Source organism: Kitasatospora phosalacinea (assembly GCF_000716545.1).
GTDB lineage: Bacteria > Actinomycetota > Actinomycetes > Streptomycetales > Streptomycetaceae > Kitasatospora > Kitasatospora phosalacinea.
In genome coordinates, this window is the sequence record NZ_JNWZ01000015.1 from 172,665 (window position 1) to 229,449 (window position 56,785).

Annotated in this window: 48 protein-coding genes and 4 tRNA genes (2 of these 52 only partly in view); 23 read left to right on the top strand and 29 right to left on the bottom strand. The window is 74.9% G+C overall.

The window, feature by feature from the left end; all coding sequences use genetic code 11:
• Window positions 1-2,085, bottom strand: the 5' portion of a protein-coding gene (locus tag OO48_RS39665; RefSeq protein WP_051731947.1) for an AfsR/SARP family transcriptional regulator. The gene continues 1,125 nt to the left of window position 1, outside the view; the window shows 2,085 of its 3,210 coding nt (coding positions 1-2,085); its start codon is at window positions 2,083-2,085; the stop codon falls past the left edge of the window.
• Between the two features lie 211 nt (window positions 2,086-2,296).
• Between OO48_RS39665 and OO48_RS10115 the strand changes: the two genes are divergently transcribed.
• On the top strand, window positions 2,297-3,586 hold the full coding sequence (locus tag OO48_RS10115) for a flavin-containing monooxygenase (RefSeq protein WP_033214477.1): 1,290 nt from the start codon (window positions 2,297-2,299) through the stop codon (window positions 3,584-3,586).
• A gap of 137 nt (window positions 3,587-3,723) precedes the next feature.
• Here the strand turns inward: OO48_RS10115 and OO48_RS10120 are convergent, their stop codons facing one another.
• From OO48_RS10120 to OO48_RS38170, 10 genes are all read right to left on the bottom strand, one after another.
• The gene (locus OO48_RS10120) at window positions 3,724-4,833 is read right to left on the bottom strand and encodes a tryptophan dimethylallyltransferase family protein (protein WP_245194578.1); all 1,110 of its coding nucleotides are present in this window, start codon (window positions 4,831-4,833) and stop codon (window positions 3,724-3,726) included.
• A gap of 240 nt (window positions 4,834-5,073) precedes the next feature.
• Window positions 5,074-6,396, bottom strand: coding sequence for a cytochrome P450 (locus tag OO48_RS10125; protein WP_033214318.1), 1,323 nt, complete (start codon window positions 6,394-6,396; stop codon window positions 5,074-5,076).
• Window positions 6,397-6,411: 15 nt separating this feature from the next.
• Window positions 6,412-7,023, bottom strand: a complete 612-nt coding sequence (locus tag OO48_RS10130; RefSeq protein ID WP_033214319.1) for a GTP-binding protein — start codon at window positions 7,021-7,023, stop codon at window positions 6,412-6,414.
• Window positions 6,998-7,378, bottom strand: coding sequence for a DUF742 domain-containing protein (locus OO48_RS10135; RefSeq protein WP_033214321.1), 381 nt, complete (start codon window positions 7,376-7,378; stop codon window positions 6,998-7,000). The genes OO48_RS10130 and OO48_RS10135 overlap by 26 nt, the downstream gene beginning before the upstream one ends.
• A complete protein-coding gene (locus tag OO48_RS10140) occupies window positions 7,375-7,776 on the bottom strand; it encodes a roadblock/LC7 domain-containing protein (protein WP_033214323.1) in 402 nt (133 codons plus the stop codon). The genes OO48_RS10135 and OO48_RS10140 overlap by 4 nt, the downstream gene beginning before the upstream one ends.
• A complete protein-coding gene (locus tag OO48_RS10145) occupies window positions 7,773-9,020 on the bottom strand; it encodes an ATP-binding protein (protein WP_033214325.1) in 1,248 nt (415 codons plus the stop codon). The genes OO48_RS10140 and OO48_RS10145 overlap by 4 nt, the downstream gene beginning before the upstream one ends.
• Window positions 9,021-9,383: 363 nt before the next feature.
• Window positions 9,384-9,674, bottom strand: a complete 291-nt coding sequence (locus OO48_RS10150) for a hypothetical protein (protein ID WP_033214326.1) — start codon at window positions 9,672-9,674, stop codon at window positions 9,384-9,386.
• Window positions 9,675-9,769: 95 nt separating this feature from the next.
• A complete protein-coding gene (locus OO48_RS10155; RefSeq protein WP_051731948.1) occupies window positions 9,770-10,390 on the bottom strand; it encodes a hypothetical protein in 621 nt (206 codons plus the stop codon).
• Window positions 10,391-10,463: 73 nt separating this feature from the next.
• The gene (locus tag OO48_RS10160) at window positions 10,464-11,993 is read right to left on the bottom strand and encodes an LCP family protein (protein WP_033214327.1); all 1,530 of its coding nucleotides are present in this window, start codon (window positions 11,991-11,993) and stop codon (window positions 10,464-10,466) included.
• 264 nt (window positions 11,994-12,257) lie between these two features.
• Window positions 12,258-12,485: a hypothetical protein gene (locus OO48_RS38170; RefSeq protein ID WP_033214328.1), complete on the bottom strand. Its 228-nt coding sequence runs from the start codon at window positions 12,483-12,485 to the stop codon at window positions 12,258-12,260.
• A gap of 163 nt (window positions 12,486-12,648) precedes the next feature.
• Between OO48_RS38170 and OO48_RS36085 the strand changes: the two genes are divergently transcribed.
• Window positions 12,649-13,848 (top strand): ROK family transcriptional regulator, encoded by a 1,200-nt coding sequence (locus tag OO48_RS36085; protein WP_051731949.1) that lies wholly within the window; start codon window positions 12,649-12,651, stop codon window positions 13,846-13,848.
• 217 nt (window positions 13,849-14,065) lie between these two features.
• Here the strand turns inward: OO48_RS36085 and OO48_RS10175 are convergent, their stop codons facing one another.
• The 3 genes from OO48_RS10175 to OO48_RS10185 all read right to left on the bottom strand — a co-directional run bounded on the left by OO48_RS10175 (window position 14,066) and on the right by OO48_RS10185 (window position 16,609).
• On the bottom strand, window positions 14,066-15,307 hold the full coding sequence (locus tag OO48_RS10175) for an RNA polymerase sigma factor (RefSeq protein WP_033214329.1): 1,242 nt from the start codon (window positions 15,305-15,307) through the stop codon (window positions 14,066-14,068).
• The gene (locus OO48_RS10180) at window positions 15,304-15,657 is read right to left on the bottom strand and encodes a YciI family protein (RefSeq protein WP_033214331.1); all 354 of its coding nucleotides are present in this window, start codon (window positions 15,655-15,657) and stop codon (window positions 15,304-15,306) included. Before OO48_RS10180 ends, OO48_RS10175 begins: the two co-directional genes overlap by 4 nt.
• A 151-nt stretch (window positions 15,658-15,808) precedes the next feature.
• Window positions 15,809-16,609, bottom strand: a complete 801-nt coding sequence (locus tag OO48_RS10185; RefSeq protein WP_033214332.1) for a GNAT family N-acetyltransferase — start codon at window positions 16,607-16,609, stop codon at window positions 15,809-15,811.
• 83 nt (window positions 16,610-16,692) lie between these two features.
• On the opposite strand from OO48_RS10185, the gene OO48_RS10190 reads away from it, so the two are divergent.
• The 6 genes from OO48_RS10190 to OO48_RS10215 all read left to right on the top strand — a co-directional run bounded on the left by OO48_RS10190 (window position 16,693) and on the right by OO48_RS10215 (window position 20,448).
• A complete protein-coding gene (locus OO48_RS10190; RefSeq protein WP_051731950.1) occupies window positions 16,693-17,145 on the top strand; it encodes a MerR family transcriptional regulator in 453 nt (150 codons plus the stop codon).
• A gap of 22 nt (window positions 17,146-17,167) precedes the next feature.
• On the top strand, window positions 17,168-17,491 hold the full coding sequence (trxA, locus tag OO48_RS10195; RefSeq protein ID WP_033214333.1) for a thioredoxin: 324 nt from the start codon (window positions 17,168-17,170) through the stop codon (window positions 17,489-17,491).
• 105 nt (window positions 17,492-17,596) lie between these two features.
• Window positions 17,597-18,634, top strand: coding sequence for a membrane protein (locus tag OO48_RS10200; protein WP_033214334.1), 1,038 nt, complete (start codon window positions 17,597-17,599; stop codon window positions 18,632-18,634).
• A 54-nt stretch (window positions 18,635-18,688) separates the two neighbouring features.
• A complete protein-coding gene (locus tag OO48_RS10205; RefSeq protein WP_033214335.1) occupies window positions 18,689-19,111 on the top strand; it encodes a MarR family winged helix-turn-helix transcriptional regulator in 423 nt (140 codons plus the stop codon).
• A gap of 42 nt (window positions 19,112-19,153) precedes the next feature.
• The gene (locus tag OO48_RS10210; RefSeq protein WP_209439459.1) at window positions 19,154-19,570 is read left to right on the top strand and encodes a PPOX class F420-dependent oxidoreductase; all 417 of its coding nucleotides are present in this window, start codon (window positions 19,154-19,156) and stop codon (window positions 19,568-19,570) included.
• 89 nt (window positions 19,571-19,659) lie between these two features.
• On the top strand, window positions 19,660-20,448 hold the full coding sequence (locus OO48_RS10215) for a MerR family transcriptional regulator (RefSeq protein ID WP_033214336.1): 789 nt from the start codon (window positions 19,660-19,662) through the stop codon (window positions 20,446-20,448).
• Between the two features lie 7 nt (window positions 20,449-20,455).
• Here OO48_RS10215 and OO48_RS10220 read toward each other — a convergent pair whose 3' ends face one another.
• The 3 genes from OO48_RS10220 to OO48_RS10230 form a co-directional block, all read right to left on the bottom strand.
• On the bottom strand, window positions 20,456-21,472 hold the full coding sequence (locus OO48_RS10220) for a helix-turn-helix domain-containing protein (protein ID WP_033214338.1): 1,017 nt from the start codon (window positions 21,470-21,472) through the stop codon (window positions 20,456-20,458).
• A 388-nt stretch (window positions 21,473-21,860) separates the two neighbouring features.
• Complete coding sequence (locus OO48_RS10225) at window positions 21,861-23,354, bottom strand: aminopeptidase P family protein (RefSeq protein ID WP_033214340.1); 1,494 nt, start codon at window positions 23,352-23,354, stop codon at window positions 21,861-21,863.
• Between the two features lie 136 nt (window positions 23,355-23,490).
• Window positions 23,491-24,912 carry a PP2C family protein-serine/threonine phosphatase gene (locus OO48_RS10230; RefSeq protein WP_033214342.1) on the bottom strand — a complete coding sequence of 474 codons (1,422 nt, stop codon included), beginning with the start codon at window positions 24,910-24,912 and terminating at the stop codon, window positions 23,491-23,493.
• Window positions 24,913-25,307: 395 nt separating this feature from the next.
• Between OO48_RS10230 and OO48_RS10235 the strand changes: the two genes are divergently transcribed.
• Window positions 25,308-25,970 (top strand): bifunctional DNA primase/polymerase, encoded by a 663-nt coding sequence (locus OO48_RS10235; protein WP_051731951.1) that lies wholly within the window; start codon window positions 25,308-25,310, stop codon window positions 25,968-25,970.
• 243 nt (window positions 25,971-26,213) lie between these two features.
• Here the strand turns inward: OO48_RS10235 and OO48_RS10240 are convergent, their stop codons facing one another.
• The 4 genes from OO48_RS10240 to OO48_RS10255 form a co-directional block, all read right to left on the bottom strand.
• Window positions 26,214-27,191 (bottom strand): DUF5926 family protein, encoded by a 978-nt coding sequence (locus OO48_RS10240; RefSeq protein WP_033214343.1) that lies wholly within the window; start codon window positions 27,189-27,191, stop codon window positions 26,214-26,216.
• Between the two features lie 74 nt (window positions 27,192-27,265).
• Window positions 27,266-27,760 carry an ATP-binding protein gene (locus tag OO48_RS10245; RefSeq protein ID WP_167346436.1) on the bottom strand — a complete coding sequence of 165 codons (495 nt, stop codon included), beginning with the start codon at window positions 27,758-27,760 and terminating at the stop codon, window positions 27,266-27,268.
• 246 nt (window positions 27,761-28,006) lie between these two features.
• Entirely contained in the window at window positions 28,007-28,753 is a 747-nt protein-coding gene (locus OO48_RS10250) for a glycerophosphodiester phosphodiesterase (protein ID WP_033214490.1), read from the bottom strand.
• A gap of 152 nt (window positions 28,754-28,905) precedes the next feature.
• Window positions 28,906-30,276, bottom strand: coding sequence for a purine-cytosine permease family protein (locus OO48_RS10255; protein ID WP_033214344.1), 1,371 nt, complete (start codon window positions 30,274-30,276; stop codon window positions 28,906-28,908).
• A gap of 441 nt (window positions 30,277-30,717) precedes the next feature.
• Between OO48_RS10255 and OO48_RS10260 the strand changes: the two genes are divergently transcribed.
• Together OO48_RS10260 and OO48_RS10265 are read left to right on the top strand one after the other, a co-directional pair.
• Window positions 30,718-32,382 carry a S1C family serine protease gene (locus tag OO48_RS10260; protein ID WP_033214345.1) on the top strand — a complete coding sequence of 555 codons (1,665 nt, stop codon included), beginning with the start codon at window positions 30,718-30,720 and terminating at the stop codon, window positions 32,380-32,382.
• 60 nt (window positions 32,383-32,442) lie between these two features.
• A tRNA-Ser gene (locus OO48_RS10265) sits at window positions 32,443-32,528 on the top strand.
• Between the two features lie 71 nt (window positions 32,529-32,599).
• On the opposite strand, the gene OO48_RS10270 is transcribed toward OO48_RS10265, so the two are convergent.
• The 3 genes from OO48_RS10270 to OO48_RS10280 all read right to left on the bottom strand — a co-directional run bounded on the left by OO48_RS10270 (window position 32,600) and on the right by OO48_RS10280 (window position 34,987).
• Window positions 32,600-33,187, bottom strand: a complete 588-nt coding sequence (locus OO48_RS10270; RefSeq protein ID WP_033214346.1) for an NUDIX hydrolase — start codon at window positions 33,185-33,187, stop codon at window positions 32,600-32,602.
• Between the two features lie 5 nt (window positions 33,188-33,192).
• Window positions 33,193-34,686 carry a hypothetical protein gene (locus OO48_RS10275; RefSeq protein ID WP_033214352.1) on the bottom strand — a complete coding sequence of 498 codons (1,494 nt, stop codon included), beginning with the start codon at window positions 34,684-34,686 and terminating at the stop codon, window positions 33,193-33,195.
• Window positions 34,687-34,765: 79 nt separating this feature from the next.
• Entirely contained in the window at window positions 34,766-34,987 is a 222-nt protein-coding gene (locus OO48_RS10280) for a hypothetical protein (RefSeq protein WP_033214354.1), read from the bottom strand.
• 105 nt (window positions 34,988-35,092) lie between these two features.
• Between OO48_RS10280 and OO48_RS10285 the strand changes: the two genes are divergently transcribed.
• Complete coding sequence (locus tag OO48_RS10285; RefSeq protein WP_033214356.1) at window positions 35,093-36,457, top strand: FAD-binding oxidoreductase; 1,365 nt, start codon at window positions 35,093-35,095, stop codon at window positions 36,455-36,457.
• A gap of 513 nt (window positions 36,458-36,970) precedes the next feature.
• Window positions 36,971-37,303 carry a hypothetical protein gene (locus OO48_RS10290; RefSeq protein ID WP_033214358.1) on the top strand — a complete coding sequence of 111 codons (333 nt, stop codon included), beginning with the start codon at window positions 36,971-36,973 and terminating at the stop codon, window positions 37,301-37,303.
• Between the two features lie 253 nt (window positions 37,304-37,556).
• Here OO48_RS10290 and OO48_RS10295 read toward each other — a convergent pair whose 3' ends face one another.
• Window positions 37,557-38,573 carry an EamA family transporter gene (locus OO48_RS10295; RefSeq protein WP_157845415.1) on the bottom strand — a complete coding sequence of 339 codons (1,017 nt, stop codon included), beginning with the start codon at window positions 38,571-38,573 and terminating at the stop codon, window positions 37,557-37,559.
• A 140-nt stretch (window positions 38,574-38,713) separates the two neighbouring features.
• Here OO48_RS10295 and OO48_RS10300 point away from each other — a divergent pair, with 140 nt between their 5' ends.
• The 3 genes from OO48_RS10300 (at window position 38,714) to OO48_RS10310 (ending at window position 42,347) form a co-directional block, all read left to right on the top strand.
• Window positions 38,714-39,760 (top strand): DUF1906 domain-containing protein, encoded by a 1,047-nt coding sequence (locus OO48_RS10300; RefSeq protein WP_051731953.1) that lies wholly within the window; start codon window positions 38,714-38,716, stop codon window positions 39,758-39,760.
• A 227-nt stretch (window positions 39,761-39,987) separates the two neighbouring features.
• Complete coding sequence (locus OO48_RS10305) at window positions 39,988-41,658, top strand: long-chain fatty acid--CoA ligase (RefSeq protein WP_033214360.1); 1,671 nt, start codon at window positions 39,988-39,990, stop codon at window positions 41,656-41,658.
• Between the two features lie 119 nt (window positions 41,659-41,777).
• On the top strand, window positions 41,778-42,347 hold the full coding sequence (locus tag OO48_RS10310; protein ID WP_033214362.1) for a DUF4396 domain-containing protein: 570 nt from the start codon (window positions 41,778-41,780) through the stop codon (window positions 42,345-42,347).
• 28 nt (window positions 42,348-42,375) lie between these two features.
• Here OO48_RS10310 and OO48_RS10315 read toward each other — a convergent pair whose 3' ends face one another.
• Window positions 42,376-43,101: a hypothetical protein gene (locus tag OO48_RS10315; protein ID WP_033214363.1), complete on the bottom strand. Its 726-nt coding sequence runs from the start codon at window positions 43,099-43,101 to the stop codon at window positions 42,376-42,378.
• Between the two features lie 134 nt (window positions 43,102-43,235).
• On the opposite strand from OO48_RS10315, the gene OO48_RS10320 reads away from it, so the two are divergent.
• Window positions 43,236-43,913 (top strand): response regulator transcription factor, encoded by a 678-nt coding sequence (locus OO48_RS10320; RefSeq protein ID WP_033214365.1) that lies wholly within the window; start codon window positions 43,236-43,238, stop codon window positions 43,911-43,913.
• Window positions 43,906-45,357, top strand: coding sequence for a sensor histidine kinase (locus OO48_RS10325; RefSeq protein WP_051731954.1), 1,452 nt, complete (start codon window positions 43,906-43,908; stop codon window positions 45,355-45,357). The genes OO48_RS10320 and OO48_RS10325 overlap by 8 nt, the downstream gene beginning before the upstream one ends.
• Window positions 45,358-45,364: 7 nt before the next feature.
• Here the strand turns inward: OO48_RS10325 and OO48_RS10330 are convergent, their stop codons facing one another.
• Window positions 45,365-48,742 carry a hybrid sensor histidine kinase/response regulator gene (locus OO48_RS10330; protein WP_033214367.1) on the bottom strand — a complete coding sequence of 1,126 codons (3,378 nt, stop codon included), beginning with the start codon at window positions 48,740-48,742 and terminating at the stop codon, window positions 45,365-45,367.
• A gap of 201 nt (window positions 48,743-48,943) precedes the next feature.
• On the opposite strand from OO48_RS10330, the gene OO48_RS10335 reads away from it, so the two are divergent.
• The 3 genes from OO48_RS10335 (at window position 48,944) to OO48_RS10345 (ending at window position 49,436) form a co-directional block, all read left to right on the top strand.
• Window positions 48,944-49,034 (top strand) — tRNA-Ser (locus OO48_RS10335).
• A 216-nt stretch (window positions 49,035-49,250) separates the two neighbouring features.
• Window positions 49,251-49,326: transfer RNA gene (locus OO48_RS10340), tRNA-Arg, on the top strand.
• Window positions 49,327-49,360: 34 nt separating this feature from the next.
• Window positions 49,361-49,436 (top strand) — tRNA-Arg (locus OO48_RS10345).
• Between the two features lie 114 nt (window positions 49,437-49,550).
• Here OO48_RS10345 and OO48_RS10350 read toward each other — a convergent pair.
• Both OO48_RS10350 and OO48_RS38175 read right to left on the bottom strand, forming a co-directional pair.
• Window positions 49,551-50,750, bottom strand: a complete 1,200-nt coding sequence (locus OO48_RS10350) for a globin domain-containing protein (protein ID WP_051731955.1) — start codon at window positions 50,748-50,750, stop codon at window positions 49,551-49,553.
• A 10-nt stretch (window positions 50,751-50,760) separates the two neighbouring features.
• A complete protein-coding gene (locus OO48_RS38175) occupies window positions 50,761-51,240 on the bottom strand; it encodes a globin family protein (RefSeq protein ID WP_167346433.1) in 480 nt (159 codons plus the stop codon).
• 235 nt (window positions 51,241-51,475) lie between these two features.
• Here OO48_RS38175 and OO48_RS40620 point away from each other — a divergent pair, with 235 nt between their 5' ends.
• Window positions 51,476-55,348, top strand: coding sequence for an Ig-like domain-containing protein (locus OO48_RS40620; protein ID WP_033214370.1), 3,873 nt, complete (start codon window positions 51,476-51,478; stop codon window positions 55,346-55,348).
• 210 nt (window positions 55,349-55,558) lie between these two features.
• Window positions 55,559-56,785 carry the 5' portion of an SPFH domain-containing protein gene (locus OO48_RS39680; protein ID WP_051731956.1) on the top strand. The gene runs 150 nt beyond the window's last position, so 1,227 of the gene's 1,377 nt are visible here — the first part of the coding sequence; it begins with the start codon at window positions 55,559-55,561; its stop codon lies off the right edge, out of view.

Genomic DNA, 56,785 nt, shown 5'->3' on the forward strand with positions numbered 1-56,785 from the left:
CCGGTGGTGGCCGGGGGGATCCTCCCGGACGAGGTGGGCGTCGGCCAGGCGGGCCAGCAGGGCGGCGGCCCCGGCGGGGTCGGTGGCGAGTGTGCCGACGGCGAGCGCGGTGGCGGCGTCGGTGGTGAGGCCGGTGGCGGGGGCCCGGCCGAGGAGGCGGAACATCCGGCGGGCGGGGGCGGACAGGGCGCGGTAGGAGCGGTCGAAGGCGGCGCGCAGGCCGGTGCTCGGGTCGTCGGCGAGGTCGAGTCGGGCGAGCAGCCCGGCGTCGGGGCGGGCGGGTGCGTAGTCGGCGAGCGCGGTGGTGCGGGTGGTCAGGTGGGCGGCGGCGAGGCGCAGGGCCAGGGGGAGGCCGCCGCAGGCCCGGACGAGGCGGCGGGCGGCGGCCGGTTCGGCGGCGACCCGGTCGGGGCCGAGGACGGTGCCGAGCAGCAGGACGCCCTCGGCCGGGTCGAGCGCGTCGAGGGTGAGGCGGCGGGCGCCGTCGCCGGCGAGCAGGCCGGTGAGCCGGGTGCGGCCGGTGACCAGGACGGCGCAGCCGGGGGCGCCGGGGAGCAGCGGGCGGACCTGTTCGGCGTCGCGGGCGTCGTCGAGGAGGACCAGCAGGCGGCGGTCGGCGAGCAGGGTGCGGTAGAGCGCGGCGGCCTCGTCCGGGTCGGCGGGCAGCCGGTCGGGCGGCGTGCCGAGGGCGCGCAGGAAGCGGGCCAGGACCTCGTCCGGGTGCGGGGCGGGCCGGTCGGAGTGGCCGCGCAGGTCGGCGAAGAGCTGTCCGTCCGGGAAGCGGTCGCGGTGCCGGTGCGCCCAGTGCGCGGCGAGGGCGCTCTTGCCGGTGCCGGGCGGGCCGACCACCACGAGGAGCGGCGGGCGGGCGGCCGGGTCGCCGGGGTGGCCCGGGCCGGCCGGCAGCAGCGCGTCGAGCTCGCCCAGCTGCCGCTGCCGTCCGACGAACCTCCCGGTGGTCGGCGGGAGTTGGGCCGGCCTCGGAGGGGTGGCGGGGGCGCCGGGGGACGTGGAGGCGGTGCCGAGGGCGCGCGGGGCGGCCGGCCCGGCACCGGAGGAGGGGCCCGGCCGGCCGCGCAGGACGCGCAGGTGGGCGTCGTGGAGTTCGGGGCCGGGGGCGACGCCGAGTTCCTCGTCGAGCCGGGCGCGCAGCAGGGCGTAGGTGTCGAGGGCGGCGGCCTGGCGGCCGCTCGCGGCGAGGGTGAGGATCAGCCGGGCGTGCAGCCCCTCGTGCAGGGGTTCGGTGTGGGCCAGTTCCCGCAGCAGCGGGACGGAGTGGTCGGGGCGGCGCAGCAGCAGGGCGGTGTCGGCGTGCAGCAGGGCGGCGCGGATCCGGCGCTCGTTGGCGGCGACCGCGGCGGGGTGCCGGCGCAGGGCCGGGTCGGCGTCGGCGAGGACGGGGCCGCGCCAGTGGCGCAGGGCGCGGGTGAGGTCCTGGTGGGCGGCGTCCGGGTCGGGGGCGTGCCACAGGCAGGTGGTGCGGGTCAGCAGGTCGTCGAACCGGCCGAGGTCGGTGCGGTGCCGGGGCAGGCCGAGCCGGTAGCCGGTGGGGGTGCGGACCACGCCGGCCGCGGGGTCGTCCGGGTCGTCGGGGCTGAGCAGGCGGCGCAGCCGGCTGACGTGGGTGTGGACCAGGCTCTGCTGCGAGTCGGGCGGGCCGGCCGGCCACAGGGTGTCGGTGATCTCCTGCCGGGTGGCGGCGGCGGGGTGGGTGAGCGCGAGCAGTCCGAGCAGGCGGCGCAGGGTGGGGCTGCCGATCGGGACGGTGGCGCGGTCGCGGCGCAGCAGCAGCGGGCCGAGCAGCAGCAGCGCGGTGCGCCCGGCCCCGGGGTCGCGGTCGTCGCCGGTGGCGGCGGCGCGCAGCGCGGCGGCCTGGCCGGTGGTCAGGCCGAGCGCGTCGGCGAGCCGCCGGACGGTGCGCTCGCGCGGCCGCCGGACCCGGTCGTGTTCGAGGTCGCGCAGGGCCCGGGCGCTGAGTCCGGCCCGGGCGGCGGCGGCCTGCTGGCTGATCCCGGCGCGGGTGCGCAGTTCGCGCAGCAGCGGGCCGAAGGCGGACGGGTCGCCGTCCGTCCCGTGCTCCGTCATGCCGCCCCCTCGCTCCCGGACGATCAGTGTGGGCTCGGCCCGCCGCCCCCGGCAAGGCGGTCGGGACGGGCCGGGGCCGGTCGAAGTGGCGCGCGGAGCCCGGAAGGTGTCCAGAAGACACCTGGGAAGGCATGTGAAGGCTGCATATGCTGAGGCGTCAAGATCGCTGGGGGAGCGGTCGGTTCGCTATCGACACTGCATGGAGGCCGTGGTGACTGTCTGTGTGATCGGTGCGGGTCTGTCCGGTCTGGCGGCGGCGTACGCGCTGCACGAGGCCGGGTTGGACTTCGTGTGCCTGGAGAAGTCCCCTGGCGTGGGCGGCATCTGGCGGCGGTCGGCGGCCGGCGAGCCCGGTCCGGCGTACCGGGCGCTGCACCTGAACAGCGCCCGCCAGCTGACCTGCTTCGAGGACTTCCCGATGGGGGAGGACATGCCGCTGTACCCGAGCCACCGTGACATGGCGGCGTACCTCGCGGAGTTCGCCGAGTGGGCGGGCCTGCTGCCGCACGTGGAGTTCCGCACCGAGGTGGTGTCGGTTCGGCAGGACGGCGCCGGGGCCTGGACGGTGGTCAGCCGGGACGGGCGCGGCGCGGAGTCCGTCCGGACCTTCGAGCAGGTGGTGGTGGCGGCGGGGCACCACGACGTGCCGCTGCTGCCCGATCCGCTGCCGCCGGGCTCGGAGACGTTCACCGGGCGGATGCTGCACTCGATGGACTACGTGGACGGCGCCGAGTTCGCCGGCCGGCGGGTGGTCGTGGTGGGGCTGGGCGCCTCGGCGGTGGACATCGCCTCGGACGTGTCGCGGCACGCCGAGCGCACGGTGCTCTCGGCGCGCAACGGCCAGCACATAGTGCCCAAGCAGCTGTTCGGCATGTCGGTGGACCTGATCGCGGCGGCGCCGTGGTTCAGCTCCAAGTCGCTGACGGAGCAGCAGGACTTCATCGACGAGGCGCTGCGGGTGGCGCGCGGCCCGCTGTCCGGGTACGGCCTGCCGGAGCCGCCGAACCGGATCTTCCAGTCGCCGGTGACGGTCTCGGACGAGATCCTGCCGCGGATCCGGCAGGGCGCGGTGCGGCCGCGTCCGGGGATCGAGTCGCTGTCCGGGGCGTCGGTCCGCTTCACGGACGGGAGCACGGAGGAGGCGGACGCGATCGTGTTCTGCACCGGGTTCGGCTGGCGGATGCCCTTCCTGGAGGCGGACCACCCGGCGGGCGGGCAGGGCCCGGTGCGGCTGTACCGGCGGGTGGTGGACCCGGACCGGCCGGGGCTGTACTTCCTGGGTCTGATCCGCCCGGTGGGGTCGATCACCAGGCTGGTGGAGGCGCAGGCGCGCTGGGTGGTGCGGCTGGTCAGGGGCGAGTCGGTGCTGCCGGCCGCGGACGTGATGCACAAGGAGGTCGACGGCTTCCTGGAGGGCATCGACCGCCGGTACGGGCTGTCGGCGGGTGCCTCGGTGCACGTCGACGTGAACGGCTACCTGGGCCAGTTGGCACAGGCCTAGGCCCTGGGCCGCAGCGGGAGGATCGTCGGGATGCCCGTGGTACAGGGGGACACGGGTCTCCTTCGGCAGCTGCGGCCGTCACCGGGAACGCGGCGGGCGTGCGGTCGGTGCTCGGTCAGCGGTCGGTCACCGGCCGGTCAGCGGGCGGGCCGCGGTCCGGCCGGCCGCCCGTTGGGCCGGCGGACCCGGTACGCCTCGGAGGACAGGTACGCGGTCAGCCGGGGGGCGTGGCCCTGCTGGTGGACCATGGCCAGGTAGGCGATCAGGCCGACGCCGTCCTCCAGCCGACGCGGGGTGAGGGCCCCCAGGGCGTCGCGGAGCAGGTCGGGGAGGATCCCGTACCGGGGCAGCAGGCGTTCGGCGCGGCCGAGCACCTCGTGGTCGTCGCGGGCGTAGTCGCGGACCGGGACGTGCAGGGTGAAGCCGCTGGGACGGTCCGCCGCCGGGTCGGTGAAGGAGTGGCAGGCGAGCACGGGGCGGCGGTCGAAGACGCCGTCCCGTCCGGCGGGCAGTCCGGCGGCGGTGTGCAGGAAGGCCTCGGCCTCGGCGGGCGCGGGGCCGTCGGCCATCCGGTTGAGCGCGCCGACGGCGGAGGCCCGCAGCCGGTGGTGGGCGGTGTACACCTTCAGCCGGGGGGCGGCCCAGTCGCCGAGGTCGAGTGCGAACAGCAGCAGTCGGTCGGCGGGCGGCAGGCTGTCGTACGCCCGGTGGTGGCCGAGCCGGCGCAGCGCCTCGCGCACGGTGGCTCCGGCCCGGTCGGGGCCGGCCGCGGCGGGGTTGAGGTAGGCCTTCATCCGGGGGGTGCCGCCGGGGGTCAGTTCCAGGGTGATCCAGAGCGCGAAGTCCCCCTGTGGGTCGTCGGGCAGGAAGAGGTCCTGGACCAGGTCGAGCTGTTCGGTGGAGATGCCCCAGCGCCGGGCGAGTCCGTGCAGGGCGCGCAGGCCGAGCCGGCTGCTCTCGGCCAGGGTGCCGAAGCCGCTGGAGGGCTCGAACAGGACCCGCAGCGAGGGGGCGGCCCCGGGGGAGAAGGAGAGCGAGAACTCGACGGGGGTGTGGTCGTCGGAGAGGAAGGTCGGGGCGGCGGGCGGCAGGTCGAGCGAGCGGCGCACCACGGGGCCGAGCGCGTCGGTCAGGGCACGGGCGTAACCGGCGGAGACGCCCGAGTCCAGGCCCACCAGTTCGCACAGCGACAGCAGTTGACGACCGGTGTGACTTCCGACGGTCCGTCCGGAATGTGCGGGAGCCAACAGAGATGTCCCCCGGCCCTGGGGCCGGGGGACATCGGTGCGGCGGAGGCGGCCGTCGGGCACGGCGGGCCCGGGGAGGAGCGGGCTGCGGGTCTCGGCGGCGTCTCTGGATATGTGGTCCACGACACCCTCCTGTTCTCCGGTCATCGGCGCCATGGCATATGGCGCAGGCATTCGCGGTGATTACCCGGGTTTATCAGGGTTCATGCCGGAATCACGGCCGCATAAATGTTGTGAAGGTCACCTGCCCAACCAGTTGAGGAACTGGCTCCAACGCCCTCCCTTGGCGCCCGGCTGCTGGGCCTGGGTCGGCTGGGCGGCCTCGGCGGACTGCGGGCGCTGGGCGGCGGCCTGCGGGGTGAACCGGACGGGCAGCGAGACCAGGGCGCGGTTGAACGGGCCGGGACGCCAGTTCAGGGTCTCCTCGGGGACGGCCAGTTCGATGTCCGGCAGCTGGTTGAGCAGGTTCTCCAGCGAGGTCATGGCGATCTGCCGGGCCGGGTCCTTGGACGGGCAGGCGTGCGGACCGGCGCTCCAGGCCAGGTGCGCGCGGCTGCTGGCGCGCCGCTCGGCGGCCAGGATCGGGCTGCTGTTGGCGGCGGCGTAACTGACCATCAGCAGGTCGCCCGCGTGGACCTTCTGGCCGGCGAACTCCCCGTCGGCGACGGGGTAGTGCGGGCCGAGGTTGGTGATCGGCGGGTTCTCCCACAGGGTGTCGTCGATCGCCTCGTCGATCAGGCCGCCCTGGTGCGCGTAGGCGTCGTGGGTGAGCAGCCGGTGCAGGGTGTTGCCGAGCAGGTTGCCGAGCGGTTCGACGCCGGCGCCCAGCAGCAGCGTGAGCTGGTGGACCATCTCCTCGTCGGTGAGCTGGGAGTGGTGCTGCAGCAGCCAGGAGGTGACGTCCTCGCCGGGACGGCTGCGCTTGAGCGCGATCAGCTCGCCGATCGCGCCGAACGCCACCTGGGCGGCCTTCTCGGCGTTGATGCCGTCGAACATGCCGGAGATGCCGAACATCACCCGGTCGCCGATGTCGGCGGGGCAGCCGAACAGCTCGTTGAAGACGAACAGCGGCAGCTGCTTGGCGTAGGAGCTCAGCAGGTCGGCGGAGCCGCGGTAGCCGAACTGGGCGATCAGGAAGTCGGAGACCTGCCGGGTGCTGCGGGCCAGTCGGCGCTGGTCGATCCGGGCCATGCAGTCGGTGATGGCCTGGCGCAGCCGCAGGTGCTCGACGCCGTCCGAGAACAGGGCGTTCGGGCGGTGCAGCAGCAGCTGCAGCACGGGGCTGTTGGCCGGGATCCGGCCCTCGTTGAGGTCCCGCCAGCGCCGGGCGTCCCGGCGGTAGGCGGTCGGGTCCTGCAGCAGCTGCAGGGCGGCCGAGTACTCGGTGACCAGGGTGGCGTTCACCCCGGGGGCGAGTTCGACCGGAGCGGTCGGTCCGTAGTGCCGCAGGTAGTCGTAGTACGACTGCGGGTCCGCGGCGAACTCGGCCCCGTACAGCGGCACTCGGCCGCCGTGGGCCGGGCACCCGGGCGGGGGCACCGGGGCGGGGGAGTGAGTGTCCATGGCTGCGTGTTGCTCCTAGCTGGCGCGGTCCAGCAAATAGCGGACGAGAGTGGTGAGTGCGGCGGCCGACGACTGCTCGTTGCGTGCGTCGCAGGTGACGACCGGGGTTTCGTCGAGCAGGTCGAGTGCCTCCCGCAGCGCCCTCTCGGCGCGCTCCGGGTTGCCGTCGAAGTGGTTGACCGCGATGGCGTAGTCCAGCCCGTACTGCTCGATCAGGTCGATGACGGGGAAGGAGTCGGCGAGTCGCTCGGGGTCGACCAGGATCAGTGCGCCGAGGGCGCCGCGGGCCATGTCCTCCCACATCTGGACGAAGCGGGTCTGGCCGGGGGTGCCGAACAGGTACAGCACCACGCGATCGCTGAGGGTGAGGCGGCCGAAGTCCAGGGCCACTGTGGTGGTGGTCTTGCCCCGGACGCCCTTGAGGTCGTCGACGGCCTCGGCCGCCTGGGTCATGGTCTCTTCGGTCGACAGCGGCTCGATCTCGGAGATCGAGCCGATGAAGGTGGTCTTGCCGACCGCGAAGTGGCCGACGACGAGGATCTTCACGGCGGTCTGGGTGGCGCCGTCCGCGACGTAGGCGTCGGTCGTCAGGCCGCGCCGGTCACCCGAACTTGCGGTGGAGCCCATTGAGCACCTCCTCCAGAAGTTCCTTGTCGGCGTTCCGGGCCCTCGGGACCGGCGGACGGGTCATCAGGTGACCGCTCTCGGTGAGCGAGGCCAGCACGATGCGGACCACGCCCAGCGGGAGCCGGGTGTGGCCCGCCACCTCGGCGACCGACAGGTAGCCGGCCGAGCAGATGTCGAGCAGCCGCTGCTCCTCCGGCGTGAGCCGGTTGAGCCGTCGGCCCTCCTCCGGGGTGGCGGTGACCAGGGTGATCAGGGACAGCTGCTGCTCGTCGGGCAGCTCGCGCCCCTTGGTGATGATGTAGGCGCGGACTAAATCCGCCGGCTCGAACTCGAAGTCCTCGCCGCCCGCCCTCACCGGCGGGCCCCGAGGTCCTCGCGGGGCGGCGCGGCGAGGAACTTGCCGAGCTGGCCCACGAGCTGCTGCATCCGGAAGGTGATGTCCTGCATGTCGACGTCCGGCAGCGCGGAGACGCCCAGGTAGGCCCCGTCACCGGCGGAGATCAGGAACACCCAGCCGCCGTCGAATTCGACCAGGGTCTGCTGCCAGCGCTGGGTCGGGTTGTCACAGAAGAAGCCGAGCGAGCGGCTGAGCGACTGCACGCCGCTCATCGCGGCGGCCACCCGGTCCGCGTTGTCCTTGTCGATGTCCCTGGTGCGGGCCATCAGCAGGCCGTCGGCGGAGATCAGGACCGCGTGCAGGGCCCCCGGGATCTCCAGAGCGCTGTCGAGCATCCAAGACAGATCGTCGTTCACGAGAACTCATGCCCTTCACTGCTTGCACCGCGGGTGCTGGTCGTCTGGTCCTCGTCGTCCCGCTGGGTGGCGCGACCGGACCGGGTGCCGCGCTGGAAAGCCCCCAGGATCGCCGCGGTCTGCTCCCCGGAACGGGAGGCGGGTGCGCCGTGAGGGGCGGTTTCGGTCGTCGGGACGATCGCCATCGGCCGCTTGCGGCGGCGGATCGGCAGCCCGTCCTCGGTGGAGCCGTACGACTCGGGTGCCGGGGGAGGGACCGCTGCGGGCAGCGCGGCCGGCTGCGCTGCCGGACGCGACACGGGTGCGGGCGCCGGGGCCTGGACGGCCGGCTGTGCGCCGGGGCGGGGGGCCGCGGCGGCGGGCACCGGGACGCGCCGCTCCGGCACGGCGGTCAGCAGTTCGTGCGGCAGCAGCAGCACGGAGCGGACACCGCCGTACGGGGAGGAGGAGTCCACCGAGACCTCGAAGCCGAAGCGCTCGGCGAGCACGCCGATCACGGCGTGGCCGAACTGCGGCGGGTTGCCGAGACCGCCGACGCCGGTGACCCGGTCGGTGGACAGCAGCCGTTCGGCGCGGGCCCGTTCCTCGTCGTTCATGCCGACGCCGGCGTCGTCCACCACGATCACCACACCCTTGGGCACGGTGCGGATGTTGATCTCCACCACGGTGTCGGGGCTGGAGTAGGACGTCGCGTTGTCGAGCAGCTCGGCCAGCGCCAGGGCGACCGGCTCCACCGCGCGGCTGGAGACGCCGAAGTCCACCTGGGAGAGGATCTCCACCCGGCGGTAGTGGCGGATACGGCCCTGGGCGGAGCGCACCACGTCGTACACCGAGGCGATGTCGCGGTGGCGGCCGAGCCAGCCGCCGCACAGGACGGCGATGGACTGGGCGCGGCGGCCGAACTGCGAGTTGGTGTGGTCGACCTCCAGCAGGTCCTGGAGGATCGCCGACTCGCCGTACTTCACCTGGAGCCGGGAGAGGATCAACTGCTGTTCCGCGGCGAGGCCCTGGAGTGTCCGCATGGCGGACTTCAATACCGTTTTGGTTGCCTCGTCGGCTTGCTCCTGAGCGGAGGCGACCGACTGCGTATAGTGGTGTTCCAGGTCGGTGTAGTGCTCCCGGAGCCCGCTGATCTCCTGCCGGAGTGCCGCGGATGCCTTGCGCTGGCGGACCACGACGAGGACCGCGGCGGCCAGGACGAGGAAGAGAACCCAGAGCAACGGGTCCGCTGTGTATTTCGTCATAAGACTCTCTTCAGGCGACTGGCGGCCGACTGCTGAATCCCCGTCATCGCAGGGTGAACCCGCCGCTCCCCCAAGCGGGATGATCGTATCATCGGGCGAACGGGTGAACGATCGTCCACTTTGATGTGAAGATCCGTCTCCTACCGGGTGGACGCGGGTAGTTGGAACCCCAGGTCAGTGCCCTGATCCTGCGTCAGCCGGGTTCGCGGCGGGCCGCTCCGGCCCGCGCACCGCCTCCCACCGGGCCGTTTACCACAGGGCGGGGCGGGATGCGGGAACGACGCGCCAGGTCCGCGGTTTTCCGGCGAAACGTCGGTCGGCGACCCCCCGGGCCTGCTAGGCGGGGGTGCGGCGGGAAGAACGTCACACCGCGCAATGCCCCGTCCATCCGCGGACACCCGGCGGTACCCGCGGGTGGGCGTCGGACACCAGGTCTCCACGGAATCCGACGCCTGCGCGCACCGCGCCCAGCGCGTCCAGCACCTCGCACGCGGCCCTGCCGTCGCTGCGCGCCACGATGGTGAGGACCGGCTTGGTGGCGGTGGCGCCGGACTTGTGCGGGCACTGGCCGGGCCGGGCGATGCTCGCGTCGTCGTGCGGGCCGAACAGCCGGTGGGCGCCCATGCCGATCGCGCCGAGGCCCACCGCGACCACGGTCAGGACCTGCCGTGGCCGCCGGCGCGGCACGGCGCGCCCCGTAGCCGCCTGGGGGCGCGTACACGATCGGCCGGTCGGTCGCTGACGCGGAGTCAGCCCGCAGGCCGGTCCACGGTGTCCGGCCCGGCCAGCAGGAACGGCCGCAGGCCCCGCTCCAGCAGGGCGGTGCGCCAGGCGGTGCGGGCGTCGGCGACCAGCCGCCGGCGGTCCGGGGCGCCCGGCGGGTCGGCGCGCCGCCAGGCGGCGGTCAGCAGCAGGCCGATCAGCCCGGTCAGCGCGCCGGCCACCGCGACGGCGACGGTGGTCCAGGCGGCGGTGCGCAGCGGCGCGGTGAGTCCGACGTGCGGCCGGGACAGGCCGAGGACGGCGCCGAGCAGGAAGAACACGGCGGCGGCGCTGCCGCTGACGACCGGCACCACCAGGGCCAGCGCCCCCAGCCAGCCGGTCAGCCGCTCGCCCGGGGCGGCGCGCCGGGCCGGCGGTTCCGGCTCGGCCTCCCGCAGTCGGCGGTAGGCCAGGTACTCCGGCCCGGCGGCGGCCAGGATCCGGGCCGAGTGCTGCCGGGCCAGCGTCCGCAGCCGGGCGGCCCGCCCCGGGTCGTCGGCCAGGGCCAGTGCGGCCCGCACCACCGGATCGGCCAGGGCCCGGCCGAGGACGTACTCGAAGTCGGCCCGGTCCTGCCGGGTGGGGCCGTCACCGGTGTGCTGGTCCATCGCCGTTGTCCCCCGTGAGTGGCGGCGTGCTCGTACGGGTGCGCGGTTCGGTCGCGGGCTCCGGTCGCGGGCCTCAGCCGTAGGTGAGGTCGGAACAGGCGTCGTCGTCGGCGGAGCGGGCCTGGCTGACGCTGGTGGGCAGCGGGCCGGCGGGCACCGGCGGGGCGGCGGTGGTGCCGCCGCCGGCGGCGTAGTCGGCGCCCAGGGTGAGCGCGACCCCGGCCCGGCGGCCGGGCTGCAGGACGGCGCCGGGGAACAGCGCGGCGACCTTCTCGGCCTGGGCCTTCTCGCCGGGCCCGTACTCGACCAGGGTGCCGCGGTGGGTGCGGGAGGCGGCGTTGGCCCGGCCGGTGGCGGTGAAGCCGGAGCCCTCCAGCGCCTCGGCGGCCCGGGTGGTCAGCCCGGGGGTGTCGGTGCCGTTGTAGACGGCGACCTCGATGCCGGCACCGTCGGTCCGCGGCGTCGCGGCGGACGCCGAGCCGGAGGCGGTGGGGCCCGGCTCGGCGGAGGGGCCGTCGGCGGGCGGGGCGGAGGCGTCCTGCCCGTCCAGGGTGCGGTCGCTGCGGAGCGCGGCCCACAGCTGGTCGACGTCGGGGTGCACCAGGGCGACGCGTTCGCCCTGGTAGCGCCAGGGCACGGTGAGGAACTTGATGTCGTGCAGGTCGACGTTCTTGAGCGACACGGCGAAGTCGATCAGCTTCGCGGCCGAGCCCAGGCCCTGGTCCACGGTGAGCGCCTTGGTGGCGGCGTCGGCCAGCGGCAGCAGCGCGGTGGGGTCCATGCCCTGCGACTTGACCTGCTTGATCAGCGAGGAGAGGAAGGCCTGCTGCCGCTTGGTGCGGCCGATGTCGGAGCCGTCGCCGAGACCGTGCCGGATCCGGACGTAGTCGAGCGCGGCCTGGCCGGAGATGGTCTGGTGCCCGGCCCTGAACAGCTCCTTGCCGCGGTGCCCGAGGTTGGGGTCGAGGTCGCCCTCGTAGACGTCCTCGGGCAGGCAGACGTCGACGCCGCCGACGGCCTTGGTCATGTCGGCGAAGCCCTGGAAGTTGACCACCACGGTGTGGTCGATCCGCAGTCCGGTGAGCTTCTCCACGGTGTTCTGGGTGCAGGCCGGGTTGCCCTGCTCGGTGTCGCCGACCGAGAAGGCACTGTTGAACATGGCGCTGGGCCGGCCCTTGGTCCAGGTCTTGTCCGGCAGCATGCAGGGCGGGATCTCGACCAGCGAGTCGCGCGGGATGGACACCCCGACGGCGTGCCTGTGGTCGGCGTAGACGTGCAGCAGGATCGCGGTGTCCGAGCGGGCTCCCCCGTCCTCGCCGCCGCCGAGGTCCTTGTTGGCGCCGTCGCGCGAGTCGGAGCCGATCAGCAGCAGGTTGACGGGGGTGCGTCCCTGGGCGTCGGCGCTCGCGGCGGCGGGGCGGTCCCTGCTGACGCCGTCCTGGCCGAAGGTGCTCAGGTTGCCGTTCAGCCGGTAGTAGACCAGGCCGCCGGCCAGGACGGCCAGCGAGACCGTGCCCGCGGTCGTCCACAGGGCGATCCGCCGCGTCCGGTGGCCCCGGCCCCGCGTGCCGCCGTCACCGCCCTTCGCCCTGCCTGCGGACATGGCGCCCCCTCACCCGTTGCCGTCGGCCGAACTTCTACATGGCTGTAGAAGTCGAGCGAAGCATACAAACCCGGCCGGACGAAGTCACACCCGCGCGCGACCGACCGACCGGGCGGAGGGAGCCGGCTGCCCGCGGGCGGCGGGCGGGGTTCCGGGCGGGCGCGGTGGTCGACGCGTCGGCGGGCGGGCCGGAAGTCGACGGGGCGGGCGGGTGCGGGCACCCCGGAACGGCGGATCCCCCGTCGGCCGGGGCCGGGCGGGGGATCAGTGGGTGCGGAGCAGTCCCAGGTGGACCACGGTGACCTGGGCCAGGTCCAGGTCGGCGTCGCGGCGGTGCCTGCGGGCCTCGGCCGATTCGGCGCGCTCGATCGCCTCGCGGCGGGCGTCCTCCTCCTCGGCGGCGTCCACGATGAACAGGTGGCGGCCGGAACGGACCTCGTTGGCGTGTGGAATCTCGACGCACCAGCGATGGCGGCTCTGGGTGGCGTTCATCGGCCTTCCTCTCCCGGCGCGTCCCACGTACCGGCGTATGAGGTGCTACTGCTCTGCCCTAGACCATAGGTATAGGCCAATTCGTCCGTCAAGAGGACGAGCAGACTGTCAAATAATCCGTTCAACGGTGAAAATGGGCCGGGAGTCCGCTACCGTTCCGTGCATGACAGCCCCCGCCACCTCGGCCCCCTCGGCCCGACGCCTGCGCACCCGGGCCGCGCTGCTCGCCGTCCTCGGCGAACACGGCACGCTCAGCCGCGCCGAGATCAGCCGGCTCACCGGGCTCTCCCGCTCCGCCGTCAGCAGCGCCGTCACCGACCTGCTCGACGAAGGGCTCGTCAGCGAGACCACCGCTCCCACCGCCGCCGACCTCGCCCGTCCCGCCGGACGGGGCCGCCGCGCCGCCGCCGTCACCCTGCGCCGCGCCCACGCCCTGGTGCTCGCCTTCGACTTCGGCCACACCCACGTCACCGCCGCCGTCGCCGACACCGCCGGCACCGTCCTCGGCGAGGCCACCGCCCACCTCGACGTCGACAACCACCCGCGCGAAGTCCTCGACGCCGCCCGGATCCTCGCCGACCGGGCCCTCGGCGCCGCCGGACACCGGCTCGAGGAGATCACCGCCATCGCCGCCGGCATCCCCGGCGCCCTCGACACCCGCACCAACGTGGTCCGCGCCCCCTCCACCCTCTCCCAGTGGATCGGCATGGACCCCGCCGCCGAACTCGGCCGGGTCTTCGACCGCCCCGTCACCGTCGGCAACGACGCCGAGATGGGCGCCCGCGGCGAACGCGCCTACGGCACCGGCCGCACCGTCAACGACCTCGTCTACGTCAAGGCCTCCACCGGCATCGGCGCCGGACTCCTGCTCGACGGGCGGATCTACCGCGGCGCCAGCGGCATCTCCGGCGAGATCGGCCACATCCAGCTCCCCGACACCGGCACCTGGTGCCGCTGCGGCAACCGCGGCTGCCTGGAGTCGGTCGCCTCCATCGTCGAGGTCCGCCGCCGCCTGGTCCACGTCCTCGCCCCCGGCGCCCGCCCCGACGAAGCCGTCGACCTCCCGCCGCTCGACCACCTCGCCGACGTCCCCGCCGCCGCCCGCGTCATCGGCGAGGCCGGGCGCACCATCGGCCGCGTCCTCGCCGACCTGGTCAACTGCCTCAACCCCGCCGCCATCATCATCGGCGGCGAACTCGGCCAGGCCGGTGCGCCCCTCGTCCACGGCATCCGCGAATCCGTCGACCGCTACGCCCAACCCGCCGTCGCCGAAGCGGTGGACATCCGGGCCAGCCGCCTCGGCCTGCGCTCCGAGCTCTACGGCGCGATCGACGCGGCCGTCGCCATCGCCACCACCCGCTGAGCCCCGGCCGACAGCCGTCGGGGCGACGGGACGGGAGGCCCGCCGAGCCACCCGCCGCACGGCGGAACCCCGGACGGTGCGACCGCTGCGCGGGCCCGGGCAGGAGAACGCCGGGCGCCGCCGCGTGGCGGCCTTCCGGCCCGCGGTCCGTGCCGGGTGAATGCCGTCAGCCGTCAGCCGTCAGCCGTCAGCCGCCGGCCGGCCGCATCCCGGTGGCTCACCGCGGGTGCCTGGCCCGGTCCGTGAGGTAGCGGCGTTCCGGGAGGCTGGGGGCGAGGGCCGCCGCGCGGCGGAAGGCCTCGGTCGCGGCCGGGGAGTCGCCGCTGCGCAGCAGCAGCTCGGCGCGGACCGCGTGGTAGCGGTGGTGGCGCGACAACTCGCTTTCCAGTGCGGCGAGTTCCCTCAGGGCGAGCTCGGGGCCGCGGACTTCGGCCACGGCCACCACCCGGCTCAGCGCGGCCATCGGGCCGGGGGCCACCCGCAGCAGCAGGTCGTACAGCGCCAGGATCTGCGGCCAGTCGGTCGCCGCGACGTCCGGCGCCTCGTCGTGCAGGGCCGCGATCGCCGCCTGCAACTGGTACGGCCCGACCCGGCCGGCCGGGAGGGCGCGTTCGACCAGGGCGGTGCCCTCCGCGATCGCCGCCGCGTCCCAGCGGCCGCGGTCCTGTTCCGGCAGCGGCACCAGCTCGCCGTCCGGGCCGGTGCGGGCCGGGCGCCGGGCGTCGGTGAGCAGCATCAGCGCCAGCAGGCCCATCGCCTCGGCGTCGTCGGGCAGCAGCCGGTGCAGCAGCCTGGTCAGCCGGATCGCCTCGTCGGAGAGCCGGGTGACGGTCAGGTCGTCGCCCCCGGTGGACGTGTATCCCTCGTTGAAGACGAGGTACAGCACCTGCAGCACCTCGCGCAGCCGCCCGTCCCGCTCGTCCGGGCCGGGCAGCGCGAACGGCAGGTCCGAGGAGCGGATGGCCTGCTTGGCCCGGCTGATCCGCTGCGCCATGGTCGCCTCCGGGACGAGGAACGCCGCCGCGATCTGCGCGGTGCTCAGGCCGCCCACCGCGCGCAGCGTCAGCGCGACCCGGCTCGGCGCGGTCAGCGCCGGGTGGCAGCACAGGAACAGCAGTGCCAGCGAGTCGTCCCGGTCGGCGTCGGGCCCGGCATCGGCCGGGCGGCCCAGCAGCTCGGACTGCGGCGTCGCCAGGAACAGCCGCTCCTCGCGCTCGCGCCGCGCCCGGTCGGCCCGCACCAGGTCGACCAGCCGGCGCGAGGCCACCGTCACCAGCCAGCCGCGCGGGTTCTCCGGCCGTCCGTCCCGGGGCCACTGCTCGGCCGCGGCGAGCAGCGCCTCCTGCACCGCGTCCTCGCAGGCGTCGAACGCCCCGGAGTGGCGCCGCAGCAGCGCCGCCAGGACCTGCGGCGCGAGTTCGCGCAGCAGGCCCTGGTCGGTGCGGGCGGTCGGGCTCACTCGGCCTCGTGCAGGATCGGCCACAGCTCGACCGGCTCGCGGTCGGCCCACGGCATGTCGGCGGCGATCTCCAGCGCCCGCTCCTCGCTGTCGACGTCGAGCAGGTAGAAGCTGGCCATGTACTCCTTGGTCTCCAGGTACGGGCCGTCGCTCACCACCGGCAGGCCCTCCTGGCGCCGCACCAGCCGGCTCACCGCGGCGTCGCCGAGGCCGTACGCCCCGATCAGCTCGCCGCTCTCCTGGTAGCGCTTGTTGAAGGCGTCCTGCTGGGCGATCGCCTCCGACCACCCCTCGGCCGGCAGCGAGTCCCACTTCTCCTGGTTGCCGTAGGTCATCAGCAGGTACTTCACGTGGACCACTTCCTCGTCTGGCTCGTGCGGTGTCGTGCTTGCGTCCAGTGGTCGGAGCCGGGCGGGCGGATCTCTACACGCCGCCGGGGGAAATCTTCGAGGATTTTTCCGCCCGGTCCGCCCGGTCCGCCCGGTCCGCCACCGGCGCGGGTCAGGCGGCGGTCGGGGTCCAGACGTACGGGGTGGTGGTGGTCACGGCGTGCATGCCCAGGCGGCGGAGGATGGGGGCGCTGTCGGGGGAGGCGTCGACCTGGAGGTAGCGGATGCCGTGGTCGAGGGCCCAGCGGGCGCGCTGGGCGACCAGGGCGCGGTAGATGCCGCGGCCGCGCCAGGCGGTGAGGGTGGAGCCGCCCCAGAGGCCGCCGAACTCGGTGCCGGGGGTGCGGGTGAGCCAGGCGGCGGAGACCACCTCGGGGCGCGGGCCGCCGGTCTCGGCGACCAGGGCGAGGAAGCCCTCGGTGTCGGCCGCGCGGGAGGCGAGGTCGTCGGCGAGCCAGGACCAGTCCTCGTCCCAGACCTCGGTCTCCATCGCGGCGATCCGCCGCATGTCGGCGGGGTCGGTGACCCGGCGGACGGTGATGCCCTCGGGGGCGGGAGCGGGGGCGGCGAGTTCGTCGGCGAGGCCGATCAGGACGGTCTCCGACTCCTCGCCGACGAAGCCGGCGGCGGTGAGCCGGTCCGGGAGGTCGGCCGGGAGGTCGTGGCCGCGGGTCTTCCACTCGACGGACTCGCCCCGGGCGGCGAAGAACTCCCGCTGGCGGACGATCAGTTCGTCGAGTTCGGCGCCGCGCAGCCCGAGGTCGGGGCGGGGGGAGGTGACGAAGCCGCGGAAGCCGCCGTACTTGCGCAGCAGCGGGCCGTCGCTGTCGCGGGTCTCGCCGTCGCGGACGGCGCCGAGACCGCGCATGTGCTCGTCGTAGGCCGCGAGCAGGGCCGTGGTCAGTTCGGTCACCAGGCGAGCGTAACGATCACCGCAAGGGGTTTCTCCGGGTCGGGGCTGGCGTTGACGCCGGGGTGAAGGTCTAGCGTCGTGGCATGCGGATCGGCGAACTGGCACAGCGGGCGGGCACCACCACCCGGGCGCTCCGTTACTACGAGTCGCGGGGGCTGCTGCCCGCGCGGCGCGGGGGCAACGGGTACCGGGCCTACGACGAGGAGGATCTGCGGCTGCTGCGGCAGATCAGGGTGCTGCAGGACTTCGGGTTCGAGCTGGAGGAGACCCGGCCGTTCGTGGAGTGCCTGCGGGCGGGGCACCCGGCGGGCGACTCGTGCCCGGCCTCGTTGGAGGTGTACCGGGCGAAGCTGGCCGAACTGGACGCGATGGTGGCCCGGTTGAGCGAGGTCCGGGAGGTGCTGGCGGGCCAGTTGGCGCAGGCCGAGGCGGCCCGCGACGCGCTGGCCGGTTCCGGTTCCGGCGAGCCGCGCTGCGAGCTGGCCCGCGCCGGGGAGCCGCCCCGCGCCGGGGAGCCGTTCCGCACCGAGGAGTGACGACGAGAGCGAGGAGGCCGCGATGGGCGGCGTGCGCAGTGTGACGGACCGGGACTTCGCGAGCGAGGTGCTGGCGGCCGAGGGGCCGGTGCTGGTGGAGTTCACCGCCGAGTGGTGCCCGCCGTGCAAGCAGCTGGCGCCGGTGCTGGCGGAGCTGGCCGAGGAGCAGGCGGGGCGGCTGGCGGTGGTGGCGCTGGACGTGGACGCGAACCCGGAGACCCGGATCGCGTACGGGGTGCTGTCGATGCCGACGCTGATGGTGTTCAAGGGCGGCGAGCCGGTGCGGTCGATGGTGGGGGCGCGGGCGAAGAGCCGGCTGCTGCGGGAGATCGACGACCTGCTGTAGGCGGGTGAGCCGCGCCACAGGGGCGGGTCGGGAATGGAAGCGGGACAGCTGTCCGTTGTAGAGTGCAACCAGATATTAGTTGTACTTTCCAACCATGGAGCTGTGATGTCCTCGCTGTCAGCGGTGTCCCGCCCCGCCCTGCGGCACGTCTTCACCCACCTGGTCACACCCCTGCTGATGTGCCTCGGGATGGGGATCGCGTACCTCTCGGCCTTCCACGCCCCCGCCCCGCACCAACTGCCGGTCGCCGTGGTCGGCCAGGGCCCGCAGGCCCAGGTGCTCGCGCAGACGCTCAAGGACAAGGCCGGCGACGGGCTGGACGTCACCACCGCGACCGACGCCGGCACCGCCCGGCAGCGGCTGCTCGACCGCGACCTGGTCGCCGCGTACGTGCCGGACGCCGACGCGCCGACCCTGATGGTGGCCACCGCCAACTCGGACACCTCGGCGACCGTCGCCGAGAAGGTGTTCACCGAGGTCGCCGCCCAGCAGGGCAAGCCGCTGGCCGTCCAGGAACTCACCCCGCTGCCGGCCGGCGACCGGACCGGGCAGGGCCTGTTCTTCCTGATGGTGGCGCTGAGCATCGGCTCCTACGGCTCGGTCGCGGTGCTCGGCGCGGCCGGCGCGGCGCTGGCGACGCGGGTGCGGGCACTGCTCGGCCTCGGCGTGGCGCTGGTGGTCAGCCTGATCGGCCTCGCGCTGGCCGGCCCGGTGTTCCACCTGGTCGACCACGGCCTGCTCGGCATCTGGGCGATGAGCTGGCTGTACGCGGCGGGCATCATCGCGATCGGCACCGCCCTGCACACCTTCCTCGGCCGGTGGACCACGCTCACCATGATGGCCCTGTTCGTGATGCTCAACTTCACCAGCTCCGGCGGCATCTTCCAGCCCGAACTGCAGAACGGCTTCTTCGGCGCGCTGCACTCCTTCTGGAACGGCGCGGGCTTCCTGGAGGGCGTCCGCGACCACGTCTACTTCGGCGGCCGGGCCGGGCTCGGCGGCCACGTCGCCACCCTGTTCGGCTGGCTCGCGGCCGGCGCCGCGCTGCTCCTGCTGGCCGCCCGCACCGAGGGCCGGCGGGCCCGGGCGCTGGCCGCCGAGCAGCCCGCCGAGGAGGAGATGGAGGAGGCGGTCGGCGTCTGAGTGCGGCTACCCCTACCGTGGTCCGCAACACCGCACGACGAAGGAGCCACCGCCATGCCCGACCGCGACGCCGCGCTGGAGACCATCCAGCGCGAGCTGACCGCGTTCGCCCGCCGGGCCCGCCACAAGGCAGCCCAGCTGCACCCCGAGCTCTCGCTGGTCACGTACAGCATGCTCGACCTGGTCAAGGAGCGCGGTTCCTGCCGGGGTGCCGACCTGGCGGCGCACTTCATGCTCGACAAGTCCACCGTCAGCCGGCAGGTCGGCGCGCTGGAACGGCTCGGGCTGCTGGGCCGCAAGGCCGACCCGGACGACCAGCGCGGGCAACTGCTGCACCTGACGGACGCCGGCGAGCAGCTCCTCGCCGAGGCGTACGAGCAGCGGCGGCGGGCCTTCACCGACCGCTTCACCTCCTGGGGCGACGAGGACCTGGACCGGTTCGCCGCCTACCTGGTCCGCTACGGCGAGTCCGAGTAGGCGGCCCGGGCAGGAGCCGGGAGGATGGCGGCCATGCCCACCATGACCGAGCCCGAGTGGCGCGCCTTCCTCTCCCACGGCACCCGCACCGGCAAGCTCGCCACCACCCGCGCCGACGGCCGACCGCACCTCGCCCCGATCTGGTTCCTGCTGGACGGCGACGACCTGGTGTTCAACACCGGCCGGGACACCGTCAAGGGCCGCACCCTGCGCCGCGACGGCCGGGCCGCGCTCTGCGTGGACGACGACCGGCCGCCGTTCGCGTTCGTGCTGGTCGAGGGCGTGGCCTCGGTCAGCGAGGAGCCGGCCGAGGTCCGGCACTGGGCGGGCCGGATCGCCGCCCGCTACATGGGCGAGGAGCGGGCCGAGGAGTACGCCGCCCGCAACGGCGTCCCGGGCGAGCTGCTGGTGCGGCTGCGGATCGGCAAGGTGCTCGCCCAGAGCGGCGTCGCGGACTGAGGCCCGGGGTCGCCCGGACCGGCGCGCTTGACCCTCACGTCGCGTCAGGCCCCAGGCTGGTCGCAACAGCGGCGGGAAGGAGGAACGCGATGGACGGGGGCTACACGGTCGGACGGCTGGCGGCGGTCGCCAAGGTCACGGTGCGCACCCTGCACCACTACGACCGGATCGGCCTGCTGTCGCCGAGCGGCCGCACCCCGGCCGGCTACCGGCGCTACAGCGAGGCCGAGCTGGACCGGCTGCAGCAGATCCTGTTCTACCGCGAACTCGGCTTCCCGCTGGAGGAGATCGCGGCGATCCTGGACGACCGGACGGTCGGCCCGAGCGAGCACCTGCGCCGGCAGCGCGAGCTGATCGGCGACCGGATCCGCAAGCTGGAGGAACTCGCCGCGGCGGTCGAACGAGCGATGGAGGCGAGGACCTTGGGGATCCAGTTGACCCCGGAGGAGAAGTTCGAGGTGTTCGGCAAGGACTACCAGGAGGACTGGGAGGGCGAGGCCGAGCAGCGCTGGGGCACCACCGACGCCTGGAAGCAGTCCCAGCAGCGCACCGCCCGCTACACCAAGGCGGACTGGGAGCGGATCAAGGCCGAGACCGACGGCATCAACGACGCCATGGTGGCGGCGCTCACCGCCGGCTCCGCCCCGGACGGCGAGCAGGCGATGGCGATCGCCGAGCAGCACCGGCGGCACATCGGGCTGAACTTCTACGACTGCGGCCCCGCGATGCACCGCTGCCTCGGCGACATGTACGTCGCCGACCCGCGGTTCACCGAGACGTACGAGAAGCTCGCCCCCGGCCTGGCGCAGTGGCTGCGGGACGCGATCCACGCCAACGCCGACCGGCTGGAGCGGCTGGAGCGGGAGGGGCAGGACTGACGACGGCTCAGGCGGCCCGGCCGAAGGTGCGCCGGTAGGCGGTCGGGGAGGTGCGCATGGTGCGGCCGAAGTGGTGGCGGAAGGTCGCCGCCGACTCGAAGCCCACCGCCGCGGCGATCTCCTCCACGCTGCCCTCCGGCGACTCCAGCAGCGGCAGGCTGGCCGCGATCCGCTGGACCGCCACCCACCGCATCGGGCTGACCCCGTTGCGGGCGGTGAAGTGCCGCAGGTACGAGCGGTCGGACATGCCGGCCGCCCGGGCCAGCAGCGGCACGGTCAGCGGCCGGGCGAGGTGGTCCAGCGCCCAGCGCATCGAGCGGGCCACCCCGTCCTCCGGCTCCTCCACCGGCCGCACCGCGGCCTGGATGAACTGGGCCTGCCCGCCGTCCCGGTGCGGCGGGACGACGAAGCGGCGGGCGACGGTGTTGGCGACCTTGGCGCCGTGGTCCTGCCGGACCAGGTGCAGGCACAGGTCGATGCCGGCGGCGCTGCCCGCGCTGGTCAGCACCTGCCCGTTGTCGACGTACAGCACGTCCGGGTCGACCCGGACGTCAGGGTGGCGGCGGTGCAGCTCCGCCGCGTACCGCCAGTGCGTGGTGGCGGGCAGGCCGTCCAGCAGTCCGGCGGCGGCCAGCGCGAAGGCGCCGGAGCAGATCGACACCACCCGGGCGCCGCGGGCGTGCGCGGTGCGCAGCGCGGCCACCACGGCGGGCGGGACGTCGCCGTACGGGTCGGGCACCCCGACCACCACGACGGTGTCGGCGGCGGCGAGCTCCTCCAGGCCGTGCCGGGGCGTCAGGGAGAACCCGCCGACCGCCTCCAGCGGGTGGCCGGGGCGCTCGGCGCACACCCGGACGTCGTACCAGGGGGCGGCGAGCAGCCCGGCGAGCTCGGGCCGGGCGAGGGCGAACACCTCGACCACCACCCCGAGTTCGAACGGGGCCATGCCCGCGAAGGCGTACACCGCGACGGTGTGCACCGGCGCCGGGCGCCTTCCGATGGTGATGGGCACGGGCTCGGCCATGTGGTGCTCCCGGGGCGGCCGTCGGCGGTTTCGCGCCGAGTGTAGCGGCCCGGACGGCGCCGCCGCCGGGGGCGCCGCCCGGATGGACGGATGCGCACGGACGGTGGCGCGGGCTGGTCGGACGGGGACGGAGCGCGGCGGAAAACCCTTGGAACCGGGGGACGGCCTCCCGGGAGGATGGGCGTCGACACTCGGGGGCCGGTGCGGCCGTCCCCCGTCCCGCTCTTCCACCACCACGTCCGGAGAAGCTCAGATGCCCACGCCGACCCGTGTCCGTTATGCGAAGAACATCACCGTCTGCTCGGCCGCCTCGGGCTGGGGCCGACGCCACTGAGCACGCCGGAGCCCCCGCCGGACAGGCCGCGCGGGGGCTCCGGGGCGGGCCGGGTCAGGAGGTCAGCGAGGCCATCCAGGCCTCCACCTCGTCGGCCTGCCGGGGCAGGCCCGCGGAGAGGTTCTCGTTGCCGTCGGCGGTGACCAGGATGTCGTCCTCGATCCGGACGCCGATGCCGCGGTACTCCTCGGGGACGGTCAGGTCGTCGGCCTGGAAGTACAGGCCGGGCTCGACGGTCAGCACCACGCCCGGCTCCAGCACCGCGTCCACGTAGTCCTCCCGGCGGGCGTGCGCGCAGTCGTGCACGTCCAGGCCGAGCATGTGGCCGGTGCCGTGCAGCGTCCAGCGGCGCTGCAGGCCCAGCTCCAGGACCTTCTCCAGGTCGTACACCGAGGCGTCGATCAGGCCCCACTCCAGCAGGTGCCCGGCGAGCACCCGCTGCGCGGCGTCGTGGAAGTCGCGGAACAGCGCGCCCGGCCTCACCGCGGCGATGCCCGCCTCCTGGGCGTCGTACACCGCGTCGTAGATCTTCCGCTGCAGCGGGGAGAACCGGCCGTTGACCGGCAGGGTGCGGGTGACGTCGGCGGTGTACAGGGTGTGGGTCTCCACGCCCGCGTCCAGCAGCAGCAGCTCGCCGGGGCGGACGTCGCCGTCGTTGCGCACCCAGTGCAGGGTGGTGGCGTGCGGGCCGGCCGCGGCGATCGTGCCGTAGCCGACGTCGTTGCCCTCGACCCGGGCGCGGCGCCAGAAGGTGCCCTCGATCCAGCGCTCGGAGGTGGCGACGGCCCGGTCCAGCTCGCGCACCACGTCGGTGAAGCCGTTGACGGTGGCGTCGCAGGCGGCGCGCAGCTCGCCGATCTCCCACTCGTCCTTGACCCGGCGCAGCCCGGACAGGAACACCGTCAGCTCGTCGTCCTTCTCCGCGTCGAGCTGCCCGGCCAGGGCGGCCTCCAGCGCGGCGTCGTAGCCGCGCACGATCCGGGTCGGGACGGTGGTGGCGGCCAGCTCCTCGGCGGCCTTGCGGACGTCGCGCACCGGCAGGCCGTACAGCTGCTCGGACTCGGCCAGCGAGTGCCGGCGGCCGACCCACAGCTCGCCCTGGCCGCTGAGCCAGAACTCGCCGTTCTCCCGGTCGGAGCGCGGCAGCAGGTACAGCGCGAACTCGTGGCCGCCCTCGACCGGCTCGCCGACCAGGACGGCGTCCTCGGTGCGGTTGCCGGTCAGGTGGACGTACTCGCTGGCGGCCCGGAAGGCGTACTCGGTGTCGTTGGCGCGGGTGCGCAGGTTGCCCGCGGGCACCACCAGGCGCTCGCCGGGGAACGCGGCGGAGAGCTTCGCTCGGCGCGCGGCCGCGTACGGGGCCTGGACGTCGGGCTGCAGGCCGCGCAGCTCGGTGTCGGCCCAGCCGGTGCGCATGGACGCGGCGAGCTCGTCCGAGACGCCGTCGTACAGGCCGTTCTTGCGGCTCTTGACCGGCTGCTCGTCCTTCTCGCCCTCGGCGGAACCCTCGGGGTTCTCGGACACCGCCGGGCTGCGGTCCTCGGTCACTACGTCGCCTCCTCGCGCGCGCTGCCGCCCGCCCGTCCCCGGGTCGCGGGGCGTGCGGGCGGATGTCGCCCCCATGGTACGTAGGGCTGTTCGAGGGCAGGAAGAGCGACCGGTATCCGGAGTCCGGGGACCGGTCCTACTCGAAGCGGACGGCCAGCAGCACCAGGTCGTCCGCGCCCGGCTCGCCGCCGCCGGCCTGCTCCAGCAGGTGGGCGCAGAGCCGGTCCGGGTCGATCCGGACGTCGCGCGGGGCGTCGGCGGCGGCCCGGCGCAGCGCGCTCTGCCCGGCGTGCAGGTTCGGGGCGAAGCGGCGGGCCAGGCCCTCGGTGTACAGCACCAGCACGTCGCCGCGCTCCGCGGTGAGCTCCACCCCGGGGGCCTCCCAGCAGCTGAGCATGCCCAGCGGCGCGGACAGCGAGGTCTCGACGAAGTTCGCCCCGTAGCGGGTGAGCAGCACCGGCGGGCAGTTGGCCGCGCCGGCCAGCGCGATCCGGCGCTCGGCCGGGTCGACGCAGGCGTAGACGGCGGTGGCGGAGCGGGTCGGCTCGGTGGTCTTCAGCAGCAGTTCGAGGTCGCCGAGCACCGAGACCGGGTCCTCGCCCTCCAGCACCGCGTAGGCGCGCAGCGCGGACCGCACCCGGCCCATCGCGGCGGCGGCGCCCACGCCCGAGCCGGGCCCGGCGCTGGGGCCGCCGCCGAGCACGCTGCCCACGGTCAGGCCCAGGGTGTCGTCGGGCAGCGCGATCGCGTCGTACCAGTCGCTGCCGGCGGACCGCTCCAGCGCGGCGGGCACGCAGCGCACGGCGACCTTCAGGCCGGCCCGGGAGGCCAGGTGGTCGGGCAGCAGCGAGCGGCGCAGCGCCTCGGCGGCGCGCACCGCCCGGTCCGCCTCCAGCTGGCGGGCCAGCAGCGGGGCGGCGAACTCGCAGTAGCGGCGCGCCAGGTGCTCGCGGCGCTCGTCCGGGCTGCCCGGCTCGTCGTAGAACCAGGCGGCGGCGCCGAGCGGGCCCTCAGGGCCGCCGGGCAGCGGCAGCGCGTAGCAGGCGCCGAGGCCGAGCTGCTCGGCGACCTCGCGGAAGCGGGGGCCGACGGCCGGGTCGGCGGCCAGGTCGGCGATCAGCAGCCGGCCCTCGGGGCCGGGGCGGCCGAGCAGTCCGGCGAACGGTCCGTGCTCGACCGGGACGGTCTCCAGCGCGCCGAGCATCGCCCGGTCCAGGCCGAGCCCGACCGGGCGGGCCGGCTGGCGGTCCGGCCCCGGCGGCAGCGTCACCACCAGGCCGCGGCGGGCGCCGAGCAGCGCGGCGCCGGAGTCCAGCAGCGCGTCCAGGGTGCCGGTCAGGCCGTCGGCCCTGGCCAGCAGCTCCAGGTGCTCCTGCAGGCTGGTGAAATCGGACAGCCATCCGGCCAAACGGTCCTGCAGGTCGGCGGAGGGCACCTCGCCGAGCTCCGGCAGGAGTTCGGGCAGCCGCTCCGGCGGCACCGGAGCGGCCGCAGCCGGGGCGGGCGTCAGCGCCGTGGCCGCGGGCGCGGTGGACGCCAACGGGTGGACGTCGGTCATGTCGCAACTCCCCACAATCCGGAACGTGTCACGCGAGACCACCGAGACCGACCGAAACGATGTCTTTACTCACTACTCGGCATGTTTCCCCCACTTGTACACAGGCCGATCGGGGCATGTCCAGGAGTGCGGCGGCCGAACGTGCCAGGGATCGTATGCGCAGGCCGCCGGGGCACCACCCGGGGCGGGGCGCACTCACTCGTACGGTGGAACCGGGGGCCGGGCGGCCGCGTCCATCCGGGCGTATGGGGGATTCTCGTTCCAGCGGCGGGTAGTCGAGACGCACACGCACCGCCCGTCCCCCCGAGCACGCCGACCACGACGTCCGACCGGTCAGACGATCGCACCGACCGTGCCGCGCGCCCCGATGTGAACGCGGAAAGGAACGAGCCGCCATGCGCCCACCCCGCCGAGAGCAGCTGTCCGAGCGCGCCGGCCGGTGGTGGCCGGGCCGCCGGAGCCACTCGCTGGCGCTCGCCGCCGCCCTGGAGGCCGCCACCGGGTGCGGCTGGCCGGTACTGCCGGGCGCGCGGGCGCTGCGCGGCGCGCCGGGCCCGTGCTCGTGCGCCGACCGGTCCTGCGCGATGCCCGGCGGGCACCCGCACGACCCGCCGCTGGAGGCGGCCACCACCGATCCGCGGATGGTGCGCTGGTGGTGGGAGCGGCGGGCGCCGGGCGCCCCGGTGCTGGCGGCGACCGGGCGGGCTTTGGGCGCGGTGAGCCTGCCGCGCCCGGCCGGGCCGTGGCTCCTGCGGCACCTGGAGGAGATCGGCGTCCCGTGCGGCCCGGTGCTCGGCACGCCGGGCCGGTTCGTGCTGCTGACCGCGCCGTACACGCTGCCGGAACTGGGCGGGCTGCTGGCCGAACGGCCCTGGGTGCCGGGCGTGTTGCGCTACCACGGGCCGGGCGGGTACCTGGTGCTGCCGCCGTCCCGGACGGGCGCGGGCCCGGTGCACTGGGTGCGCCGGCCGGGGCCGGGGCGGCCCTGGCTGCCGGAGGTCGGGACGCTGCTGGGCGGGCTGATCACGGCCAGCGCGGTCGCGCTGCCGCAGCGCTGACCCGGCGCCCGGCGGTGCCCGGCCCGTTGACGCCCGGTCAGCCCGACCGCGGGAAACGGCCCAGAACGCAAAAGTCCGACCGCTGGCGACGGGGGATGCACCAGCGGTCGGACGTTTCAAACAGTAACAAAGATCCGGCTCCGCGCCAATTTGTCCACGCCGAAAGGCCTTTGGGATTCACGGTGGCCTTCCGGAGAACGCCGGGAAATGTGACGCAGGTCACTCCGCCGGCGGTTCGGGCGGTCAGTTCAGGGTGATCTGACGGCTCACCAGGTTGGCCCGGGCCCGGCGCTCCTCGGCGGTCAGCGGCGCGGGCGCGGCCAGCACCTCGGCCAGCTTCGCGGCGAACTCCACGGCCGGCTTCTCCACCTCGGCGGCGGTCATCTCCACCGGCAGGTCCCACACCGGGACGGTCAGGCCGTGCGCCCGGAACGAGCCGACCAGCTTGGTGCCCTCGCCCAGCGAGCTGTCACCGGCCGCCGACAGCCGGGCCAGCGCGTCCAGCAACTGCTCCTCGGGGACGGTCATGACCCAGCGCAGGTGGTTCTTGTCCGGGGTGCCGCACCAGTACGCGGAGTCCACCCCGGCCAGCTTCTCGGTCGGGATCGCCGAGGCGTTGGCCCGCTCCAGCGAGGCCGCCACCTCGCCGGTCGCCGCCTCGGCGTCCTCCAGCCAGAACTCGAAGCCGGTGTGCACCTCGGGCTCGAACGGGGCCGAGGTGTCCAGCAGCTCCTGCAGGCGGCGGCCGCCCGGGTTGGTCCGGCGGGCCGGCACCGGGGTGCCCGGCTCGGTGGCCAGCGCCAGCTCCAGCGCGTCCGCCAGGTCGCGGCTCAGGTCGCCGGAGGAGGACTGCGTCTGCAGGCCCAGCAGGATCGACCCGTCCGGGCGGCGCAGGGCCGGCCAGGCCAGCGGCAGCACCGTCGCCAGCGTCACCGACGGGACGTCGCCGACGGCCTCGTCGGCCACCCCGGGGGCCAGCGCCAGCGGCACCGTCGCGGCCGGGACCAGCTCGCGCAGGGCCACCCAGTCGGCCTCGCCCGGCAGGCCCTCGAACGGGCGGTGCACCAACTCCTGCACCGCGTGCGCCGCCTGACGGCCGTGGCAGGCCTTGTACCGGCGGCCCGAGCCGCACGGGCACGCCTCGCGCGCCCCGACGACCGGGACCTCGCCCTCGACGGCGGTGGACTGGCTGGGCTGCTTCTTGGCGGCCTTCTTGGCCATGGTGCGGCTCTCCCGGGGAGGTCGGACGTTGCACCGGGCAGCCTACTTCGCCCGCGCCGCCCCGCCCGGGCCGCTCAGGCGCTGCGCCGCCGCCCGCCGCTCGCGACCTGCCCGAACGCCGACAGCTGCGCCCACACCGTCACCTGACCGGGTGCGTGCCGCACGCCCCAGTCCCTGGCGAGCTTGCCCACGATGCTCAGGCCCCGGCCGCCGTGCGCCGTCACCGAGGGGCTGGCCGGGACCGGCCGGGTCACCGCCCCGCCGTCCGTCACCTCCAGCGTCAGCAGGCCGTCGGCGAGCATCTGCCAACTCACCAGCACCGTGCCGCCCTCCGCCGCCTCGTCCACCGCGTCGCCTTCCGGTTCCAGCGGTCTCGCGTGCCGACAGGAATTGCTGAGCAGTTCGGAGAGGATCAACACCGCGTCGTCAATCACCGCTTCCGGTATCGACCGGTCGCCGAGATCGCTGCGCAGCCTGCGCCGCGCGGTCGAAACACTGGCCGGCCCGTGCGGAACCGCCATGGCCGATGAGGTCGACCCGGCCTGAACTGGCACAGCTCGCGCCACCATCAACGCCACCCCCGGACCTCCTTCAGCTTCTGCCGAGGGATGGATGCCCGCAGGTAATGCGTCGGAAACGGACGTTCGACGATCCGATGCCCGCATTAACGACATCCGCGCGGACCGCGGGCAAAAGGTGAGGGGCCCCTCACGTTCCATCCCGGTGATCAGCGGGAAACGCCGTCCGGAAATACCCCGTTCGGTATTTCTGTCACGCGATTGGGCGGCGGGTGCCACCCGGCCGACCGGGCCGGTTCAGCGGCCGAGCCGGGCCAGCACCTCGGCCGGACGGTTGGTGATCAGCGCCTCCACGCCGAGCTCCAGGCAGAGTTCGACGTCCTCCGGCCGGTCCACCGTCCACACGTGCACCCGGTGCCCGGCCCGGCGCAGCGCCGTCACCAGGCTCGGGTTCCGCCGCACCAGCTCGATGCCCGGACCCGCGATCGAGGCGCCGCCCGGCAGCGACCCGGTCCGGCCCAGCAGCGGCAGCCGGCGCTCCAGCAGGTACACCCGGGGCAGTGCCGGGGCGGCCCGCCGGACGCGGTGCAGGGCCAGCTCGGAGAAGCTCATCACCCGCACCGCCGACTCCTCCGGCGCGGCCGGCAGCAGCCCGAACCGGCCCAGCACCCGCAGCAGTTCGGACTCCACCCGGCCCGCGTACCGCACCGGGTGCTTGGTCTCGACCGCCAGTTCCACCCGCCGCCCGGCGTCCGCGACCAGTTCCAGCAGCCGCTCCAGGGTGAGCACCGAACCGCGCCGCGGCTCCCCGGGGTGCTTCCACGAACCGAAGTCCAGCGCGGAGAGCTGAGCCAGCGTCATCGCCGACACCGCGCCCCGCCCGTCGGAGGTCCGTTCCACCGTGCGGTCGTGCACGCACACCAGCCGCCCGTCCGCGGTGAGCCGGACGTCGCACTCCAGTCCGTCCGCGCCCTCCTCCAGCGCCCGCCGGTACGCCTCCTCGGTGTGCTCCGGCAGCGCCGCCGAGGAGCCCCGGTGGGCGATCACCTTGACCGCCGAGCGGTCGACGCGGTCCGTCCGGGCGGCGGGCGAACCGGCCGCGCTGTGCTGGGTGTCCACGCCGACCACCGTACGCGGCGCCCGGTGACCGCCGTCCCCCCGGCACGGCGGCGGGCGGGTGAACAGCCCCCCTCCGCTCAGGGGCGCCCGGCCGCCCGCGGGCGCTCCAGCCGGCCCACCGCGAGCGTGACCAGCGCCGCCACCAGGAACGAGAACAGCGAGGCCGAGGACCACGCCCGCGGGGTGAAGTGCACCGCCCGCTGGACGTCCTCCCAGAACCCGGTCCACCAGGTGCCGATGGCGGACGGGGCGAGCAACTGGTACACCGCGAAGCCCACCGCCCACGGCAGCAGCATCAACCGGCGCGCCGGGGCGTCCTGCTCCAGGTTCCAGCCGCGCCGTCCCGCCCCCAGGAAGTAGTCCGCCGCCAGCACCGCGAACAGCGGCACGAACACCGAGCCGATCAGGCCCAGGAACCCGTAGTACGAGTCGGTGAACTCCTTGATCTGCAGCGCCAGCACCGTCACCAGCACGCCGATCCCGCCGGTCAGCACCCGGCGGTCCACCCGCGGCCACAGGTTGTGGACCGACATCGCCGTCGAGTAGACGTTCGCGAACGACTGGTCGGTCTCCCGCAGCACCAGCACCAGCAGGAACGCCCAGCCCGCCGCCACGCCGGTGAACGACTCGAAGATCCGGCTCTCGTCCCCGCCCGACTGCAGCAGCGCCACCACGCCCAGCACGTAGCACCACACCTGGGCCGCCGAGTAGCCGGAGAACGTCGCCCAGAACGCCTTCGACGAACTGCGCGCGTGCCGGGTGTAGTCGGCGGCCAGCGGCACGAACGACACCGACACCGCGATCACCGCGTCCGTCGCGGGCAGGAAGCCGTCCCAGTTGCCCGCGCCCGGGTCCGGGAGGCCCTGCCGGGCGAACTGCACCGTGAAGTACACCATCGCCGCGCCCACCGCGACCGCCACGTACTTGCGCAGCACCGCGATCGCGCCCAGCGGCCAGATCGTCAGCACCGTGGTGAGCACGCCCGCCAGCAGCACGAACAGCCAGCGCCAGCCCTCGGTGCCGGACACCGTCTGCGCGCCCCAGGCCACCACCGTCAGCTCGTACACGCCCCAGCCGACGCACTGCACGATGTTCAGCACCGTCGGCACGTACGACAACCGGGTGCCGAACAGGCCGCGCAGCACCGCCATCGCCGGCGCGCCGGTGCGGGCGCCCACCAGGGCCGCCACCGCCAGCATCGCGGTGCCGATCACGGTGCCGGCGACGATCGCCGTCACGGCGGCGGCGAAGCCCAGCTCGTGGCCGGACGCGCCGAGCACCGTCGCGGCGCTGGTGAAGCCGATCAGGCTCACCCCGAGGTTCGCCCACAGCGCGAACAGCGCCCGGAAGTCCAGGGTGCGCGGCGGGGCGGTGTCGAGGGTCAGCGGGGCCTCGGCGCGCGCCTCGGGGGCGCGCTCGGAAAGCTGGGCAGACGGAACAGCCGTCATGGCCGATACTCCCTACGCCGGCATTACCCGGACAGGTTCCGGCGGTCAGCACCCCCTCGGCCGTGGTGGCGTCACCGCCATGCCCTACGGTCGAACCGGCGCACTCTCAGCCTGGCTGGTCCAAGCTCCCGCGACGTTCTTCGGTTTACAGGAGCGAAAGGCTAGCCTCCGGGCGGGGGAACGCCAAGACCGGGGGCGGTCCGTCCGCATCGCGGGCAGCCGCCCGGCACGCCGTCGCGCACCGCCCCGCACGTCACGGAGCCAGGTCACGGGCATGTCGCTGTGCATGTCAGATCGGGCTAAGGCTTCTCATGATTTCTTCAGGGGCCCGCTTACGGTGTCCGAATCCGGCATAGGAAAAACTGTGCCCCGAGGTTGTGAACCGTGACCCCGGCGCCGCGGTTCGCGGCCGAAGGTTCTGTTCAGCGATGGAGGTCGTCCGTGAGCACCGAGCACGCGAGTGGTACCACCCCGCCGGAGAAGGCCACCGAGCCCACCGGCACCGAGGCGGTGGCCGCCGGCTCCGGTACCCCCGCCGCGCCCGCCTACCTGGACGCGCCGCCGCCGGTGCTGCCCCCGGCCCCGGCGGTGCCCGCGGCCGAGCAGACCATCCAGCTCGGCAAGGTCCCGGACGCGCCCGTCGCTCCGGTGGACGCGCCGCCGCCGTTCCGGAGCCCGTACGGCCGGGCCGCCGAGCCCGTCAGCCCGTACGAGGCCGCCACCGCGCCCGCCCCGGCGCTGTCCGCGCCCGCCGCGCCCGCCGTGGCCGCGCCCGTGCTGCAGGACGGCCGACCCGTCCCCGGCGGCCCGTACGGCCCGGGCGACCCGTCCGTCCCCCAGCAGCCGCACCACCCGTTCGGCGCCGGCCAGCCGGTCGGCGGCTGGGGCCACCCGTCCGGCTCCGACCCGGCGGGCGGCGCCGGCGACGGCGGGCCCGGCACGCCGTGGGGCGCGCCGCAGCCCGGCTCCGGCGGCCCCGGCAAGCGCAAGCGCGGCTCGCTGATCGCCCTGGTCGCGGCCGTCGCCCTGGTGGCGGGCCTGGCCGGCGGCGCGATCGGCGCCTCGGTCACCGACGACGGCGGGAACGGCGGCAGCGGTGCCAGCCACAGCAGCACCACCGTCAGCGTCGGCGACACCCACAAGAACCTCGACCGGGCCCCCGAGTCCGTCGCCGGGATCGCCGCGAAGGCGCTGCCGTCCACCGTCACCATCAAGGCCGAGGGCTCCAGCGAGTCCGGCACCGGCACCGGGTTCGTCTTCGACACCGAGGGCCACATCCTCACCAACAACCACGTGGTCGCCCCCGCCGCCAACGGCGGCAAGCTCACCGTCAAGTTCTCCGACGGCTCCTCGTACGGCGCCTCGGTCGTCGGCCGCGCCCAGGGCTACGACGTCGCGGTCGTCCGCCTGGACAACCCGCCCACCGACAAGCTCGTCCCGCTGCCGCTCGGCGACTCCGACAAGGTCGCCATCGGCGACGCCACCATCGCCATCGGCGCCCCCTACGGCCTGGAGGGCACCGTCACCACCGGCATCATCTCCGCCAAGGACCGCCCGGTGGCCTCCGGCGACGAGACCGGCGCGCAGGCCTCCTACATGAACGCCCTGCAGACCGACGCCTCGATCAACCCGGGCAACTCCGGCGGCCCGCTGCTCGACGCGGCCGGCTCGGTGATCGGCATCAACTCCGCGATCCAGTCCAACAACAGCGGCACCGGCCGGGCCGGCTCCATCGGCCTCGGCTTCGCCATCCCGATCAACCAGGCCAAGTGGGTCGCCCAGACCCTGATCAAGGACGGCACCCCCGTCTACGCGATCCTCGGCGTCCTGCGCAACGACAACTACAACGGCGACGGCGCCCAGATCTCCACCACCGCCGTGCAGGGGACCCCCGCCGTCACCCCCGGCGGCCCCGCCGACCAGGCCGGCCTCAAGGCCGGCGACGTCATCACCAAGCTCGGCGGCATCACCATCGACAGCGGCCCCACCCTGGTCAGCGAGATCTGGACGCACAAGCCCGGCGAGAAGGTCGAGGTCGAGTACAAGCGCGACGGCAAGGCCGCCAAGACCACCGTCACCCTCGGCGAACGCAAGGGCGACAACTGACCCCGCCCCGAAACGGAGTGCACCTGGGCCGCTCCGACCCGTTAGGCTGGCCTCCGCCTAGGAGGGTTGCCCGAGCGGCCTAAGGGACCAGTCTTGAAAACTGTCGTGGCTTCGCGCCACCGTGGGTTCAAATCCCACACCCTCCGCCGGAGAACGGCCCCCGACCAGCAGCGGCACGGTCGGGGGCCGTCGCCTTTCCCGGGGCCGGGTGGCGGGGTCAGTGCGGGAGGAGGCCGTGGACCCGGGCGAGGGTGAGGGCGGCGAGGGTCATGGCGTCGTCGAGGCGGCCGGTGGTGATCCAGCGGGGGAGGTCGGGGAGGGGCAGCCAGCGGGACTCGGTGACCTCCTCGGGGGTGAGGGGGGCGCCGGGGGCGCCGGTGACGGTGGCGTGGACGACGGCGACGGGATCGGCGAGCAGGCCGGAGTCGGGGGTCATGGTGCCGAGGAGGGCGAACTCGGCTTCCGGGACGCCGAGTTCCTCGTGGAGCTCGGCGCGGGCGGTGACCAGCGGGTCCGCGCCGTGCGAGAAGCCGCGGGGCAGGCCCCACTGGAGGCGGCCGACGGGGTAGCGGTAGGTGCGCACCAGCCCGACGGTCCCGTCGCGGACGGGGAGGACCACCACGCCGAGGCCCTTGCCGCGGTGGTGGATCCGCAGGTGGCGCCCGTCGGCGCCGTCCGGGAAGGCGACTTCGTCGTCGTAGACGTCGACGAAGCGGTTGCGGTAGGCGAGCACCTCGCGGGTGCGCCGGATGGCGTCCCGCTCCTCGGCGTCCGCGTCGCCGCTGCCGCCACCGCTGTCCGTCATGGCGGTCAGCCTCTCACGTCGACCACGCGTCCCAGGGCGCACGCCGTCCGCCGGGTGCGCCGGCGTCCGGAGACGGACTGCTTGGTCCTGCCGTAGAGCAGGCTGCCGACCGCGCCCGCGGCGGTCGCCGAGTAGCTGAGCAGGCCGGGCAGGTGCCACGCCTCGGTGGCCAGGGTGGGGCCGATGGCGCCCGCGGCGGTGAGCACCATCTCGACCAGGGAACCGCCGCGCGTGGAGACCTCGGCCCGGCTGCCGATGATGCCGGCGACGCGGACCAGGTGGGCGTCGAGTGCCGCGCGGGCGGCCCGCTGGTCCTCGGCGGTGCGCAGCGCCTCGACGCCCCGCCAGAACGGGGACCTGTCGCGGGGTTCGGCCCGGGCCCGCAGCAGGGCGGCGACCGCGTCGGTGGCGTTCGCGCGCAGGGCGGCCAGCCGGGTGCGGGCCTGTTCGTCGGTGAGCGCGGCGGCGGCGTCGACCTCGATCCTGAACAGCGGGGGCGTCCCGTCCGCGGCGGGGGCCGGGGGCAGCCAGGCGGTGGGACGGGCCCGGGAGCGGTACTGGGCGAGGGCGAGTTCCTGGGCGACGGCGCGGCCGGCCAGCCGGTGCTCGTCGAGGGCGAGGCTGGTGGAGAGGGTGGCGTCGGCGACGCCGACGGAGTCGACCACGATGACGTTGTAGAGGGTGTCGACGAACTCGACGAGCAGGGCGAGCGTCTCGGGGTCGTCGATGATCTGCGCGGGGGTGCGCCCGTCGGGGTCACCGGGCCAGGGGAGGGGCAGGCGCAGCCGGCTGCGGTTGTCGAAGTGCTCCGGGCGGTCGGTGCCGAGACGGCGGATCGTGGCGGCCAGGGCGGCGTGGACGTCCCGGTGGTGCTCGGGCAGCTGCGCGGCGGAGCGGCCCATCGGCGAGGACGGGTCGGCCGCGCCGACCACCAGCTCGCCCAGTCGGTACGCGTGGGCGGGGGGCTTGGCGTCGACGGGCGGCCAGTCGAACTCGTCGGCGATCAGCCGCAGCCCGGCGGCCCGTTCGTCGTCGAGCCACGGGGCCCGGCGCAGCCGCTCGAAGTCGGCGGCTTGTTCGTGCAGTTCGCCCGGATCGAGGTCGTGCGCGGCGGGGTCGTTGAGTTCGGGCAGCAGGTGGCTGAGGAACGGCTGCGCGGGGTCGGCGGTCCGGGCCCGGGCCAGGATCCGGTCGACGGCCTCCCGGTAGGACCGGGCGCCGTGCAGGTGGACCCGGAACGGGTGATCGGAGGCGGCGGCGTCGGTCCTGGCCCGCAGGACGTCGGTGGCGACGCGCAGGAACGCGTACGAGTCGAAGGCGTACGACTGCGGGACGACGACGGTCCGGCCGAGCGCCAGCGTCATCAGCACCTCGGTGAACACCTGCAGGTGCGCCTCCTCGGCGTACTCCCCGGCCGGCTGCCCGGGCCGGGGCCGCAGGGTGCGGGAGGAGTCGAGCGACTCCAGGTACTGGTACCGGGTGGTGCTGGTGCGTGCCATGAGCGTCCCCCCTGGATGCCGGCCTTCGGGACGGGACGCTACCCGGGACGGCGGGCGGTGAACACCGGGAGTGCTCGACTCAGAACAGGGTGGGCGGGACGTCCGGGGCGGGGAGGCCGGGGAGGGCGTCCTGCCACAGGGTGGCTTCGGTGAGGGGGAGTTGGCGCATGCTGCCGGTGCAGAGGCTGAGGGAGCGGCGGTCGCGCTTGTGGTCGTGGATGACGCCGTAGCCGGTGCGGCGGGTGGGCATGAGGGCGACCGGGCGGTCGCAGTCGGGGCACTGGATCCGGGGTGCGCGCATGGGACCAGGGTGCCGGAGCGGACCGACACCGCGGGAGGGGCCGACGGGTGGTTGTCTGGGAGGGGCCGAGGGGGAAGAGTGCGGACGAGTCGAGTGGAGGTTGCCGTGAGTGGGTTGGTCGAACGGCTGCGCGCGGGGCTGCCGGACGGGGCGGTCGCGGTCGATCCGGACGTGACGGCCGCGTACGCGCGGGACATGGCCGGGTTCTGCGCGGCGGGTGATCCGGCGGTGCTGGTGTTCCCGGAGACGGTCGAGCAGGTCCGGTTCGTGCTGCGGACGGCGACCGAACTGCGGGTGCCGGTGGTGCCGCAGGGCGCCCGGACGGGCCTGTCGGGCGGGGCGAACGCGGTGGACGGCTGCGTGCTGCTCTCGCTGACCAGGATGAACCGGATCCTGTGCCTCGACCCGGTGGACCGGATCGCCGTGGTGCAGCCGGGCGTGGTCAACGCCGAGCTGTCCCGCGCCGCCGAGGCCCTGGGCCTGGCCTACCCGCCGGACCCGTCGAGCTGGGAGTCCTGCACCATCGGCGGCAACATCGGCACCGGCGCCGGCGGCCTGTGCTGCGTGAAGTACGGAGTCACCGCCGAGTACGTGCTCGGCCTGGACGTGGTGCTGGCCGACGGACGCCTGCTGCGGACGGGCCGGCGCACCGCGAAGGGCGTGGCCGGGTACGACCTGACCCGGCTGCTGGTCGGCTCGGAGGGCACGCTGGGCGTGGTCGTCGAGGCGGTGCTGGCACTGCGGCCCGCGCCCGCACCGCAACTGGTGCTGGCCGCGGAGTTCGACTCGGTGGACGCCGCCGGGCAGGCGGTGTGCGAGGTGATGGCGGCCGGGCACACGCCCTCGCTGATGGAGCTGATGGACGCCACCACCGTCCGGGCGGTGAACGAGATGGCCCGCATGGGCCTGCCGGAGTCGACCCGGGCGCTGCTGCTGGTCGCCTTCGACGGCCCGGACCAGCGGGAGCGGCTGGCCGCGGTCGGCGAACTGTGCGCCGCCGCCGGAGCCACCGCCGTGGTCCCGGCCGAGGACCGGGCGGAGTCCGAACTGCTGCTGCAGGCCCGCCGCTTGTCGCTGCCCGCCCTGGAACGGCTGGGCACCACGATGATCGACGACGTGGCGGTGCCGCGCAGCGCGCTGGCCGCGATGCTGGGCGGCGTCGCGGAGATCGCCGACCGCCACCGCCTGACCATCGGCGTGGTCTCGCACGCGGGCGACGGCAACACCCACCCGGTGGTGATCTTCGACGCCAAGGACGAGGAGCAGACGGCCCGGGCCCGCAGCTCCTTCGACGAGATCATGGCGCTCGGCCTGGAACTGGGCGGAACGGTGACCGGGGAGCACGGCATCGGCCTGCTGAAGCGCGAGTGGCTGGCCCGGGAGCTGGGCCCGGTCGGGCTGGAGCTGCAGCGGCAGATCAAGGCGGCGTTCGATCCGCTGGGCATCCTCAACCCGGGAAAGATGATCTGACACCGGTGTTCCGGTGCTGAACCTTCGAACACCCCCGGCTACTTTCCCGACCATCACAAGGATGCGGTCGGATAACCCGCGGGAATCCGCCCGGCCGGAATGATCCGGCATCCGGATGGTATGAGGATCCGGCCCGTCGGTCGAAATGTCGACTTCGCGCGGTCACCCGCCTCGAACGGGGCGTGAGCAGACGATCCGTGCGCCCCGAGGCTTGCGCGACTCGCCGGGAAGCGGCTGTCGTGCGCCCGCCCGGACGGGGTGTCGGCTGCCGCCGTCCGGGCGAAGTGGCAGCTCGTGGGCGGTGTGTCTGCCGACGAACCGATCGGCTCGGGATTATGCGCCGTCGTCGCCGCGTCACGCTAATGGGGGAAAAGGTTCGGTGGTGCTGGTGCTTTGTCGATTTGTTGCGGAAGTCTGTTCCTCGGCGTCGCAGCCCCGGAGCCTCGTCTGGCCGCGAACTCCGGAAAACTTTTTCGTTTGGCGATACCGAGCAAGAATCGACGGAGGAATCCCATGGCGCGCTTCCGCACCACACGCCTGGCCGCGCTGGTCGCGTCCGTCCCGCTCGCAGCAGGTCTGCTGCTGGCCGGGGCGGGTGTCTCGGCGGCCGACAGCGGTGCGGCTGCCGACCACGGCTCGAACAGCGGCGTGGTCTCGGACTTCGGCAGCGGCAACATCTTCGGGTCGGTGGACGGCAACTACAACTCCACCCAGCAGACGGCGACCGGTGCCGGTGCGTCGAACCAGAACAACACGCTCGGGGTGAAGGGCGACTCGGGCGTCGTCCACGCCGACCAGTCCGACAAGAACTTCGACTTCGTCTTCGCGCCGGTCTACTCGTACTGACCTTCCGGCGGGAGGTGCGGACGGACCGGCGGGGGCGCCGGACCGGACGGAGCACGGACCGCCGGGCACCCGGGAGTGGAAAGGGTCAACCGCCTCGGGGCGCGCAGACGCACGACGATCAGAACGCCTCGGGGGCGCGGCACCGCCACGGCGGGAGGCCGCGCCCCCGAGGCGTTTCCCCGGCGGGGCGGGAGGCGGGGCGGGAGGCGGGGCGAGGAGCGGGGGAGGGAACGGAGCGGCCCGGCGCCGCGGTTCAGCGGCGCGCCGTGAGCGTCGCGCCGACGCTCGCGGCGACCACGCAGCAGATGCCCAGCACCTGCGGCAGGCCGAGGACCTGGCCGAGCACCAGCAGCCCGACCAGCGCGCTGACCGCCGGGTCCAGGCTGACGACCACGCTGAACACCCGCTGCGACATCCGGCGCAGCGCGGTCATCTCCAGCGCGTACGGCAGCACCGGGAAGAGCAGGGCGACGCCCGCGACGGCGAGCAGCAGCAGGACGGGGGAGGCGGAGCCGGACAGGCCGTGCAGCGCCTCGGCGGCGCCGAACGGGGCGAGGGCGACCGTGCCGATGGTGAACGAGACGGCCAGGCCCTCGAAGCCCTTGAAGGCCGCGCCGACCTTGTCGGTGAACAGGATGTAGCCGGCGTAGCAGGCCGCCGCGCCGAACGCGTAGGCCAGGCCGGTCGGGTCGAGGCCGCCGGAACCGCCGTCACCGCCCAGCAGGGTGAGCAGGAGGACCCCGGCGGCGGCCAGCAGCGCCCACAGCACGTGCCCGGCGCGGCGGGCGAAGACCAGGGCGACGGCCAGCGGGCCGAGGAACTCGATGGTGGCGGCGGTGCCCATCGGCAGCCGGTCGACGGCCCCCGCGAACAGCAGCGTCATCCCGGCGGAGGCGAGGCCCAGCAGTCCGGCCATCGCCAGGTCGCGCGGGCTGCGGCCGCGCAGCCGGGGCCGGGTGACGGCGAGCAGCACGACGGCCGCGAAGGAGATCCGCAGGAAGGTCGCGCCCGCCACTCCCAGCACCCCGAACAGCGGCTTGGACGCGGCCACGCCGAGCTGCACCGCCAGCATCGACACCAGGCACAGCACCGGCGCGGGCACGCTCCCCAGCCGCGAGCGCAGGCCGCCCCCCGTGCCGCGCGGCATGCCGCGTCGGAGCTTGCCGACCGTCCGGGTCTGGGCCCGGGAGGTATCGGCATCCGCCTTCGATATGGAGGCGATGCTCGGGAGTTCGCTGCTGCTTTCAACGGTGAGGGACGTTCCTGGCATGTGATCGAGTCTGGCGTAAGGAGTGGTTATGGTCAAAGCCGGTTACCGGTGAGCTGCGTCGCAGGGCCACCCGGGTGAGGCGGCGGCACCGGCGGCGTGTCCTGCGCGGAGGCGTGGCGGGCCGTCAGTAGTTCTGGAGGGTGCGCTACCTCGGCCCGGCGGCTCTGACGGCCGCGTCACTCGTCCTGCTGCTCGCCACCGACCAGGACGCCGTCGGAATGCTGGCGGCCGGTCCGTCGGCCGCCCCCGCCCGCGCCGGGAGCCGGGCGGCCGCCCCCGCCCAGGCGGGCCCGGCCCGGGCCGCCCCCGGGCCCGCCGCCCAGCGGATGTCCACCGTGGCGCACCAGGCCGCCCCGCTGACGGCCGCCGGGATGGCCGCCGGGGTCGCCGCCACGGCCGCCGAGCCGCCGCCCGTCCGGCTGAGCCGCACGGTGCTGTCCGACCCGCTGCGCTCGCGCCGGAGCCCGCTGCCCGTCGAGGTGTTCACCGGCGCCGGGTTCGACGCCTGCACGGCGCCTCCGCTGGAGACCATGCGGGCCTGGTGGGGCACCTCTCCGTACGGTGCGGTCGGGATCTACACCAGCGGGCGGCAGCGGGCCTGCGCGCAGCCCCGGCTGACGGCCGACTGGGTGCGGGAGGTCCGGGAGACGGGGTGGCGGCTGATCCCGACCCACGTCGGGCGGCAGGCCCCGTGCATGACGGCGAGCGGCAAGGCCCAGCGGATCGACCCGGCGAAGGCGGTGCAGCAGGGCGAGGAGGAGGCCGCCGAGGCGGTGCGCGCGGTGCGGAACCTGGGGCTGCGCACCGGCACCCCGGTCTACCTGGACATCGAGGCGTACCCGCGCGGCGACTCGGCGTGCAGCCAGGCGGTCATGGACTTCACCGTCGGCTGGACGCAGGCGCTGCACCGGGCGGGTTTCCGCTCCGGCTTCTACTCCTCCACCGACGCGGGCATCGCCGACCTGGCCGCCGCCGCCCGGGCCGGCAGCGCGCCGCTGCCGGACGCGGTCTGGTACGCCCGCTGGGACGACCGGGCCACCACCACCGACGGCGCGGGCCGGCTCGGCGACGACCTGTGGGCCGACCACGCCCGGATCCACCAGTACCACGGCAACGCCCAGGAGACGTACGGGGGCGCCGCGCTGACCGTCGACCGCAACCAGGTGGACGGCCCGGTCGCCCGCTGAGCGGGTGGCCCGCCCCCGTCCGGACGCGGCGGGCCCGGCCCGCTCCCCCGGCCGTCCGCCCGGCGCCGCCACGCCCCGGGCTCGGACGTACACGTCTCGTGACCTGCGCGGGAGGGGTCGGTCTCATCTCGGTTGCGACTGCTGACAGCAGGGGAGGACCGGGGAAACAATCGTAGGAGTCGGTTGCTACCTGCGAGTAGCGACGTGCCGCCGGTCAAGGAGGACCCGTGTACAGCACGATGCAGGACGTTCCGCTCACCGTCGCCCGAATTCTGCAGCACGGGTCCACCGTCCACGGCCGTTCGACCGTCACCACCTGGACCGAGCGCGGCCCCGAGGTGCGGACCTTCGCCGAGATCGGGGCCCGCGCCGCGCAGCTGGCCCATGCGCTGCGCGAGGAGTTCGGAGTCTCCCGGGGGGAGGCGGTCGGCACCCTGATGTGGAACAACACCGAGCACCAGGAGGCGTACCTGGCGATACCGTCGATGGGCGCCGTGCTGCACACCCTGAACCTGCGGCTGCCCGCCCACCAGCTGGTCTACATCGTCAAGCACGCCGCGGACCGGGTGGTGATCGTCAACGGCTCGGTGCTGCCGCTGCTGGCCGCCGTGCTGCCGCAGCTGGCCGGCACCGTCGAGCACGTCGTGGTGGCGGGGGCGTACGACCCGGCGCTGCTGGCCGGGTTCGGCGGGACGGTGCACGACTACGAGGAGCTGCTGGCGGGCCGCCCGACCGACTACCCGTGGCAGACCGACATCGACGAGAAGCAGGCCGCCGCGCTCTGCTACACCTCCGGCACCACCGGCGACCCCAAGGGCGTGGTCTACAGCCACCGCTCGATCTACCTGCACTCGATGCAGATCATCGCCGCCTCCAGCTTCGGCCTGACCGCCCGGGACACCGTGCTGCCGGTCGTCCCGATGTTCCACGTCAACGCCTGGGGCATCCCGCACGCGGCGTTCATGACCGGCGCGAGCCTGCTGATGCCGGACCGCTTCCTGCAGCCCAAGCCGCTCGCCGAGATGATCGACCGGATCAAGCCGACCTTCGGCGCCGCCGTCCCGACCATCTGGACCGGCCTGCTGGACGAGCTGGACGCCGGCGACTACGACACCTCCGCCCTGGAGACCGTCGTCATCGGCGGCTCGGCCTGTCCGCCCGCGCTGATGAGGGCCTTCGAGGAGCGGCACGGCATCCGGGTGATCCACGCCTGGGGCATGACCGAGACCTCTCCGCTGGGCACCGTCGCCCACCCGCCGGCCGGCGTCACCGGCGAGGAGGAGTGGGCGTACCGGGTCACCCAGGGCGTCTTCCCGGCCTCCGTGCAGGCCCGGCTGATCGGCCCCGGCGGCGAGGCGGTGCCGCACGACGGCGTCGCCGAGGGCGAGCTGGAGGTGCGCGGGCCGTGGATCGCCGGGGCGTACTTCGGCGGCGCGGGCAACGAGGCCGAGGCGCCCGAGGACAAGTTCAGCCCGGACGGCTGGCTGCGCACCGGCGACGTCGGCACCATCACCGCCGACGGCTACCTGACGCTCACCGACCGCGCCAAGGACGTGATCAAGTCCGGCGGCGAGTGGATCAGCTCGGTGGCGCTGGAGAACCACCTGATGGCCCACCCCGAGGTCGCCGAGGCCGCCGTGGTGGCCGTCCCGGACGAGAAGTGGGGCGAGCGCCCGCTGGCCACCGTGGTGCTGCGCCCGGGTGCCGCGGCCGGCCTCCCCGAGCTGCGGGCCTTCCTGGCCGAGCGGGTCGCCTCCTGGCAGTTGCCGGAGCGCTGGTCGCTGATCGAGTCGGTGCCGAAGACCTCGGTCGGCAAGTTCGACAAGAAGGTGATCCGGGCGGACTACGCGGCCGACCGCCTCGACGTGACGGTGCTCGGCAAGGCGGACCGGGGCTGACGCCCGGCGGCCCGACGGCCCTCCTCGCGAAGATCCGGAAAACAGGTTCGGAATACCCCATGGGGGTATAGCGTTCCTGTCGTCGGGGCAACCCGCCGGACCGGACGAGGAGGGCCGTCATGGAGCACCACGCGCACCCGCAGCACGAGCACCACCACGCACAGCACGAGCACCACACCGGCCACGAGCACCACGCAGGCCACACCGGCCACGCAGGCCACCCGGGTCACACCGGCCACGAGCAGCCCGCTCACGACAGCAGCTGGCGCACCGCCGCGCAGGCGACGCTGCACTGCCTCACCGGCTGCGCCGTCGGCGAGGTGCTCGGCCAGGTGATCGGCGTGGGCTTCGGCCTGCACAACGGCGCGACGGTGGCGCTGTCGATCGCGCTCGCCTTCGTGTTCGGCTACGCGCTGACCATGCGCGGCGTGCTGAAGGCCGGCCTGCCCTTCCGGGACGCGCTGAAGGTCGCCCTGGCCGCCGACACCGTGTCGATCGTCGTCATGGAGCTGATCGACAACGGCGTCATGGTGGCCGTCCCCGGGGCGATGGACGCGGGCCTCGGCCAGCTCCTGTTCTGGGTGTCGCTGGCCGGCTCCCTGGTGCTGGCCTTCCTGGTCACCGTCCCGGTCAACCGCTGGCTGATCGGCCGGGGCCGGGGCCACGCGGTGGTCCACGCCTACCACTGACCCCCGCCCCGGCGGCCCGGCCCGGACCTCAGCGCCCGGCGGCGACGGTGTTGCCGGTGACCGACCCGTCGGTGCCGTCCACCGTCACCAGGTGGCGGACGCCGTCCGCGCCGAGCACCTCCACCGACCAGGAACTGCCGCCGCCCTCGCGGCCGACCACCGCGAGGGCGGCCACCTTGCCGTTCGGGACGGCCGCGGCGGCCTTGGCCAGCGCCTGGTCGGCGGGGACGGCGGGCAGCGCGGCGGGGGCGAGCTTCCCGCCCGCGCCGCCCGTACCGACCGACCCGTCCGGGCCCTCCAGGACGGTGACCCCGGGCGGCAGCGTCCCGTCGCCGGGAAGGACCTTGACCGCTCCGTCCTTGCCGGTGACCACCAACCGGCCGTTCGAGCCGGGCAGTCCGGGCAGTCCGGGGAGGTCGGGGAGGCCGGGGGCGCGGATCGGGCCCTTCACCGCGTAGGCGCGGTCGAACCCGGGCGCCGAGCGTTCGTGGTGCCGCTCCAGCGCCACCCCCGCCCCGACCGCCACCGCGCCCAGCACGACCGCCACGGCGGCCCCCAGCGCCCAGCGCGCCCCGCGCCGCCGGGGCAGCCGCAGCGAACGCCGGGGCGTGGCCGGAACGGTCGGCGCGGCCGGCGCGGCCTCGGCCTCCGGCAGCGACGGCTTGGTCAGCTCGGGCCCGGGTTCGGCGGCGCGCACCGATTCGGACACGGACTCGGACTCGGATTCGGGCGCGGGCGACTGCGGTTCGGACATGCGGGTACGACCCCCTCGTGGGAACGCGGCCGGGACGGTCCCGTCCGGCCGGGCGCCCAGCATGCAGCCGCCCGCCTGAAGCCAGGCTGAAGCCGCCCCGCCGCTCGGACCGGACGCCTGCGACGCTGTGTGCCATGCGCGTACTGGTGGTGGAGGACGAACGGCGGCTCGCCGCCGCGCTGCAGCGCGGCCTGCGGGCCGAGGGCTTCGCCGTCGACCTCGCCCACGACGGCGAGGAGGGGCTGTGGCTGGCCACCGAGCACGACTACGACGTGATCGTGCTCGACATCATGCTGCCCGGACTGAACGGCTACCGGGTCTGCGCCCGACTGCGCGCGGCCGGTGACGAGACACCGATCCTGATGCTCACCGCCAAGGACGGCGAACTCGACGAGGCCGAGGCCCTGGACACCGGCGCCGACGACTTCCTCTCCAAGCCGTTCTCGTACGTGGTGCTGGTCGCCCGGCTGCGCGCCCTGGTCCGCCGCACCGGGCGCCGCCTGCCGCAGACCCTGGAGTTCGGCGACCTGGCGATCGACCCGGCCCGCCGCACCTGCACCCGGTCGGGCACCGAAGTGCGGCTGACCACCCGGGAGTTCGCGGTGCTGGAGTGCCTGGCCCGGGCGTCCGGCGGGGTGGTGTCCAAGCGGGAGATCCTGGAGAGCGTCTGGGACGCCGCGTTCGACGGCGACCCCAACATCGTCGAGGTGCACATCAGCGCCCTGCGCCGGAAGATCGACGCCCCGTTCGGCCGCAGCGCGGTCGGCACGGTGCGCGGGGCCGGCTACCGGCTGGCGGTGGACGGTGGCTGACCGGACGAGGGCCCTGCGCCGCGCCCTGCGCCGCCTGGTGCCGCGCTCGGTGCGGGCCCGGGCGACCTTCGCCGCCACCGCCGTGGTCGCCCTCGCCCTGGGCGGGACGGCGGTGGCGCTGCTCGGCGTGCTGCAGGCCAACCTGACCCGGGACGTCCGCAACAGCGCCGCCCGGCAGGTCGACAAGGTGGCCGCGCTGGCGGCGCGCGAACACCTGCCGCCGGTCATCCTGTGGCCCGGCGACAGCTCGATCCAGGTCTTCGACGACCGGGGACGGCTGATCTCCGCCACCATCGACGCGGCGCCCCGCCCCGTCCCGCCGTTCCCCGTCCCGCCGCTCCCCGGCCTGCCCGGCCCGGCCGCCCCGGACAAGTACCGGCCCCCGGGCGCGGAGGCCGATCCGAAGGGCGTCGAGGCTCCGGGCGAGGTCAGGCAGCGGGTGGTGTCGATGTCCGTCACCGGCCAGGACGGGCAGCTCGTCATCTACGGGTCGGCCTCCCTGGGCCCGGTGGACGCGGCCGGCCGGACCGCCGCCGCCGCGCTCGCCGTCGCGCTGCCGCTGCTGGTGGCGCTGGTGGCCCTGGTGACCTGGCGGGTGACCGGCCGGGCACTGCGCCCGGTGGAGGCGATCCGCTCCGAGGTCGCCGAGATCACCGGCCACGACCTGCACCGCCGGGTGCCCGTGCCGCACACCGGCGACGAGGTCTCCCGGCTGGCCGTCACCGTCAACTCCACCCTGGACCGGCTGGAGGACGCCGGGCAGCGCCAGCGCCGCTTCATCGCCGACGCCTCGCACGAACTGCGCAGCCCCATCGCCGTGCTGCGCACCCAGCTGGAGGTCGCACTGGCCCACCCCGACCCGGAACTGTGGCCCGAACTGCTCGCCGACGCCCTGCAGGACACCGTCCGCCTGCAGGACCTCGCCGCGGACCTGCTGCTGCTCGCCCGGCTGGACGCCGCCGACCCGGTCGCCACCGAACTCCTCGACCTGGACGTGCTGTTCGCCGACGTGCTGGACGCCAGGACCGCCGACCGCGTCCCCGTCCGGGCCGAACTCGCTTACGGGGCGAGGGTGCTGGGCAACCGCACCTGGCTGACCAGGCTGCTCACCAACCTGGTGGACAACGCCCAGCGCTACGCGGACAGCCGGGTCGAGGTCCAACTCGCCGTGGTCGAGGGGGAGGTGGTGCTGGAGGTGCGCGACGACGGACCCGGCATCCCGGAGCCGGACCGGGAGCGGGTGTTCGAGCGGTTCACCCGGCTCGACGACGCCCGCAGCCGCGAACTCGGCGGCGCGGGGCTGGGGTTGGCCATCGCCCGGGATCTCGCCGAGCACCACGGCGGCACCCTGGCCGCCGAATGCCCGACTGCGGCCGAACACCCGCACGGCGCGCGGCTGGTGGCCCGCCTCCCACTGGCCGGGCCACTCCCGAAGGTAAGTTGACGCCCCGTCAGAAGGATGTGCCGCTGCCCGCCGTCACGGCCTGGCCCAGAGCGCCGATCCGGGCCAGCAGTTCGACGATCCGGCCCTGCACGTCCTCGGTGGTGGAGCGCTCGGCGAGGAACAGCACGTTCTCGCCGGTGCGCAGCCCGGCCCGGGCCTGCGGGTCCAGGTCGGCCGAGGTGTAGACGACCAGCGGGGTGCGGTGCAGCCGATCGTTGGCGCGCAGCCAGTCGAGCAGCCCGAGGTCGCGGTGGTCGAGGTTCCGACGCTCGATCCGCTGCAGGTCCAGCACCACCAGGTTCGGCTGGATGCCGCTGGCCCGGGCCACCGCCTCGCTCTCGTCGGAGGCGTGCTCGACGTGCATGCCGCGCCGCTCCAGGCTGGCCACCAGCGCCGCCGCCACCTCCGGGTCGGACTCCACCAGCAGCACCCGGGCCGCGTGGTTCTCGCCGTCCCGGGGCGCGAGCGCCCGCAGCAGCACCGCCGGGTCCGCACCGTACGCGGCGTCCCGGGTGGCCTGGCCGAGGCCGGCGGCCAGCAGCACCGGCACCCGCCCGGCCAGCGCGGCGGTGCGCAGCGACTGCAGCGCGGTGCGGGTGATCGGGCCGGTCAGCGGGTCGACGAACAGCGCGGCGGGGGCCTGCGGCACCTGCGCGTCCACCTCCTCGCGGGAGGCGACGACGACCGGGCGGAAGCCGCGGGTCTCCAGCGCGCCCCGGGTGGACGGGTCGGGTTCGGGCCACACCAGCAGCGGGCGCGGGCCGTCCGGCGCCTGGTCGCGGGCGGGGGCGAGCTCGGCGACCGGCCGGGGCGGGGTGCGCCCCTCGACCGGGGCGCCGCCGGACAGCGCCAGGGCCGAGCCCGGGCCGCCGCCCTCGCCGGGGCCGCCCTGCGGGGCCTGCCCGTTCAGGCGCTGCCCGTTCAGCAGCGTCGGGTCGACCGCGGACGGGGTGCTCCCGGCGGCGGGCAGCGCGTTCGCGGCGGGCGCCTGGCCGGGCGCCTGGGCGCCGGGGAAGGCCGCCGGGAAGCCACCCATCGGCCGGGGCGGCAGCAGTTCGCCCAGGCCGCTGCCGACCGGCTGCGGCCGGTCCTCCCCGCCGGGGGCGTCCGCCGGGGCGGGCAGCGCCGGTGCGGCGGGCCGGGCGACCTCCAGCGCGCCGGACTCCGACGGCCCGGCCTGCGCCGCCGCGGGCTGCTGGGCACCGACCTGCTGGGGACCGACCTGCTGGGCCCCGGCGGACGCCTCGGCGCCGGGGTCCTCGCCGGCGGACGGCGCGGGGGCGGCGGCGGGGACGGGCGGCAGGACGGCGGTGACCTCCTCCGCGCTCTCCGCCAGGTCGGCGGGCAGCGCGAGCCGCCGCCGGCGCCCGGTGGGCTGGGCGGTCGGGGTGACCGGCTCCGGCGTCGAGACCGCCAGCGCGTTCTCCAGGCCGGGGTAGAGCGGCGTCCCGGGGTCGGGCACGCCGGGGATGTGCAGCGCCCCGGAGCTGTCTCCGGGCGCGGTCTGGGCGGCCCGGCGGGCCCGCCGCCCGGAGCGGGCGGCGCCCTCGGCGCCCTCGGCGGCGAGGCCGCGGCCGGAGGTGTCGTCCGGGCCCGGCCCGGCGCCGAGCGCGATCGGCCCGCGCGGGGCCTCCCCGCGCCGCGCCGCGTCCGCGGCCTCGGCGGCCCGGGCCCGGCGCCGTCCGGAGCCCTGGGTGTCGTCGGCGCGGGCCTCGGCACCGGCCTCGCCCGCATCGCCCTCTGACGGTGCGTCGGCGGCCGGCCGCGGCTCGGCCGGGGGGGACTGGCCCGGCAGGTCCGGGATCATCGCGGTGTCGGAGTCCTTGGGGACGTGCTGCTGCTTGTCCGGCCCGCCGGACGCGTCGCCGTCGGGGTCGAGCGGCAGTTCCACCACGTAGGTGGCGCCGGCCCCGGCGGGCAGGTCGTGGCGCTGCAGCACCCCGCCGTGCCGCTCGACGGCGGCGCGGGCGATCGGCAGGTGGACGGCGCTGGAGCTGCGGGCGGGGCCGCGCACCTCGACCCGGGCGACGTCGCCGCGCCGGGCGGCGGCCAGCACCACCATCGGGAGCTGCTCGCCGGCCGGCGCGGGCCCGGCGAACGGCACCCCGGCGGGGACGGCCTCGCCCTCGGCCCGGGCGGGCTCGGGGACGGGCGTGACGCCGCTGACGTCGGCGACCAGGTGGGCCAGCGCCTGGGCGAGCCGCTCGCGGTCGGCGAGCACCTTCACGGCGGCGGCGTGCACCGAGTAGCGGACCCGGCCGGGCCCGACCAGTTCCCCGGCCCGGTCGACGGCGAGCTGCACGACCTCGTCCAGGCCGACCCGCTCGCGCTCCAGGGAGGCCCTGCCGCGGTCGGCGGCGGCCTCGAAGCGCTGGTGCTCCAGGACGCCGTCGATCAGCTTGCCGAACCGGCGGCACTCGTCGGCGAGCCGGCGCAGCGTCCAGTTGGCCTCGGGCCACAGCTGCCCGGCGGGATCGGCGGCGAGCGCGTCGATCCGGGCGTGCAGGGCGGTGAGCGCCCCGCCGAGCTCGGACTCCAGGACGGCGGTGAGGTGCTCGTTTCGGGCGGCGAGGGCGAGCTCGTGGGTGCGGTCGGTGAAGGTCATCACCGCGCCGACCAGCTGCTCGCCGTCCCGGACCGGGGCGGTGGTCAGGTCGACGGTGACCGGGCGGCCGTCCTTGCGCCACAGCACGGTGTTGCGGATCCGGTGCTTGCGGCCGGAGTGCAGGGTGTCCATCAGCGCGGAGCTCTCGGCGGCGAGCGGGCTGCCGTCGGGCTGCGAGTGCTGGATCAGCGGGTGCAGCTCGCGGCCGCCGAGCTCGCTGGCCCGGAAGTCCAGGATGTGCGCGGCGGCCGGGTTGACCAGCACCACGCGGCCCTCCAGGTCGACGCCGAGGACGCCCTCGGCGGCGGCCCGCAGGATCATCTCGGTCTGCTTGTGCTGGCGCCGCAGCTCGGACTCCACCCCGAGGCGGGCCGACATGTCGCGGACGAGGAGCAGCAGCAGGCCCTGGTCGTTGGTGGCGAAGGACAGGAAGCCGTGGGCCTCCCCGCCGCCCTCGTCGGTGAAGTCGTTGCCGGACACCTCGACGGTGAAGGCGGTGCCGTCGGTGCGGCGGGCGGTCATTCGGACCGGTCGGTCCAGGCTCTCGGTCTCGCTCGCGGGGGGCCGCATGGAACCCGGGATCCGACTGGGGTCGAACTCCGGCAGCAGGTCCAGCACGCCCATTCCGACCAGCGAGGTGCCGGGAGCTTGCAGGCTCTCCACGGCGGCCTTGTTGACGTCGACCACGGTGCCGTTGCTGTTCACCAGCAGCAGCGGGTCGGGCAGTGCATCGAGTATCGCGGCGAGGCGAGCAGCGCCTCGGGTCGGCCTGCTGCTCACGTCGACAGGTCTCCTCACGGCTTCGGGCCGCCGCTGCGACGGGCGGCTCTGGCTCTCCTCGGAGAGGGAAGTATCTCATTCTTCTTTGCGCCGTGGACGACCCGGCCAGTATCGTTGTGGTGGTTGGTGCCGGGGCCGTCGGCTATGGCATCATCGCAGTCGCACGGAACGCGCCGGAGTGCCGGTCGCGGTCCGGGTGTTGGAGGCGTCGCCTAGTCCGGTCTATGGCGCCGCACTGCTAATGCGGTTTGGGCTTTACCGTCCATCGAGGGTTCAAATCCCTCCGCCTCCGCCCACCGGGAGCCCCGTCGGTCACTGACCGGCGGGGCTCCTGCGTTCTCCGGCCGGTGTCCGGGCCGCCCCGGTCGTCGCCGAACGTTCGTCCGGGCGTCCGCCGGGGGCGCCCTTGACGGGGGCCGGCGGGGTCGGCGGCAATCGATTTCGCCCCTGGTCGACGGTCATGTAATGTTGTCCCCGCACCGCCCAGGAGGCCAGTCCGCCGGGGCGAGCGCTCATAGCTCAACGGATAGAGCACTTGACTACGGATCAAGAGGTTGCAGGTTCGAATCCTGCTGAGCGCACCAAACCCCGCTCGCGGTCCCGCAAGGGGTCGTACGAGCGCTCATAGCTCAACGGATAGAGCACTTGACTACGGATCAAGAGGTTGCAGGTTCGAATCCTGCTGAGCGCACCAGTCGAAGGCCCCGGGTCACCGCCCGGGGCCTTCGCCGTTCCCGGGCGCCCCGGAGCGGGTGCCGTCGGACCTGCCGCCTCCCGCTGTGGTGGTCGGGGGGCGGCAGGGCCGACGTCAGCCCAGTTCGGTCCGGTTGATCCACGGCACGTCGCGTTCCTCCAGGAACCACTCCGCGGGGGTGAGCGGGCGGCTGCGGTTGAAGGTGGGCGTGACGGGGTCGTGCCGGATGTGCTCGGGTTCGGCGCCCTGCTCCAGGAGTTGGGCGCGGACGGCGGGGACGAGGTCGGGCGGTCCCGACAGGTGGATGTCGTGGCCGGAGCAGTCCCCGTACTGGCCCAGGCCCTCGCGCAGCAGCCGGGCGGCCTCGCTGCGGGAGGCGCCGCGTTCGGGTGCGGCGAGCACGGCGTGCAGCCAGGAGTGCTCCTTGACCATGGCGTGCACGGTGCCCAGGTCGTACTGGTCCTCGTCCCCGCGGGCGGCGACGAAGACCGTGGCGGGCCGTCCGCCGTCCTGGGCGAGCTGCTCCAGCAACGCCTTGACCGGGGCCCAGCCGGTGCCGGCGGCCACCATCAGCAGCGGCCGGTCGGAGCCGAGGTCGAGCACGGCCTCGCCGAGCGGCGGACCGACCCGGACGCTCTCGCCGAGCCGGACCTCGTTGACCAGCGCGGTGGACACCAGCCCGTCGGGGACCCGGCGGACGTGCAGTTCCAGGGTGTTGTCGGGGCGGGGGGCGCAGGCGACGGAGTAGGGCCGCCAGACCTGCGGACGGCGGTCGGAGCAGACCGTCAGGTACTGCCCGGCGGTGTACCGGTACGGCCGGTCGGGCCGCAGGGTGAGCACCGCCAGGTCGGGGGTGGCCCGGCGGAGGTCGACGACCTCGGCGTTCCACCAGGCCGGGACGGAGTCGGGGACGGCCGCGGCGGCGTCGATCATGGCCTGCGAGATGACGGTGTAGGCCTCGATCCAGGCCTTCTCGATCTCGGAGGTCCAGTAGTGGCCGGAGAAGTGCTTGAGCGCGGCGATCAGGCTGGCGCCGACGGCGGGGTAGTGCTCGGGCGCGGCCTGGAACTTCCGGTGGTCGCGCCCGAGTGCCGCCAGGTAGCCGGTGAGTTTCTCCGGCTCCTCCAGCCGCACCACGAGTTGGGTGAGTGCGGCGAACAGGCGGTCGCGCTGTTCGGCGAGCCTGGCCGGGAAGAGCTCTTCGACACCTGGGTTGTTGGTGAACAGGTGGGCGTAGAAGAACTTGGTCAGCTGATCGGCGCGGCGCTCGACGACGGCGAAGCTGGCGCGGATGACCGCGGGGTCGAAGGGCACCGGGGGCCTCTCAGCCCGCGGCTTCTTCGGCCAGCGCCGCGCTCATGACATCCGTGATGACGCCGTAGAGCTCCGTCCACGCGGCTTCGATCTCCGGGGTCCAGGCGTCCCCGGCGAAGTGGGCGAGAGAGGCGAGCAGGCTGGCGCCGACGGCGGGGAAGTGCTCGGGGAGGGCGCCGTAGCCGGCGTGCCGGCGGCCCAGGCCCTGGAGCACGTTGACCACGGTGCCGGTGTCCTCGAGCTTGTTGACCAGGGTGCCGATGGCGGCCCAGAGGCGGTCCTGCTGCTCGTTCATGTGCTCGGCGAAGAGCTTGCGCACGTCCGGGTTGTGCTCGAACAGGTGCGTGTAGAAGTAGGCGGTGACCTCGCTGCCGTGGGGCTCGACGGCGGCGAAGCTGCTCTTGATGAGAGTGGGATCAATCGTCACGCCCGCCGACTCTACTGATAAACACACCGACTCGAACAGGGTGGTGTGACCAATGGTCAACAACTGTGTGGTTGTACCCGATTGATGACCATTCACGGGAGTTGACGGTGGTTCCGGCGGGTATCCCGATGCTGCTGACCGAGTGCCCACCAATCGGGTGGTGTCAGATGAAATGACCAGGTGTCGAGGTATGACCGAAACCGGATCGTGATTCTCTTTTGTCGGATCGTCATGAACACCGGGCGCATGGCGGTCGGACCGCGATCCCGTCGACAGACGACACCGAGAGGAGAGCCGGATGTGCCGACAGTTCCCCCACCGGGCCCCGGCCTCCGCCGCCCGCCCGGTCGACCGCGACCGGCCGCGTCCCAGGATCGGCCGGCGTGCCGCCGCCCTGATCGCCACCGGCCTGCTCACCGGCGCCGTCGTCCCGCCGTCGGCCGCCCAGCAGACCCCGGACGGCTGGTCCGCCGAACGGCGCGCCGTGCTGCCCTCCGGCCTCGCCGTCCAGTTCGACTACGCGACCGTCCCCGGGGTGAGCGTCGACACCGCCCCCGGCCGGCTCGCCGACCACCCCGCCGGCAGCGGCGGCCCCTACACCGACGGCATCCGCCCCGGAGACCCGGCCGAGACCTTCCTGGCCGCCGAGCACCGCCCCCGGGCCGACGGCTCCTGGCGCACCCTCGGCACCCTCCAGCTCTCCTTCTCCCGCCCCGTCCGCAACCCCCGGCTGCACGTCAGCGGCCTTGCCGGCACCGTCACTTCGGAGAACGGCAGCACCGTCACGGACACCCGGCTGACCGTCACCGGCGGCAGCCCCGCCGCCCCCGCCCTGGTCGGCCGCACCGGCTGGCACGGCTGGACGGTCGGCTCCGGCGAACTGGCCCCCGCCGCCGAGGCCGAGGCGGGCGGCGCCGCCGACGGCTCCGGCACCCTCGAACTCGCCGGCACCGTCTCCACCGTGTCGCTGCGCGTCGAGCAGCGCTCCACCGCCCTGGACGGCTCCACCACCCCGCCAGCCCCGCTCCACCAGGCGTACACCGTCACCCTCGACGAGGGCCTCGGCAGCGCCCCGCAGGACTACGGCAACGTCTCGCACCTGGTGTCCGACCTGTTCCTCGGGCAGGACGCCGCCACCTCGGCGACCAGGGCCCGCCCCGGCCTCGCCCAGTCCGTCGACTCCCCGCTGCGGCCGGGCCCGCCCGCCGCCCCGCCCGCGCCGTCCCCCGACGCCGGGCCGGTCACCCCCAGCGTCGAGATCGACGGCGGGGAGAGCCGCCGCAGCCCCTGGGCCAGCCCGCCCCCGCCGCAACTCCAGCCCGGCCGCGCCGAGTACCAGGGCGCCGACCCGACGCTGAACTTCCCCGCCGAGACCGCCGTCGGCCGCGACTACCACCTGGACGTGCCGGTCAGCGCGGGCAGCGGCCCCGCCGTGCTGGCCGGCTGGATCGACTTCGACCACAACGGCCGCTTCGACCCGCTGGAGCGGGTCCAGGCCGACGTCCCCGCCGGGGCGGACCACGCCGCCCTGGAGTGGCAGGTTCCGGCCGGAGCGTCCGGCGGCGACACCTGGGTCCGGCTGCGGCTGGCCCGCGACGGCTCCCAACTCGTCGCCCCCGGTGGCTTCGCCGACTCCGGCCAGGTCGTCGACCAGAAGGTCGCCCTCTCGATCGGCGCCGCCAAGCCCCAGGTCGGCCTCCCCATCCCCGGCACCACCACCCGGGAGGCCCGCCCCGAGTTCCGCGGCGACGGCGCGGTCCCCGGGGCGGGCATCGCCGTCCAGGAGAACGGCACCATCCTGTGCACCGCCAAGGCCGGCAACGACGGCTCGTGGAACTGCCGCCCCGACCGCCCCCTGACCGAGGGCACCCACACCCTCGTCCCGGTGGAGACCACCCGCAGCGGCATGGTGCTGCGCGGCGACGAGTTCCGGCTGACCGTCAGGACCACGCCCCCCACCGCCCCCGTGCTCACCCTGCCCGCCTACACCAACGACCCCGGCCTGCTGCTCACCGGCCTCGGCGAGCCCGGCTCCACCGTCACCGTCACCGCGGACGCCACCGGCCGGGACGGCGGCGAACTCTGCTCCACCGCGGTCGCCGCCGACGGCACCTGGTCCTGCCTGCCGGTCGAGAACCTCGCCGACGGCCGCTACCAGCTCACCCCGCGCGCCGTGGACGGCGCGGGCAACCGCTCGGACGGCAAGCCGGTCACGCTCACCGTCGACACCGGCGCCCCCGACCGCCCGCAGCTCACCGCCCCCGGCAGCGGCGAACTCCTGCACACCGCCCGCCCCGAGCTCACCGGCCGCGCCGAGCCCGGCACCACCGTCACCGTCACCGTCGCCACCGGCCACGGCGACGAACGCGCCGCCCTCTGCAGCGCCGTCACCACCCCCGACGGCACCTGGTCCTGCACCCCCACCCGCGACCTCACCCCCGGCGAACTCACCCTCCTCCCCACCGCGACCGACCCGGCGGGCAACGGCACCCCGGGCGACCCGGTGCCGGTCCGCATCGCCGCGACGGCGGGCGGCGGGAGCGCGAGCGCGAGCCCGAGCGCCAGTGCCAGTGCCAGTGCCGAAGCCAGTCCTAGCCCGAGCGCCAGTCCGAGCCCGAGTGCTGACGCGAGTGCGACTGCGAGCGTCACTGCCGGCGCCGGCCCGAGTGAGAGCCCGAACCCGAGCCCGAGCGTGTCGGCCTCGCCGTCCCCGTCCGGCATGCCATCGGTGCCGGACGTGACGGCGCCGGTGCCGCCGGAGTTGCTGCCGATCGTGGTGCCGCCGGCGGACGACCCGAGCGTGTCGGCGTCGGCCCCGCCGTCCGCGTCCACCGCTTCGGCGAGTGCTGTTCCCTCGCCCTCGGCAGACGGTTCGCCGTCGGCGCTGCCGTCCCCCTCGGTGCCGCCGGAGTTGCTCCCGGTCGTGGTGCCCCCGGCGGACGACCCAGCCGGTGCGAGCCCGAGCCCGAGCGCGTCGGCGCCCGAGGCGCCGTCAAGCGCGTCCCCGTCGGTGTTGCCGACGGCAGAGCAGTCCGTCGCGGTCGTGAACCCGAGCGCGTCGGCGTCCGCCGTCCGGTCCGACGCACCGTCAAGTGCGTCCCCGTCGGTGTCGCCTACAGCCGGGCAGTCCGGGGCGGTCGCGAGCCCGAGCGCGTCGACGTCCGCCGCCGTGTCCGGCGCACCGTCAAGCGCCACTCCACCGGTGTCGCCGACGGCCGGGCAGACCGGTGCGACCGTGAGTCCGAGCCCGAGCCCGAGCGTGTCGGCCTCGCCGTCCCCGTCCGGTGCGCCGTCGGTGCCGGACGTGACGGTGCCGGTGCCGCCGGAGTTGCTGCCGATCGTGGTGCCGTCGACGGGCGAGCCGACCGATGCGAGCCTGAGTCCGGTCCCCAGCCTCTCCGCTTCCGCGCCTGCTGCTCCCTCGCCGTCCTCGGCGGAGGGTTCGGCTGAGCCCGCGCTGACGCTGCCGGTGCCGTCGGATGTGGTGCCGGTCGTGGTGCCGGTGGCGCCGTCCGCTCCCGTCGTGCCGTCGTCGGCGGCGCCGAGTGCGTCGGACGAGCCGAGCGTTCCGGTGGCGCCGCAGCCGTCCGAGCTGCTCGCGGTCGGAGTGCCGTCGGCCGTCGAGCCGATGGACGGCCGGGTCGCACCGGAGCCCGGGGCGCCCGGGGCGCCGGACCGGCAGGTCGTGCTCGCGACGGCCATGCCGACCACGCCGCCGCCGGTCGCGACCACGCCGCCGCCGGTCGCGACCACGCCGCCGCCGGTCGGTACGCCGTCGGCTGCGGTGCCGACCTCGACCCGGAGGGCCTCGGCTGCCGCGACGGTGCTGTCCGCAGCGCCCTCGCCCACCGCCGTGCTGTCCGCGCCGTCCGCGCCGTTTTCGTCGTCCGCTCCGGTGGTTCCGGCGGTTCCGGCCGTGTCCTCCGACCCGGTGCCGGAGCCGGAGGACGGTGCCGAGCCCGCCGGGGACACCCCGGGCGAGGAGTCCGCGTCCGTGTCCGCGCAGTCGCGGACGCAGGCCGCACCGCCGCCGGACGCGGTGGCGGCGGCACACCGGGTGACGGCCACCGGGTGGCGCGGGCTGGCCTGCGGGGCGCTGCTGATCGCGGCGGCCGTGGGGCTGCTGACCCGCCGGGTGTTCGGCCGGGGGAGTGGCACCCGGCGCCGCTGACGGGCCGTTCGATCAGGCCCCGTTCCCGGTCGGCCCGCTCGTTCCCGCAGTTCAGGGCGGGCGGGCCGATCCGCATCCGCACAGCGGACGAATCGACACACCACCTGGTAAATGTCGCATTTGATGACTTATCAACCTAGCCTGAGTCTGGCACTGCCCGTCAGTTCCGGGCCGCCCGGTGCGCGAAACTCTGACCCTTAGGACACGTGCATGGACGTCACCCGCGACTCGTCGCCGCGACCCCACTCCTGGCCCCCCGCCGCACCCGAGCCCCCGGTCGGTGCGACCCAACTCACCAAGGCGGTCGCCAAGGCGGTGACCAATCCGCTGATCACGACCGCCCCGCCGGCCGAGGACGGGCTCGACCGGGGCCCGGCCACCCAACCGTTGCCGGTGATCGGCGCGGACGATCCCTCCGCGTTCCCGTCCGGGCCCCGCGCCACCGTCGGACCCGTCACCCCGGAAGCCGCCGGAGCCGCCGGAGCCGCCGACTCCGTGCACGCAGCCGGGCCCGCCGGGCCCGCCGCGTCGAGCGGCCTGCGCCGGCTCAGCGCGGCCACCGCGCGGCAGCAGGCGGCGCACCCGACCGTCGCGGACGCCGCGACCCACCGCCGGCCGCCGCGCGCGGACCAGTCGCTGCGCGAGCGGCGCGCGTTCGTCCTGCCGGGCTGGCTGCCGCTGCTGGTCCTGCTGGCCTCGGCGGCCGGGGTGCTGCTGGTGCTGGCCCGGTCCGGGGCGCTGCCGCAACTGCCGGGGGTGCCCGACCTGCGCGGCGCGGCGGCGCGGGCGAGCGGGTCGGCCGAGGTCGGCGACGGGACGCTCGCCTCGGTCAGCGCGATCGGGCTGGTGATGCTGGGCGCGCTCGGCGGGCTGCTGTCCAACCCGGGCGGTGAGACCCGGGTGCTGACCCGCTGGGGCCGCTACCGGGGCACCGTCCGCCGCACCGGCCTGCTGTGGGTGAACCCGCTGCTGCGCCGCCGCCGGGTGGACGTCCGGCTGCGGCACTGGCGCAGCGAGCCGGTGCGGGTCACCGACCGGGCCGGGACGCCGCTGGTGGTGCGGCTGCTGATCGTGTGGCGGGTCAAGGACACCGCCCGGGTGACGCTGGGCATCGCCGAGCACGAAACGTACCTGCGCGAGCAGGTGCAGGCCGTCCTCACCCGAACCGCCTCCCTGCTGCCGTGCGACTCCGACTCCGCGCCGGGGCCCGCGCTGCGCGACGGCCAGTGGTTCGCCGACGAGCTGACCAGGGCGCTGGCCGCCGAGACCGCCCCGGCCGGGGTCGAGGTGTACTCGGTGCAGCCGCTGGCGCTGGACTACGCGCCGGAGGTGGCCGAGTCGATGCGCCGCCGCCGGCTGGCCGACCTGGACGCCGGGCTGCGGACCGTCCTGGTGGACGACGCGGTGGAGGCCGCGGCCCTCGCGGTGCGGCGCCTG

Coding starts and splice junctions, on each gene's coding strand:
- OO48_RS10235 (WP_051731951.1), top strand. CDS start 25,308: ATGCGCCCACCCCGCCGAGAGCAGCTGTCCGAGCGCGCCGGCCGGTGG.
- OO48_RS36085 (WP_051731949.1), top strand. CDS start 12,649: ATGACAGCCCCCGCCACCTCGGCCCCCTCGGCCCGACGCCTGCGCACC.
- OO48_RS10280 (WP_033214354.1), bottom strand. CDS start 34,987: ATGCGCGCACCCCGGATCCAGTGCCCCGACTGCGACCGCCCGGTCGCC.
- OO48_RS10275 (WP_033214352.1), bottom strand. CDS start 34,686: ATGGCACGCACCAGCACCACCCGGTACCAGTACCTGGAGTCGCTCGAC.
- OO48_RS10220 (WP_033214338.1), bottom strand. CDS start 21,472: ATGGCCGAGCCCGTGCCCATCACCATCGGAAGGCGCCCGGCGCCGGTG.
- OO48_RS10240 (WP_033214343.1), bottom strand. CDS start 27,191: ATGGCCAAGAAGGCCGCCAAGAAGCAGCCCAGCCAGTCCACCGCCGTC.
- OO48_RS10205 (WP_033214335.1), top strand. CDS start 18,689: ATGCCCGACCGCGACGCCGCGCTGGAGACCATCCAGCGCGAGCTGACC.
- OO48_RS10190 (WP_051731950.1), top strand. CDS start 16,693: ATGCGGATCGGCGAACTGGCACAGCGGGCGGGCACCACCACCCGGGCG.
- OO48_RS10310 (WP_033214362.1), top strand. CDS start 41,778: ATGGAGCACCACGCGCACCCGCAGCACGAGCACCACCACGCACAGCAC.
- trxA (WP_033214333.1), top strand. CDS start 17,168: ATGGGCGGCGTGCGCAGTGTGACGGACCGGGACTTCGCGAGCGAGGTG.
- OO48_RS10215 (WP_033214336.1), top strand. CDS start 19,660: ATGGACGGGGGCTACACGGTCGGACGGCTGGCGGCGGTCGCCAAGGTC.
- OO48_RS10145 (WP_033214325.1), bottom strand. CDS start 9,020: ATGACGAAATACACAGCGGACCCGTTGCTCTGGGTTCTCTTCCTCGTC.
- OO48_RS10255 (WP_033214344.1), bottom strand. CDS start 30,276: ATGACGGCTGTTCCGTCTGCCCAGCTTTCCGAGCGCGCCCCCGAGGCG.
- OO48_RS10160 (WP_033214327.1), bottom strand. CDS start 11,993: ATGTCCGCAGGCAGGGCGAAGGGCGGTGACGGCGGCACGCGGGGCCGG.
- OO48_RS10245 (WP_167346436.1), bottom strand. CDS start 27,760: ATGGTGGCGCGAGCTGTGCCAGTTCAGGCCGGGTCGACCTCATCGGCC.
- OO48_RS10125 (WP_033214318.1), bottom strand. CDS start 6,396: ATGGACACTCACTCCCCCGCCCCGGTGCCCCCGCCCGGGTGCCCGGCC.
- OO48_RS10320 (WP_033214365.1), top strand. CDS start 43,236: ATGCGCGTACTGGTGGTGGAGGACGAACGGCGGCTCGCCGCCGCGCTG.
- OO48_RS38170 (WP_033214328.1), bottom strand. CDS start 12,485: ATGAACGCCACCCAGAGCCGCCATCGCTGGTGCGTCGAGATTCCACAC.
- OO48_RS40620 (WP_033214370.1), top strand. CDS start 51,476: ATGTGCCGACAGTTCCCCCACCGGGCCCCGGCCTCCGCCGCCCGCCCG.
- OO48_RS10295 (WP_157845415.1), bottom strand. CDS start 38,573: ATGCCAGGAACGTCCCTCACCGTTGAAAGCAGCAGCGAACTCCCGAGC.
- OO48_RS10315 (WP_033214363.1), bottom strand. CDS start 43,101: ATGTCCGAACCGCAGTCGCCCGCGCCCGAATCCGAGTCCGAGTCCGTG.
- OO48_RS10230 (WP_033214342.1), bottom strand. CDS start 24,912: ATGACCGACGTCCACCCGTTGGCGTCCACCGCGCCCGCGGCCACGGCG.
- OO48_RS10130 (WP_033214319.1), bottom strand. CDS start 7,023: ATGGGCTCCACCGCAAGTTCGGGTGACCGGCGCGGCCTGACGACCGAC.
- OO48_RS10210 (WP_209439459.1), top strand. CDS start 19,154: ATGACCGAGCCCGAGTGGCGCGCCTTCCTCTCCCACGGCACCCGCACC.
- OO48_RS10200 (WP_033214334.1), top strand. CDS start 17,597: ATGTCCTCGCTGTCAGCGGTGTCCCGCCCCGCCCTGCGGCACGTCTTC.
- OO48_RS10155 (WP_051731948.1), bottom strand. CDS start 10,390: ATGGACCAGCACACCGGTGACGGCCCCACCCGGCAGGACCGGGCCGAC.
- OO48_RS10270 (WP_033214346.1), bottom strand. CDS start 33,187: ATGACGGACAGCGGTGGCGGCAGCGGCGACGCGGACGCCGAGGAGCGG.
- OO48_RS10290 (WP_033214358.1), top strand. CDS start 36,971: ATGGCGCGCTTCCGCACCACACGCCTGGCCGCGCTGGTCGCGTCCGTC.